General features: G+C 44.8%; 62 protein-coding genes and 1 tRNA gene (2 of these 63 running past the window's edge). 51 read left to right on the forward strand and 12 right to left on the reverse strand.

Going from position 1 to position 56625, the window contains the following annotated elements; all coding sequences use genetic code 11:
• The 21 genes from rpoN to LEP1GSC047_RS05705 form a co-directional block, all read left to right on the forward strand.
• Nucleotides 1-975, forward strand: the 3' portion of a protein-coding gene (gene rpoN / locus LEP1GSC047_RS05605; RefSeq protein ID WP_010419411.1) for an RNA polymerase factor sigma-54. 456 nt of this gene lie to the left of the window's left edge; 975 of the gene's 1431 nt are visible here — the last part of the coding sequence; its start codon lies off the left edge, out of view; its stop codon occupies nt 973-975.
• Nucleotides 976-979: 4 nt separating this feature from the next.
• On the forward strand, nt 980-1942 hold the full coding sequence (gene hprK, locus LEP1GSC047_RS05610; RefSeq protein WP_010419409.1) for an HPr(Ser) kinase/phosphatase: 963 nt from the start codon (nt 980-982) through the stop codon (nt 1940-1942).
• Nucleotides 1917-2183: an HPr family phosphocarrier protein gene (locus tag LEP1GSC047_RS05615; protein WP_010419406.1), complete on the forward strand. Its 267-nt coding sequence runs from the start codon at nt 1917-1919 to the stop codon at nt 2181-2183. Before hprK ends, LEP1GSC047_RS05615 begins: the two co-directional genes overlap by 26 nt.
• On the forward strand, nt 2180-3973 hold the full coding sequence (locus LEP1GSC047_RS05620) for an LIC_11548 family sensor histidine kinase (protein WP_010419404.1): 1794 nt from the start codon (nt 2180-2182) through the stop codon (nt 3971-3973). The genes LEP1GSC047_RS05615 and LEP1GSC047_RS05620 overlap by 4 nt, the downstream gene beginning before the upstream one ends.
• Nucleotides 3974-3979: 6 nt before the next feature.
• Nucleotides 3980-5323 carry a sigma-54-dependent transcriptional regulator gene (locus LEP1GSC047_RS05625; protein ID WP_010419402.1) on the forward strand — a complete coding sequence of 448 codons (1344 nt, stop codon included), beginning with the start codon at nt 3980-3982 and terminating at the stop codon, nt 5321-5323.
• Entirely contained in the window at nt 5316-6164 is an 849-nt protein-coding gene (locus LEP1GSC047_RS05630) for a hypothetical protein (protein WP_010419401.1), read from the forward strand. Before LEP1GSC047_RS05625 ends, LEP1GSC047_RS05630 begins: the two co-directional genes overlap by 8 nt.
• Complete coding sequence (gene priA, locus LEP1GSC047_RS05635; protein WP_010419399.1) at nt 6161-8104, forward strand: replication restart helicase PriA; 1944 nt, start codon at nt 6161-6163, stop codon at nt 8102-8104. The genes LEP1GSC047_RS05630 and priA overlap by 4 nt, the downstream gene beginning before the upstream one ends.
• Entirely contained in the window at nt 8104-9048 is a 945-nt protein-coding gene (gene fmt / locus LEP1GSC047_RS05640) for a methionyl-tRNA formyltransferase (RefSeq protein ID WP_010419397.1), read from the forward strand. The genes priA and fmt overlap by 1 nt, the downstream gene beginning before the upstream one ends.
• On the forward strand, nt 9045-10046 hold the full coding sequence (locus LEP1GSC047_RS05645) for a PASTA domain-containing protein (RefSeq protein ID WP_010419395.1): 1002 nt from the start codon (nt 9045-9047) through the stop codon (nt 10044-10046). Before fmt ends, LEP1GSC047_RS05645 begins: the two co-directional genes overlap by 4 nt.
• Nucleotides 10043-10693: a ribulose-phosphate 3-epimerase gene (gene rpe / locus LEP1GSC047_RS05650; protein ID WP_010419394.1), complete on the forward strand. Its 651-nt coding sequence runs from the start codon at nt 10043-10045 to the stop codon at nt 10691-10693. The genes LEP1GSC047_RS05645 and rpe overlap by 4 nt, the downstream gene beginning before the upstream one ends.
• Before the next feature lie 162 nt (nt 10694-10855).
• Entirely contained in the window at nt 10856-11122 is a 267-nt protein-coding gene (gene rpsP, locus LEP1GSC047_RS05655) for a 30S ribosomal protein S16 (RefSeq protein WP_010569700.1), read from the forward strand.
• The gene (locus tag LEP1GSC047_RS05660; protein WP_010419390.1) at nt 11122-11352 is read left to right on the forward strand and encodes a KH domain-containing protein; all 231 of its coding nucleotides are present in this window, start codon (nt 11122-11124) and stop codon (nt 11350-11352) included. The genes rpsP and LEP1GSC047_RS05660 overlap by 1 nt, the downstream gene beginning before the upstream one ends.
• Complete coding sequence (rimM, locus tag LEP1GSC047_RS05665; RefSeq protein WP_010419388.1) at nt 11345-11863, forward strand: ribosome maturation factor RimM; 519 nt, start codon at nt 11345-11347, stop codon at nt 11861-11863. Before LEP1GSC047_RS05660 ends, rimM begins: the two co-directional genes overlap by 8 nt.
• Nucleotides 11853-12521 (forward strand): tRNA (guanosine(37)-N1)-methyltransferase TrmD, encoded by a 669-nt coding sequence (gene trmD / locus LEP1GSC047_RS05670; RefSeq protein WP_010419386.1) that lies wholly within the window; start codon nt 11853-11855, stop codon nt 12519-12521. The genes rimM and trmD overlap by 11 nt, the downstream gene beginning before the upstream one ends.
• Nucleotides 12518-12946 (forward strand): 50S ribosomal protein L19, encoded by a 429-nt coding sequence (gene rplS, locus LEP1GSC047_RS05675; RefSeq protein ID WP_010419383.1) that lies wholly within the window; start codon nt 12518-12520, stop codon nt 12944-12946. Before trmD ends, rplS begins: the two co-directional genes overlap by 4 nt.
• A 6-nt stretch (nt 12947-12952) precedes the next feature.
• The gene (locus tag LEP1GSC047_RS05680) at nt 12953-13618 is read left to right on the forward strand and encodes a ribonuclease HII (protein WP_010419381.1); all 666 of its coding nucleotides are present in this window, start codon (nt 12953-12955) and stop codon (nt 13616-13618) included.
• Nucleotides 13615-14427 carry a hypothetical protein gene (locus tag LEP1GSC047_RS05685; protein ID WP_010419379.1) on the forward strand — a complete coding sequence of 271 codons (813 nt, stop codon included), beginning with the start codon at nt 13615-13617 and terminating at the stop codon, nt 14425-14427. Before LEP1GSC047_RS05680 ends, LEP1GSC047_RS05685 begins: the two co-directional genes overlap by 4 nt.
• Complete coding sequence (locus LEP1GSC047_RS05690; protein ID WP_010419377.1) at nt 14415-14681, forward strand: EscU/YscU/HrcU family type III secretion system export apparatus switch protein; 267 nt, start codon at nt 14415-14417, stop codon at nt 14679-14681. The genes LEP1GSC047_RS05685 and LEP1GSC047_RS05690 overlap by 13 nt, the downstream gene beginning before the upstream one ends.
• A gap of 15 nt (nt 14682-14696) precedes the next feature.
• Nucleotides 14697-15881: a cyclic di-GMP phosphodiesterase gene (locus tag LEP1GSC047_RS05695; RefSeq protein WP_010419375.1), complete on the forward strand. Its 1185-nt coding sequence runs from the start codon at nt 14697-14699 to the stop codon at nt 15879-15881.
• Between the two features lie 63 nt (nt 15882-15944).
• Nucleotides 15945-16301 carry a YraN family protein gene (locus LEP1GSC047_RS05700; RefSeq protein WP_010419374.1) on the forward strand — a complete coding sequence of 119 codons (357 nt, stop codon included), beginning with the start codon at nt 15945-15947 and terminating at the stop codon, nt 16299-16301.
• A 95-nt stretch (nt 16302-16396) separates the two neighbouring features.
• On the forward strand, nt 16397-16594 hold the full coding sequence (locus LEP1GSC047_RS05705) for a hypothetical protein (protein ID WP_010419372.1): 198 nt from the start codon (nt 16397-16399) through the stop codon (nt 16592-16594).
• Nucleotides 16595-16623: 29 nt separating this feature from the next.
• Here the strand turns inward: LEP1GSC047_RS05705 and LEP1GSC047_RS05710 are convergent, their stop codons facing one another.
• Nucleotides 16624-18159 carry a YifB family Mg chelatase-like AAA ATPase gene (locus LEP1GSC047_RS05710; protein ID WP_039934324.1) on the reverse strand — a complete coding sequence of 512 codons (1536 nt, stop codon included), beginning with the start codon at nt 18157-18159 and terminating at the stop codon, nt 16624-16626.
• A 91-nt stretch (nt 18160-18250) separates the two neighbouring features.
• On the opposite strand from LEP1GSC047_RS05710, the gene LEP1GSC047_RS05715 reads away from it, so the two are divergent.
• From LEP1GSC047_RS05715 to gspN, 14 genes are all read left to right on the forward strand, one after another.
• Nucleotides 18251-18616, forward strand: coding sequence for a type II secretion system-associated lipoprotein (locus tag LEP1GSC047_RS05715; RefSeq protein ID WP_010419369.1), 366 nt, complete (start codon nt 18251-18253; stop codon nt 18614-18616).
• Nucleotides 18585-19598: a M23 family metallopeptidase gene (locus LEP1GSC047_RS05720; RefSeq protein WP_010419367.1), complete on the forward strand. Its 1014-nt coding sequence runs from the start codon at nt 18585-18587 to the stop codon at nt 19596-19598. The genes LEP1GSC047_RS05715 and LEP1GSC047_RS05720 overlap by 32 nt, the downstream gene beginning before the upstream one ends.
• A gap of 99 nt (nt 19599-19697) precedes the next feature.
• Nucleotides 19698-20600, forward strand: a complete 903-nt coding sequence (locus LEP1GSC047_RS05725) for a general secretion pathway protein GspC (protein ID WP_010419366.1) — start codon at nt 19698-19700, stop codon at nt 20598-20600.
• A gap of 7 nt (nt 20601-20607) precedes the next feature.
• Nucleotides 20608-22398, forward strand: coding sequence for a type II secretion system secretin GspD (gspD, locus tag LEP1GSC047_RS05730; protein ID WP_020988490.1), 1791 nt, complete (start codon nt 20608-20610; stop codon nt 22396-22398).
• Nucleotides 22399-22402: 4 nt separating this feature from the next.
• Nucleotides 22403-24076, forward strand: coding sequence for a type II secretion system ATPase GspE (gspE, locus tag LEP1GSC047_RS05735; RefSeq protein WP_010419363.1), 1674 nt, complete (start codon nt 22403-22405; stop codon nt 24074-24076).
• A gap of 10 nt (nt 24077-24086) precedes the next feature.
• Nucleotides 24087-25313, forward strand: coding sequence for a type II secretion system F family protein (locus LEP1GSC047_RS05740; RefSeq protein WP_010419361.1), 1227 nt, complete (start codon nt 24087-24089; stop codon nt 25311-25313).
• 28 nt (nt 25314-25341) lie between these two features.
• Nucleotides 25342-25809: a type II secretion system protein GspG gene (locus LEP1GSC047_RS05745; RefSeq protein WP_010419359.1), complete on the forward strand. Its 468-nt coding sequence runs from the start codon at nt 25342-25344 to the stop codon at nt 25807-25809.
• A 5-nt stretch (nt 25810-25814) separates the two neighbouring features.
• On the forward strand, nt 25815-26381 hold the full coding sequence (locus tag LEP1GSC047_RS05750) for a type II secretion system protein (RefSeq protein WP_010419357.1): 567 nt from the start codon (nt 25815-25817) through the stop codon (nt 26379-26381).
• Nucleotides 26353-26913, forward strand: coding sequence for a type IV pilus modification PilV family protein (locus LEP1GSC047_RS05755; protein ID WP_010419355.1), 561 nt, complete (start codon nt 26353-26355; stop codon nt 26911-26913). Before LEP1GSC047_RS05750 ends, LEP1GSC047_RS05755 begins: the two co-directional genes overlap by 29 nt.
• Complete coding sequence (locus LEP1GSC047_RS05760; RefSeq protein WP_010419353.1) at nt 26913-27614, forward strand: type II secretion system protein GspJ; 702 nt, start codon at nt 26913-26915, stop codon at nt 27612-27614. The genes LEP1GSC047_RS05755 and LEP1GSC047_RS05760 overlap by 1 nt, the downstream gene beginning before the upstream one ends.
• Nucleotides 27611-28747 carry a type II secretion system minor pseudopilin gene (locus LEP1GSC047_RS05765; RefSeq protein ID WP_010419351.1) on the forward strand — a complete coding sequence of 379 codons (1137 nt, stop codon included), beginning with the start codon at nt 27611-27613 and terminating at the stop codon, nt 28745-28747. Before LEP1GSC047_RS05760 ends, LEP1GSC047_RS05765 begins: the two co-directional genes overlap by 4 nt.
• Nucleotides 28747-30366, forward strand: coding sequence for a pilus assembly protein PilM (pilM, locus tag LEP1GSC047_RS05770; protein WP_020988324.1), 1620 nt, complete (start codon nt 28747-28749; stop codon nt 30364-30366). The genes LEP1GSC047_RS05765 and pilM overlap by 1 nt, the downstream gene beginning before the upstream one ends.
• 15 nt (nt 30367-30381) lie before the next feature.
• On the forward strand, nt 30382-30906 hold the full coding sequence (locus LEP1GSC047_RS05775) for a hypothetical protein (protein WP_010419349.1): 525 nt from the start codon (nt 30382-30384) through the stop codon (nt 30904-30906).
• A gap of 6 nt (nt 30907-30912) precedes the next feature.
• A complete protein-coding gene (gspN, locus tag LEP1GSC047_RS05780; protein ID WP_010419347.1) occupies nt 30913-31860 on the forward strand; it encodes a type II secretion system protein GspN in 948 nt (315 codons plus the stop codon).
• 363 nt (nt 31861-32223) lie between these two features.
• Here gspN and LEP1GSC047_RS05785 read toward each other — a convergent pair whose 3' ends face one another.
• Nucleotides 32224-35823 (reverse strand): vitamin B12-dependent ribonucleotide reductase, encoded by a 3600-nt coding sequence (locus tag LEP1GSC047_RS05785; RefSeq protein ID WP_010419345.1) that lies wholly within the window; start codon nt 35821-35823, stop codon nt 32224-32226.
• Between the two features lie 219 nt (nt 35824-36042).
• Here LEP1GSC047_RS05785 and LEP1GSC047_RS05790 point away from each other — a divergent pair.
• Nucleotides 36043-36118 (forward strand) — tRNA-Asn (locus LEP1GSC047_RS05790).
• A 328-nt stretch (nt 36119-36446) separates the two neighbouring features.
• The gene (locus tag LEP1GSC047_RS05800) at nt 36447-36932 is read left to right on the forward strand and encodes a hypothetical protein (protein ID WP_010419341.1); all 486 of its coding nucleotides are present in this window, start codon (nt 36447-36449) and stop codon (nt 36930-36932) included.
• Between the two features lie 9 nt (nt 36933-36941).
• On the opposite strand, the gene LEP1GSC047_RS05805 is transcribed toward LEP1GSC047_RS05800, so the two are convergent.
• The 6 genes from LEP1GSC047_RS05805 to LEP1GSC047_RS22085 all read right to left on the reverse strand — a co-directional run bounded on the left by LEP1GSC047_RS05805 (nt 36942) and on the right by LEP1GSC047_RS22085 (nt 40935).
• Nucleotides 36942-37415, reverse strand: a complete 474-nt coding sequence (locus tag LEP1GSC047_RS05805) for a DUF2752 domain-containing protein (protein ID WP_010419339.1) — start codon at nt 37413-37415, stop codon at nt 36942-36944.
• A complete protein-coding gene (locus tag LEP1GSC047_RS05810) occupies nt 37381-37740 on the reverse strand; it encodes a DUF5684 domain-containing protein (protein ID WP_010419337.1) in 360 nt (119 codons plus the stop codon). Before LEP1GSC047_RS05810 ends, LEP1GSC047_RS05805 begins: the two co-directional genes overlap by 35 nt.
• Before the next feature lie 150 nt (nt 37741-37890).
• Entirely contained in the window at nt 37891-38178 is a 288-nt protein-coding gene (locus LEP1GSC047_RS05815; protein ID WP_010419334.1) for an exodeoxyribonuclease VII small subunit, read from the reverse strand.
• Nucleotides 38156-39451, reverse strand: a complete 1296-nt coding sequence (gene xseA, locus LEP1GSC047_RS05820; RefSeq protein WP_010419331.1) for an exodeoxyribonuclease VII large subunit — start codon at nt 39449-39451, stop codon at nt 38156-38158. Before xseA ends, LEP1GSC047_RS05815 begins: the two co-directional genes overlap by 23 nt.
• A gap of 21 nt (nt 39452-39472) precedes the next feature.
• Nucleotides 39473-40588 (reverse strand): AI-2E family transporter, encoded by a 1116-nt coding sequence (locus LEP1GSC047_RS05825; RefSeq protein WP_010419329.1) that lies wholly within the window; start codon nt 40586-40588, stop codon nt 39473-39475.
• Nucleotides 40588-40935 (reverse strand): hypothetical protein, encoded by a 348-nt coding sequence (locus LEP1GSC047_RS22085; RefSeq protein WP_238325524.1) that lies wholly within the window; start codon nt 40933-40935, stop codon nt 40588-40590. Before LEP1GSC047_RS22085 ends, LEP1GSC047_RS05825 begins: the two co-directional genes overlap by 1 nt.
• A gap of 221 nt (nt 40936-41156) precedes the next feature.
• Here LEP1GSC047_RS22085 and LEP1GSC047_RS05835 point away from each other — a divergent pair, with 221 nt between their 5' ends.
• Nucleotides 41157-41798 carry a DedA family protein gene (locus LEP1GSC047_RS05835; protein WP_010419323.1) on the forward strand — a complete coding sequence of 214 codons (642 nt, stop codon included), beginning with the start codon at nt 41157-41159 and terminating at the stop codon, nt 41796-41798.
• Here LEP1GSC047_RS05835 and LEP1GSC047_RS05840 read toward each other — a convergent pair whose 3' ends face one another.
• Nucleotides 41799-43340, reverse strand: a complete 1542-nt coding sequence (locus LEP1GSC047_RS05840) for a phosphatase domain-containing protein (protein WP_010419320.1) — start codon at nt 43338-43340, stop codon at nt 41799-41801.
• Nucleotides 43341-43463: 123 nt separating this feature from the next.
• Between LEP1GSC047_RS05840 and LEP1GSC047_RS05845 the strand changes: the two genes are divergently transcribed.
• From LEP1GSC047_RS05845 to hslU, 6 genes are all read left to right on the forward strand, one after another.
• The gene (locus LEP1GSC047_RS05845) at nt 43464-43781 is read left to right on the forward strand and encodes a Smr/MutS family protein (protein ID WP_010419318.1); all 318 of its coding nucleotides are present in this window, start codon (nt 43464-43466) and stop codon (nt 43779-43781) included.
• On the forward strand, nt 43778-45328 hold the full coding sequence (gene cimA, locus LEP1GSC047_RS05850; RefSeq protein WP_010419315.1) for a (R)-citramalate synthase CimA: 1551 nt from the start codon (nt 43778-43780) through the stop codon (nt 45326-45328). The genes LEP1GSC047_RS05845 and cimA overlap by 4 nt, the downstream gene beginning before the upstream one ends.
• Nucleotides 45316-45885, forward strand: coding sequence for an aminoacyl-tRNA hydrolase (gene pth / locus LEP1GSC047_RS05855; RefSeq protein WP_010419313.1), 570 nt, complete (start codon nt 45316-45318; stop codon nt 45883-45885). Before cimA ends, pth begins: the two co-directional genes overlap by 13 nt.
• Before the next feature lie 88 nt (nt 45886-45973).
• Complete coding sequence (locus LEP1GSC047_RS05860) at nt 45974-46927, forward strand: tyrosine-type recombinase/integrase (RefSeq protein ID WP_010419311.1); 954 nt, start codon at nt 45974-45976, stop codon at nt 46925-46927.
• Nucleotides 46896-47459: an ATP-dependent protease subunit HslV gene (gene hslV, locus LEP1GSC047_RS05865; RefSeq protein WP_010419309.1), complete on the forward strand. Its 564-nt coding sequence runs from the start codon at nt 46896-46898 to the stop codon at nt 47457-47459. The genes LEP1GSC047_RS05860 and hslV overlap by 32 nt, the downstream gene beginning before the upstream one ends.
• Complete coding sequence (gene hslU, locus LEP1GSC047_RS05870) at nt 47456-48901, forward strand: ATP-dependent protease ATPase subunit HslU (RefSeq protein WP_010419306.1); 1446 nt, start codon at nt 47456-47458, stop codon at nt 48899-48901. The genes hslV and hslU overlap by 4 nt, the downstream gene beginning before the upstream one ends.
• A gap of 94 nt (nt 48902-48995) precedes the next feature.
• On the opposite strand, the gene LEP1GSC047_RS05875 is transcribed toward hslU, so the two are convergent.
• Entirely contained in the window at nt 48996-49829 is an 834-nt protein-coding gene (locus tag LEP1GSC047_RS05875) for a hypothetical protein (protein WP_010419302.1), read from the reverse strand.
• A gap of 69 nt (nt 49830-49898) precedes the next feature.
• On the opposite strand from LEP1GSC047_RS05875, the gene LEP1GSC047_RS05880 reads away from it, so the two are divergent.
• From LEP1GSC047_RS05880 to LEP1GSC047_RS05895, 4 genes are read left to right on the forward strand one after another with little or no spacing between them, the layout of a single operon-like run.
• Nucleotides 49899-50159 carry a lipoyl domain-containing protein gene (locus LEP1GSC047_RS05880; protein WP_010419301.1) on the forward strand — a complete coding sequence of 87 codons (261 nt, stop codon included), beginning with the start codon at nt 49899-49901 and terminating at the stop codon, nt 50157-50159.
• Nucleotides 50156-51037, forward strand: coding sequence for a metallophosphoesterase family protein (locus LEP1GSC047_RS05885; protein ID WP_010419298.1), 882 nt, complete (start codon nt 50156-50158; stop codon nt 51035-51037). The genes LEP1GSC047_RS05880 and LEP1GSC047_RS05885 overlap by 4 nt, the downstream gene beginning before the upstream one ends.
• A 1-nt stretch (nt 51038) precedes the next feature.
• Nucleotides 51039-52085 (forward strand): Mrp/NBP35 family ATP-binding protein, encoded by a 1047-nt coding sequence (locus tag LEP1GSC047_RS05890; RefSeq protein WP_010419295.1) that lies wholly within the window; start codon nt 51039-51041, stop codon nt 52083-52085.
• A gap of 40 nt (nt 52086-52125) precedes the next feature.
• A complete protein-coding gene (locus LEP1GSC047_RS05895; RefSeq protein ID WP_010419292.1) occupies nt 52126-52815 on the forward strand; it encodes a hypothetical protein in 690 nt (229 codons plus the stop codon).
• 202 nt (nt 52816-53017) lie between these two features.
• Here LEP1GSC047_RS05895 and LEP1GSC047_RS05900 read toward each other — a convergent pair whose 3' ends face one another.
• Together LEP1GSC047_RS05900 and LEP1GSC047_RS05905 are read right to left on the reverse strand one after the other, a co-directional pair.
• The gene (locus tag LEP1GSC047_RS05900; RefSeq protein WP_010419288.1) at nt 53018-53650 is read right to left on the reverse strand and encodes a UbiX family flavin prenyltransferase; all 633 of its coding nucleotides are present in this window, start codon (nt 53648-53650) and stop codon (nt 53018-53020) included.
• Between the two features lie 24 nt (nt 53651-53674).
• Nucleotides 53675-54589, reverse strand: coding sequence for a UbiA-like polyprenyltransferase (locus LEP1GSC047_RS05905; RefSeq protein WP_039934160.1), 915 nt, complete (start codon nt 54587-54589; stop codon nt 53675-53677).
• A 100-nt stretch (nt 54590-54689) separates the two neighbouring features.
• Between LEP1GSC047_RS05905 and LEP1GSC047_RS05910 the strand changes: the two genes are divergently transcribed.
• The 3 genes in view from LEP1GSC047_RS05910 to ychF are tightly spaced (at most 56 nt apart) and all read left to right on the forward strand, a layout consistent with a single transcriptional unit that may run on beyond the window.
• The gene (locus tag LEP1GSC047_RS05910; protein WP_039934330.1) at nt 54690-55349 is read left to right on the forward strand and encodes a hypothetical protein; all 660 of its coding nucleotides are present in this window, start codon (nt 54690-54692) and stop codon (nt 55347-55349) included.
• Between the two features lie 45 nt (nt 55350-55394).
• Complete coding sequence (locus LEP1GSC047_RS05915; RefSeq protein ID WP_146036896.1) at nt 55395-56372, forward strand: hypothetical protein; 978 nt, start codon at nt 55395-55397, stop codon at nt 56370-56372.
• A 56-nt stretch (nt 56373-56428) separates the two neighbouring features.
• Nucleotides 56429-56625 carry the 5' portion of a redox-regulated ATPase YchF gene (gene ychF / locus LEP1GSC047_RS05920; RefSeq protein ID WP_010419279.1) on the forward strand. The gene runs 901 nt beyond the window's last position, so only the first 197 of its 1098 coding nucleotides appear in the window; its start codon is at nt 56429-56431; its stop codon lies beyond the right edge, outside the window.

Raw genomic sequence — 56625 nt, forward strand, 5'->3', positions numbered from 1 at the left:
CCTCAAACTCAGGACAAGCTGGCCGCGGAGATCGGAGTAAGCACAAAGACGATTCGAAAGGTACTGGATCAGATTCATCAATTGGATCCGCTTGGAATCGGTGCGAGAGATATCCAGCAGACGTTGCTGGTTCAGGCTAAAATTTTAAAGCCCGAAGACATTCGACTGCACGACTTAATCGAGAAGCATTTGAAAGATCTGGAAAAGCTGGATTATAAAGGAATTTCCAAAAAGATGGGAATTCCCGTGGAAAATGTAGAGGCGATGGCGGCCGAGATTAAGAAACTAGAACCGTTTCCCGCCACTTTATATACTCCTAAAAAACCCGATTATATTCTCCCCGACGTAATCGTGAGGGAGATCGGCGGGGAATTTAATATTCTGCTAAACGACGAATGGCTCCCTAAGCTGAAAATTAATAAGGAATATAAGGGTTTCTTAAAGAAGGGCGCAAAAGATTCGGATCGAGAGTATATTTCCACTAAATTAAGTTCCGCCGAATGGTTGATTCGTTCCGTCAATCAACGTCGACAAACCTTATACAGGGTCGTATCGGCGATTATCGAGCTCCAAACCGAATTCTTTCGTAAAGGAGTTCGCTTTCTCAGGCCGCTTACTCTCAAGGATATCGCCGAACGACTAGAACTGCACGAATCCACCGTATCTAGGATCACTTCGAACAAATACGTCCAAACTTCCTGGGGAATTCTAGAGTTAAAATGGTTTTTTTCTTCCGGGCTTAAATCCAAAAGCTCCGAAGGGGGAATGGAATCGTCCAAAACGATACACGATATGATTCGGAATCTAGTAAAGGAAGAGGATCCTGAAAATCCCTTATCCGATCAGGAAATTGTCGAGCATATCGAAAAGAAAGGCATCGAAATAGCAAGACGAACGGTTGCGAAGTACCGTAAAATTTTAAGAATACTACCATCCAACCAAAGAAAGAAAGTTAAATCTTTGGAGGCAAGATAGGTCGATGTCCGTCCCTGGAATCAACGTCGCTAACATACTAAAAGATCATCCCGAACTGGGGTTAAAATTGATAGCGGGGGAAGCCGGCCTGCAGAACCGAATTCATAGCTCGGAAATAAACCGACCCGGGCTTTCGCTAACCGGATTTTATGAAAGCTTTGCTCATGATCGCATTCAAATTTTCGGGAAGGGGGAATGGGCATATTTAATCTCCCGAGAAGGGGATGGTTTAACCAGGATTGCAACCGAATTCTTTCACTTTCATTTAAATTGCATTATCTTCACGCACGGGAATACGGCCCCGCCGATCTTTATCGAATATTGCAATCGTCTGAATATTCCCCTGCTGATTTCCGATGTCTCCACTCATAAATTTATCACCTTAATTTCGCAAATTCTGGATAGGAGTCTGGCTCCGAGGACGATGAGACACGGAGTCTTAATCGAAGTTTTCGGAATCGGAATCCTTCTCTCCGGTAAAAGTGGAGTCGGGAAGAGTGAAACCGCCTTGGAATTAATCGAACGAGGCCATAGACTCGTCGCGGACGATATGGTTGAAATTCGACGACTATCGGAAAGTTATTTGATCGGTACTTGTTCGGACCTGCTTCGCCATCATATGGAAATCAGAGGGCTCGGAATATTAAATATTAAAGATATATTTGGAATAGGATCCGTACGGGACCATAAATTAATCGAATTAATCATACATCTAGAAGAATGGTCGGACGACAAGGAATTCGATAGGACCGGATTGGAAAATCGCACCGAGGAAGTTTTAGGCGTTTTAATTCCTTTGATCAAACTGCCCGTTCGTCCGGGCCGGAATATTCCGATTATCGTAGAGACCGCCGCAATGAATCAGAGACTAAAAAAATTAGGTAAGAATGCGGCAGCGGAATTCAGTCAAAAATTAAACATCTATTTGCAGCAAGGTAAAGTTGAGAGAAATCCACCTCAAAATTAATGAAAATAGCACGGGAATGCATGCACGCCCCGCCTCCGTCTTTGTAAATTGCGCGTCAAAATTTCCCTGCGAAGTTTTGGTTTCTAAAGAAGGCGTCGAAGTTAATGGAAAAAGTATCATGGGATTGATGATGTTGGCGTTAGCGCCCGGGCAAGAATTTTCCATCAAGGCTACTGGAGAAAAGGAAGGAGAGGCGATCGACGCTTTATCCAAACTTGTGGCCGACGATTTTGCGATATGAACCTTTTTCCTATTAGGAATGAGGAAAATCGCTACTACCTACGCGATCTCGTTATCCTATGCGGCGTTATCGTAGTCGCGATCATCCTAGCCGAGCTGCTTCATTTTCGACGATCCGATGAATCCACGTTTGTGGATCGTGTCTTAGTATATATCTATTATACGATCCCTCTATTCGCTCTCGCCCTCGCGATTTCATATTTATATAGGAATAAAAGAAATCTAGAAACCGGTAGACTGAGAAGTTCGATTCGATATCGACTGTCCTTAGCTTTTTTGTTTGTGGCAATGCTTCCGTCCATTCCGGTATTCTTTCTTTCCTCGAACGTTACGAGTCGTTTATTCGAAGGATTTTACGGGCTCGATATCGCTCAAGCCTTGGATGCGGGGGATTATTTCATTACGAAAGAGTATCAGGACGATCGCAAGGATCTGCTTATCAAGGCTCATTTACTTCAAAATCTAGTAAAAAAAGAAAACACAAACACCAGTCTTCTTACTTTGCGGGCCCATGAATTGAATCTTATTTCAAACCCGGGGTATTATATAGGATGGTATGAGAGCGAAACTCCGATCATCGAAAACCATTCCCTCAGACTACCTCCCAGCCGCTCCGGATTCCTTCCTATCGATGGGGAATCCATTCTGGAAAATCTTTCCGTAAGCCCGACGCATTCGTATTATTTTCTAAAAGTTCCGTCTCCGGATCCTGCGAAATATCTTCTAATCGGAAAAAGAATTTTTGTCGGAGAAGAGGAAAAAGCATATTCGATTTTAAACACTAGGAAGAATTATCATAAGGCCGATCTCGCAAAAGAAAAACTCCCGTACGAACTCAGAATCACAATAAGTCTTATGATTATCGTCGTTTTTCTTCTTTCGATTTTTTTCTCGTTGGTCTTCGCCCGAAAAATTTCCCGTCCCATTATCGATTTAGCGAACGCAACCCAAAAAGTCTCCTTGGGAGATACCGACATTAATCTTCCTTTAACCGAAGGGGGGGAGATAGGGGCATTAGTGGAATCCTTCAATCAGATGGTTAAGGATCTAAAGTCCAAAAATCGAGAATTGATGCATATTCAAAGGGTAGCCGCCTGGAAGGAAGTCGCGCAGAGAATGGCGCACGAAATTAAAAATCCGTTGACTCCCATCCAACTCTCGGCCGAGCGAATCAGGAGAAAATTGGATTCTAGTGTTCCGCTACCGTTTCACGAAATCGTAAACAAAGGAACCGAGACGATCGTCGGCCAAGTGAAGATACTACAACACTTGGTAAACGAATTCTCCGAATTCGCCAGGATGCCCGCACCGAGACTGATCAACCAGAATTTGGAGCCGATCATATTGGAAAGCGAAAAACTATACGAGCATACTCCGGGAATTCAAATCGAATTGAACCTATCCAAGAATTTACCTGAGATATTTTTGGATAAAAAATTATTCCTAGGAGTCATGAATAACCTATTTAAGAATGCCGTAGAGGCGATCGAGAGAAAGAAAGCGAAAGGTGAACTAGGGACGAATGCGGGAAGAATTCGCGTGTCTACCAAACTCGAAAGAAGAATCATGCGAAAGTCCGTCGTATTAACGATAGAGGATAATGGAACAGGAATATCGAGCGAATACCGGGCCAAAGTATTCGAACCGTATTACTCGACAAAAGAAGAGCATACGTCGGGAATAGGACTCGCGATAGTTCAAAAAACAGTGATTGACCATAGCGGTCATATCTCCGTAGATTTATCCGAACTGGGCGGTTGTAAATTCCGAATCGAACTCCCGGTCGCTTGAGTCATAATGAAAATTTTCATCGTAGACGACGAACTCGAAATCCGAAAATCCCTCAAGGATATCTTGGAGGATGAGCATTACGAAGTTGAGCATTTCGCGAACGGCAGATCTTTTTTGAAACAACTTAAATCCGAACGACCTAGTCTCGTACTTTTAGACGTTTGGTTAGGAAAAGAAGACGGGCTTACACTTTTGGACGAATGCAAGAAAATTTATCCTACATTGCCCGTTCTAATGATTTCCGGTCATGGAACGATCGAACTAGCCGTTCAAGCGACAAAGAAAGGGGCTGTCGATTTCCTTGAAAAACCGTTGTCGATAAATAAGGTATTGGAAGCCGTAGAGGGGGCAGTAATCGGCCAAGGAAGAGTTGAAAGTCCGGAAGTAAAACTGGAATACGATGAAATTTTAGGAAGTTCGACAACCATACAAAAGGTTAAATTTGCAATCGCGCAGGCTGCGGCCACGAATGCTCGCGTTTTCATCTACGGAGAAAACGGAACAGGCAAAGAACTGGTGGCGAGAACTATATTCAAAAATTCGAAACGAAGAGACCAGGCATATGTCGAAGTCAACTGCGCGGCGATTCCGGAAGAACTAATCGAATCCGAATTATTCGGGTATGTGAAAGGAGCTTTTACCGGTGCCACCGAATCGAGAATAGGGAAATTCGAAGCCGCAAACGGAGGAACTTTATTCTTAGACGAAATCTGCGATATGTCCTTATCTACCCAGGCAAAAGTGCTCAGAATTCTGCAAGAACAGCGATTCGAAAAACTGGGAAGTACGGAGACGATTTCGGTGGATGTTCGGATTATTGCCGCGACGAATATACCGGTTGAAGAAGCGATCAAGGAAGGCAAATTTCGCGAGGATCTGTACTATCGATTGAACGTAATTCCGATCATGATCCCTCCGTTGCGAGATCGCAAATCCGATATCCCGTTATTAGTCGATCATTACGTCGCACTCATCTTAGCGGAGAATCATTTACCGCCTAAAAAAATCGAGAATGAGGCAATTTCAATTCTTGAGAATCATTTCTGGCCGGGTAACATCAGAGAATTGAAAAACGTCATCGAACGTCTCTGCATTATGACGGTAGGGGATACGATTCGATCCCAAGATGTCAAAGATTCGCTGACCGGTTTTCTCAAGGCGAACGATTTAGTCGAAAAAGGGGATTTTAAGAGGGCTAAGGAGGAATTTGAAAAGCAATATATAATTAAAACTTTGCAAATGAACGAAGGGAATGTCTCGAAAACGTCCAAGGCTCTCGGTATTGAACGGTCGCATCTTTACCGCAAAATGAAATCACTCGGGATCCAAGCGGAGGATATCCATGACTAACACACCGACTCCTCTTCAAGAATTGAAGGGCATCCTACAAGATCTTAGATTTCTAATCAAGAAGGAGGATTTTCCGATTTTTCGAAAGCAGGGAGAACCCGATCCTCAAACAATGGAAATGGTCTGGAAAGAAAATTGGAGTTTTGGGTCCGCATCAGCCCAATCAGGAATCGCAACTGAAACCCGCGGGGTTCAAGTTAGAATACCTCCGAAAGAGCAGGATAGGAATTTTTCCTGCAAACTTTGTCCGGAGCGCTTAAGCGCAGTTCGCCATTTTATCGTTCGAGGAAGAAAGAAAATCTTGGTTCTTCATTACACCGGCGAATTTCAGCCGAATAAACCTTCCTATGCTAAGACTTCACCTCAAAGAATTTTCAGAACGTCTGAAGCCGAAAATTTATTCGATCGGATGATCCAAAAGGAATTCGGATTTTCAATGCGGGAATTTTATTATCAGGAATATCCGGCTTGCCTATTTTCTCAGGATCGGTCGAGCGAACTCGACTGGAAACGAAGAGTCGAAAATTGCCAAGTTCACGTAAAGGAAACTATTCAAAAAGAAGGAATCAAAGGTATTATATTGCTCGGCGCAGCGGCGACGTTGGCATTCGGAAAAGAAGAGGCGGCTAGACTTCTAGGAAAGAGGGTGGAATTCGAACCTGGAGTTCCCATGGTTATATTACGTTCTCCTGAAGCAATTCTCGCCTCGGAACAAAAAAGAAAAGTAGCTTCGTCGGATAGCGCGGAGTTCAGGGAAGCGAAGAAAAAGGAAATCGAAGTGAAGGAAAGCGTTCTTTCCCAATTAAATCTATTTCACCAAGAGGTTAAAGATCGGATTTGATTCGTTACGCCGAAATCGCTTTTGACCTTCCCATTCAAGAAGACACCTTCACTTACGAAGTTCCCCCGGAAACGCCTATCGGAGTGCGAGTAAGAGCGCAATTGAGAGGCCGCAAAGAAGAGGGGATCGTCATATCGGTCCATTCCAACGAGCCTAACTATAAGGTTCTTCGGATTGAAAAAATTATCGATAAGATTCCGGTCATAAACGACGAGCAGATTAAACTCGCCTTCTGGATGAAGGAACAGTATCTTTCCTCTTTGGGCGAATGCATACATAAGATGATTCCCAAGGGAAGGAGGCATTCTAAAGTTACCTTCGATCGGGAAGAAACGGAATCTCTTCCGTTACCGTTAAACGACGAGCAGCAACAGGCATACGAGAATATTAAAAGCGATTTCGGTAAAGATGCGGTTCATCTACTTTTCGGAATTACCGGAAGTGGAAAAACCGAAATCTACTTACATTTAATCGGGGATTTATTAAAGAAAAGCGATAGAGGCGTCTTACTTCTCGTTCCCGAGATCGGATTAACGTATCATATTATCCGAAAACTGGAAGCCGTATTTCCCGGACAAATCGCACTATTGCATTCCGCATTGAAAGTGTCGGAACGCTTTAAGGCGTACACGGATTTATTGCAGGGAAAGAAAAGGATCGCGGTAGGAACTCGATCGGCAGTCTTCGCCCCGGTTCAAAAACTCGGCCTGATCGTTATAGACGAGGAGCACGACGGCTCTTTTAAAGAGCATTCCTCTCCCAGGTATCATGCTCGTCAGGTCGCTCTTCAAAGATGTAGGGAGAACAAGGCGGTTTTAGTTTTGGGCTCTGCAACTCCCGCACTGGAAGTCTACCACTTAGCGATCACCGGTAAAATCGGCTTACAAATTCTTAGTAAACGCCCGGGGAATGCCAAACCGCCTCTCGTGAGGGTCGTGGAAAATCGGAAAGACTCCCGACTCATAACTTCGGAACTCGGCTTTGCGATAAAGCAGCGCTTGGACAAAAAGGAACAAGTAATTCTACTGCTAAACAGAAGAGGCTATAGCCCCTTATTATATTCCGAAAATGAAAAGTCCTACGTTCCTTGCCCCAACTGTACATCGCATCTATGCTTTCATAAAAAAGGATCCGTCATTTGTCATCTTTGCGGATATACGGACTCGTTGACGCACCTGGAAGCGACCAGAGGAGAAAAATTAGTATTACTAGGAACCGGTACCCAAAAATTGGAAGAACATCTTTTGGAAACCTTTCCAGGTTCCAAGATCGAACGCCTGGATCAAGATTCGATCCAGGATCGGTCCCTGCTGACGGAAGTGATAGGCAGACTCGTTCATGGGGAAATCGATATACTAACCGGAACTCAAATGATCTCGAAAGGGTTGGATGCGGGAAGAGTTACTTTGGTAGGAGTTTTAAACGCAGGGATCGGATTAGGTCTGCCCGATTTCAGGGCAGGAGAGCGAGTTTTTTCCCTGTTAACTCAGGTAGCAGGACGAGCGGGAAGAGCCGATTTACTCGGAGAAGTCATTATAGAGACTCTTACACCGGACCATCCGATCATTCGCATGGCCATCGACCAGAACTACGTAAAATTTTACGATTCCGAACTTCCGATTCGAAAAGAACTATTCTATCCTCCGTATTCGAGACTTGTCCGAATCCTCTCCAGATCGCCCGATGAACAAGCATCTCTAAAAGCGATCGAAGCGGCTTCTAGGATTATTAAACGACATCTTCCGGATCCCCAGACGGTCCTCCTCGGCCCTGCACCTTGTCCATTTTATAAGATAGATAAAAACTTTCGGAATCATTTACTCATCAAAACGACCACTCCGAGTAAATGGAGAGACGTCCTGCGAGAGGAGGTAAGAACGATAAAAATTCCTAAAAACGTTTACTTGGAATTGGATTTTGATCCAGTGGACCTCGTCTGATGAAAATCGCTTTTTTCGGCACACCGGAACATTCCGCTAAACTTCTTTCTTCACTCTTGGAAGAGCAGGATATCGAAATTCTGTTTGTCGTAACAAATCCCGATCGTCCCAAAGGTCGGAGTAAAACCCCGAGCCCGAGTCCGGTCAAAGAAGTCGCACAACGTGCAGGATTACCCGTATTTCAATTCGAATCCATTAAAAAGGAAAAGGAGAAGGCTGTCCGAGAATTCTCCCGGTTTCCGGTCGAGTTATACCTAGTCTTCGCGTATGGATCCATCCTACCGAAAGAAGTATTTCAATTTCCCAAATTCGGATCGATTAACTTACACGGATCCCTTCTACCCGAATTGCGTGGCGCGTCGCCTGTGCAAACCGCTCTTTGGAAAGGATACTCGAAGACCGGTATCAGTATTCAATATATAGGCGAGGGAATGGACGAAGGAGATATCATCCAGGCCAAAGAAATTACGATTTCTATGGAAGATGATACGGGAACTCTGATGGACCGGATTACCCAAGCGGGAACCGAATGTATAAAGCCCCTAATCCAGGGAAATAGATCGGAACGCTTTCCGGCGATCGCCCAAGATCATTCCCAAGCGACCTATTGTACGAAACTGAAATCGGAGGATCGAATCCTAGAGTTTACTCTTCCTGCTATCGACGTTCATAATCGGATTCGCGCCCTGGCTCCCGATCCTGGAGCGGTTTGCAATTTTCGAGACAAACGACTCGTTCTGCGAAAAACCGTTTGGACCGATATCGTAGAATCGCCTATTATACCGGGGAGATTGAAACGAATGGACAGAAAAGGCCTTCTTTTTCAGTGTGGAGATGGTCGATTCTTGGAAATCATCTCTCTTCAACCGGAGAATAAGAACCGCATGAGTGCGGCGGATTTCCTGAACGGCTTCCGCATCACAGAAGAGGATCGGTTCCAGTGACTCAGGAAGAACTCCGTTCCAAATACCTCCCGATCGGAGGTTATCTATTTTTTATCGCATTCGGTTTGGTCGTTTTTTTTATCGCGGCTTTTCTCGTCGTTTTTGTTCGAACCAAAAGTTCTACTTTGGTTGTCATGCCCGATGTCGTCGGGAAGTCCTATAATGAAGTGCATAATGAACTGAGTCGCCTTCAGTTGAAGATTCGACTCGAATCCAAACGATATCCGGATAAGACGGATGGAATCATCATTTATCAATCCATCCGTCCGGGGCGAGAAATAGAGGCCGGATCAAAAGTTTCCTTAACGGTGAATATCGGGTTGGATCGACTCATTATGCCCGAATTGAAAGGACAAACATTGGCTTCGGCAAAGAACGCTCTTGAAAAAGTCCTATCGGGAGAAACGTACGTATCCCTTCAACTGGGTGGGGTAACTTATGTGGAGCCCAAGGAAGGTGAACTTCCGGACACGGTCGTAGATCAAATTCCCGAAGCCGGAAAAAATACAACGGCAAGAGAGAAAGTCTTTCTGTTAGTCACGAAAGCTCCTGCGAAAAAGAAAGAGGGCGAGTCCCAGACCCTGGATTTTAAACCCGGCGACTCCTTTGTGTTTGCGCAACGAACATTGGCTCAGGCTGGAATTCCTTCCAAGGCCGATATAGTCGAAACGAAATTTCGCCCTGAAAGCGGAAAAATCGAATCGGCGCAAAAGATCGGTTCCGAATATCGGTTCAAAGTATTTTATTTCGAGCCGGAAGATCGGGTGGAAAGCGGCTATGAAAGTTTCGAGTATAAGATTCGAGATAGCGGAAATTATAAATTAATTCTGAAAGACCAAAAAGACGAATCGAAGCAAGTCGAGTTATCCGCGGCTACCCCGTATCAAGAAGGGGAAAAAATCCAGACAGTATTTTATCGGGCGGGGGATGTCACTCTGGTCTTGTTGGATCAATCCGGCTCGAAAGTAAAATCCAAAGACTACGAGAACGAATTTTGAAAATCTCCGCCTCCATCTTAGCGACACAGCTAACTTCGCTTTCTTCCCAAATCCCTTCTTTCCTGCAAGAAAACATCGATTTGATTCATATGGATGTGATGGATGGAAATTTCGTACCCCAAATCAGCTTTGGAGAAGCGATCACTAAAGAAGTAAAGGATATGACTTCGATCCCCTTAGACGTACATCTAATGGTTGAAAAACCGGAAAATCACGTTCCTAAATATTATGAATTGAATCCTTACTGTATTACATTTCATGCGGAGACCACAAGATTCCCGATTCGCTTGGCCCAAGAAATCAGGAAGAACGGTCCCAAAGTAGGCGTTTCTCTAAATCCGGGCACTCCTGTTTCTGCCTTAGAAACCCTGCTACCTTACATTGATTTAGTGCTGATCATGACGGTCGAACCCGGTTTCTACGGTCAGAAGTTCGTTGAGGGAGGAATCGAGAAGATTCAGAAAGTGAAATCTTTGATTTCTCCATACCGGATTGAATTGGAAGTAGATGGTGGCGTTAACGACTCGAATATTCGAGACCTGGCAAAGGCCGGAGTGGATATTTGCGTAGTAGGAGCCGGATTATTTAAGTCCGGACATCCGAACGATAACGGAAAAAATCTAAAGAAGCTTGCTTCCGGCATTTAAAAGGAAAACGACTTCCATCAGAAATCGACTTTCCGCTAAGTCAAAGCGAAACAAGGTACATAATGCCGTAAAACCTTGACAGTCGGTAACGGTTCTAAAAAATGGCTTATTAAGGCGAACTGTGCTTCAGTTTGCCACCGTATCCAACGAAGGATTTTTATTTTGGTTAAGATCAGATTACAGAGAACTGGAGCCAAAAACAACCCCCATTACCGGGTTGTAGCAGCGGACAGCCGCTCTCCGCGCGACGGAAAATTCATTGATATTCTTGGGCATTATCACCCGGCAGAAATCAAAGGACAAACCGTTTTAGACAAAACGAAAGTTTTGGATTGGCTAAAAAAGGGTGCTCAACCTACGGGAACCGTGCTGAACCTCATTAAGAATGAGGGAATCTGGGCGGAATACAAACAAGCCGCTAAGAAGTAATGGAAGAACTAGTCCGCTACATCGTAACTTCCCTGGTAGATTTTCCGGAGGAGATTTCCGTAACGGAAATAGAAGGCGAGGAGCAAACAGTTTTAGAACTGAGGGTTTCTCCGAAAGACGTGGGGAAAGTGATCGGTAAAAACGGCAGGATTGCAAAATCCCTACGCGCAATTTTGACCGCTGCTTCCATTAAAGCAGGTAAGAATATCTCCCTGGAAATTATTGACTGAGAACCGAATCCTTGTCGGTAAGTTAGGGAAACCCTTTGGGCTAAAGGGTCTCATCCGGCTTGTCGCCCAAGAAAGCTCTCTTCCTACTCTCAAACACCCTCTGTCCGTCATTCTTCGTTTTCCCGGTAAGCCGGATCTTTCTCTAATAGTTCTGGAAACGAAAATTCATTCCGGTAGAATTCATCTTCGTTTCCAGGATTATAATACGCCGGAAGACTCTACAAAATTAACCGGAGCTAGCGTATTCCTGGATCGTTCCGTATTTCCAGCAAGCCGGGGAGATGAATATTATCTGTTCGAACTCCAGGGTCTTCGCGGAATCGCGGAATCCGGTGCGGATTTGAATTGGGTTTTGGAGGATATCATGGAAAATCCCGCGCATCCGATTTTATTGTTCCGAGACGGAGAGAAGGAGATTCTAATCCCCTTTATCGATCAGTTTGTCGGAAAGATACTTCTGAACGAAGGGAAAATCTTTCTTAAGAATCCGGAGATTTGGGATGAAGTTTAACTTTATCACTCTCTTTCCCTCGAAAATCCAATCTTACTTTGCCGAAGGGCTTCAAGAAAAAGCGATTCGAAACGGAGTCTTTTCGATCGAAATCGTACATCTCCGCGACTATTCCAATAATAAACATCTTAAAGTGGACGATACTCCCTACGGCGGAGGACCGGGAATGCTATTAAAAGTCGAGCCGGTGCATCTGGCTCTGGAATCTCTAGGAAAGGAAAAAGGATTGGTGATCATGACGACTCCTTCCGGAATTCCCTTCACCCAGGAAATTGCGGTTCAGCTGGCAAGGAAAGACGGCCCCATCACTTTGATATCCGGTTACTACGAAGGCGTGGATCATCGAGTTACCGAACATCTTGTTGACATAGAACTGTCCCTTGGAAATTATGTAATCTCAGCCGGAGATTTGGCCAGCCTTTGTATAGTAGATGCAGTGTCCAGGCTTTTGCCGGGATTTATGGGCGACCAAGAAAGTCTGGAAGACGAGTCGCATAATGATCGGGACGTACTAGAATATCCCCAATATACGAAGCCTTCCGAATATAACGGGTGGAAAGTTCCCGAGGTTCTACTTAGCGGAAATCACGCTGCAATTGAATCTTGGCGCGAAACTAACAGAAAAAGAATCAACCCCGATAAAACGAGGAATCTATGAAAGAACTTCTTAAGGGCGGATTGCCCACTGACGCTAACCGCACCCTGAATTTCAATGTCGGGGATACTGTTAAAGTACATTATAAAATCCAAGAATCCGGAAAAGAGCGTATTCAGGTGTATGAAGGAGTCGTGATTTCCATCTCGAACGGCGGTAACGGAAAATCTTTCACCGTACGACGTATTTCGTATGACGTCGGTGTCGAACGAGTGTTTCCGCTATATTCACCTCGGATCGCTAAAATCGAGCTGATCCGCAAAGGTCGGGTCCGTCGTTCTAAACTCTTCTTCCTGCGCGAACGTTCCGGTAAATCGGCTCGTATACGCGAATTGAAAGGCGGAAAAACGTTAGTAGCCGAAGATAAAAAACGTCAGGCAGCTGCCGACGCAGCGGCAACTACGTCCGGAGCTCCGGCTTCGGAATAAAAACCTTTGCCCACGGGAAACTTCGAACCGGAAGAATCCCGTTTTTTCCCCCACGGGATTCCCTGCGGGATTGATGAAGCGGGTCGGGGACCTTATGCGGGTCCCTTATCGCTCGCGCTGGTCGCATTTTCTCCTGAAATTCTAGAATCTATCCTGGTCGGTAAGAACTTATCGGGATTGAACGATTCCAAAAAACTTTCCGAATCCAAACGAGAGATACTCTATTCCCAAATACGGGAAATGGCAAGTATATGCTGTCATACTTTCGTATCCCACACCTTCATAGATAATAACGGAATCAATAGAGCCGTCCTTGAAGGGATTCGGAAGTGTTATAGAATGGCACTTCGAACGCCGATAGCGATAGTAGGCGGTTCGTTGACTCTTCTGATCGATGGAAATTACAACTTTTCAAAATATCCCGAATCAAAGTCCATTTCGTCTAAGTCTCATTATTATACGAAGGGGGATTCCCGTATTGTAAGCATCTCGGCCGCTTCCATCATCGCAAAAGTAACTCGGGATCGTTGGATGAAAGGAATCGCCGGTAAATTTCCCGGCTACGGATTCGAATCGCATAAAGGTTACGGTAGTGCGGGACATGAGGAAGCGATCAGAACCCTAGGTCTCTGTCGAATTCACCGGCGCTCCTTTACGAAGAAATTCCAATGAGTCCTATCCCGCCAGTTCCATTCAATCCCAGAGAAGTTCCGAAGGTGCCGCAGGTCAGAAATCCGGACGCGGAACCGGTCCGAAGTGTAGATTCAGTCGGATTTATACATCTTATTTCACCGCCCGAGACGTTTGAAGGCGAATCGAAGGCAGCTCCTTTTTTTAGAGTTTGGGTTAGGGAGGGAAGCAAAGAGGGAAAAGCAAAGCTATTCTGGGAGGGCGAGACTCACGAAGTTCGCACCGAAACTCCCTTACTCGAGGGAGAAGAGTTAAAATTAGAACGCTTCCTGACCGGCCAAGGTTCCAAATGGAGAATCCAAGAAAGACGAATAACGGAGAAGTCGGAATCGAACGAAGTTTTCTCTCCCTCCAAAACCGGGTTACTCGGAACTCTGGAAAAACTTCTGAAACATGAGGATGGCCCGCAGTCCCAGGAAGGAATTCTTGCCTTCCTGAAGACGTATTTTCCGTTTCTAAATTGGAAACCGGATACTCTAGTTTTTTCTTGGGACCTTCCAAAAGACGGGCATGCCGAAGGATATTTAGGGGATGATGATGCTCAGGGCAGAGTTTTTATTTTGCGAATTGAAAACAAAACTGGGGACCCGAGTTTATACCGCCTTCAATGGAAAAAGAAGGACGCATCGGACTTGATTCTAGAAGCCACTTATAGTAGCTTTAAAATGTACTTGCATATGGGAGAAAATCGGAAAAAATTCATGCAATTTCTGGAAGAATACGGTGTACAATTCCAAGAAGTCAGAATTTCGTACAAACCTTCCTATCAGAGGAGGGAATGGAACGCGTGAAATTAGGAATTGCTCTTAAGTTCGTCCCGAATCTAAAATCGGCTCCTAAAGTCATAGCAACCGGAGAAGGTTTTTTAGCGGATCGAATTCGCCAAGTTGCCGAGCATCATAAGATTCCAGTCGTAGCGAACGCTCCATTGGCCGAAGCTTTATCCCCATTACCCGTAGGAGAGGAAATTCCGGAGAATTTATATCGAGCAGTTGCAGCCGTTTTCGCATACTTGTTAGGAGAAAACGCGCCAAGTGAAATGTAATAAGGAATTGAAAAAATGAAAAAAGTAAGTGTTGCGGAACTTAAACCGGGAATGCGGTTTTCTAAACCAGTTTATCTGGACAAAGAAAATCTCTTTATTACTTCCAATACACCCATTACGGACTCGGACTTAGAACGACTAAAGCGCTTTGGAATTACTGAGGTTTTGACTCACGGAGATCCCCTGCAGTTAATTACGGATCCCGATTTTCTAGAAACTCAAATCGAGGATATCATCGTTAGCACGATCGTGGACGAGGACTTACTCCCGTTAAAGGGAATCTACGATAATTTAAATCGAATTAAAATCCAATTTTCCAGTTTGTACAAATCCACGTTTAACGTCGTCCAGGATGTTTATCGAAAGGCGGCAGAAGATAAAAATTTTGAATTCGGCCCGATCCGGGACCAGGCGGAGAGCCTATCGGATTTCGTTCGCCTTCATAGTAATCTTTCGTATCTTATTCTCGGGATGAATAATCCTGGCTATTATCTTTACAACCAAATCACGAATTCCACGTTTTATGCCTTGATCATCGGGAAACTGTTGGATTACTCCCGTCCCAAAATGGTAGATTTGGCAATTTCTTGCTTAGTTGCCGATGTGGGTATGACCAAGGTTCCGGCTACCGTTTCCGAAAAGACGGATCAACTAAACGACGAAGAATATAAATCCATTTTAAAACATACGATCATCGGATACCAAATCCTAACGCAAAGAATAAAAATGAAGAACAACCTCGCAGTCGTCGCTCTACAGCATCATGAGAGATATGACGGCAAAGGATACCCGCAAAAATTGGCGGCGACTGCCATCGAAGAGGCCGCTCGTATCTATGCAATCGCGGACAATTTTTCGGCGTTGATTACGAATCGTCCGCATCGAAAACGAATTTTACCTCACGAAGCGATAAAATCGATGATCAGCATGGATGTCGGTAAGTTCGATCTGAAAATCGTTCGCACGTTCCTAAATCACGTCTCTCTATATCCGGTCGGATCCTGCGTTGAGCTTTCCGATAAGAGAGTCGGACTCGTTTTAAGCTCTAACCCGGATAAGCCGCTTAGGCCGAGTATTCGGATCGTAAAAGACGAATACGGTACGTTCGTGCGAAATTTAATTTTAGTCGATCTAGTAAAAGAAAATCATCTATTCATAGTAAAGGCTTTGGATTTACAGGAAGCGACTAACGCGCATTAACGAAAAATTTTCAGAGCGGAAAACCCTCTCCGATAGCAAGGATTTTGAAACCGATCCTAATGCATGGACGACCTTTACGGAAAGCAGAAAAAAGGGAAACTCGGAGAGGACACCGTCGTAAACTTTCTAATTCTAAGCGGACATACGATTTTAGAAAGGAATTACCGTTTACGATTCGGGGAAATCGACATAATCAGCCTGCGCGAGAACCTGATATTTTTTACGGAAGTCAAGCATTGGAATAGCCGTTTATTCGTACATCCGTTAGAAACCTTCAATAAAACAAAGGAAACGAAGATGAAATTAGCGGCGGAAGTTTATTTATCCACGCACGTTTCCTTAAGACGTTGTTTTGTCTCTTTCTGTTTGGCCTTTTTAAACGAAAAAAGGGAACTGAATTTTTATCGTAACCTATTTTGAAAACCTTCGTTAAGCGATCTTGAATTCGGGTCGATTTTCGAATTGTCTGCGGGTTCTCAAGGATGAGGACCTTAAATCGTTACAAGGAAGTAACTATGAAAAGCATCCAAATTCTCGGCAACCTGGCCGAGACCGAGCAATTCGGTCCCGACCCGGTGATACTGAGAAAACGAGGAATTCCAATCAAGAAGCGGAAATTCGAGGACTACAAGAAGAAGATCGAAGACGAAAGTTACATCGACTTCGCGATCGATAAGATCGCAATGGAGCTCTCGCATTTCCTGTCAAAGTAACCACAAATAAAAACGTCGAAAGGACCTACTTAGGCAGCGGCCCTGTTTTCCGGAAACCATCCGGAATTTAGGAAAACAAGGGCCTCCTCCAAATGTCTCTCTTCCACTTCTCCGCTTTCCTCCAAATCGGCAATTGTCCTTCCTAGCTTTCTCAATTGAAGCGCTTTCCGAATACTAAGTCCTCGCTTTTGAACCGCCCTTGAAACCAGCTCTTTGCATTTTGTCGAAAGGTGGATCGTCTCTAAAATTTCTTCGCCTCTCAGGGCGCCGTTATATAATTTTCCGGTTTTCTGAAATAACCGGACCTCCTGCATTCTTGCCGCTCTTGCGACCGATGCGCGCAGAAGTTCCAGGTCGATCGTTACCCGTTCTCGATTCGGTTTGCTCCCAGTCTTTAAATGTAGAAATATTTCGATACGATCCAGGAACGGTCCCGTCACGGAAGATTGATAGGCCTGCACTTTTTGCGATCTACAAAAACAAGGCCGATCAAAGGCTTGGAAGTAACCGCAGGGACAAGGATTCATCGCACCGATGAGTAGGAAAGGGCAGGGATACGTGATCGAACCGGAAATTCGTGAAACGGTAATAAGACCTTCTTCCATCGGCTCTCGCAATGCTTGCAGAGTTCCCGATCTAAATTCGGCCAATTCGTCTAGGAAAAGAATTCCGTGACTCGCCAAAGTAACCTCTCCCATATTCAAAGTTCGGGAACCTCCAACGAGTGCAATATCCGAGGTAGTATGATGAGGACTCCGAAACGGACGAGCCACCTCCAAATCGAATACCAACTCACGGAGAGAACGAAGAGACAGGAGATCGAGCGCTTCCGATTCCCGAATCGGGGGTAGAAGAGTAAACGCGAGTCTCGCGAGAAGGCTTTTTCCTGCGCCAGGGGGACCCGATAAGAGACAATGGTGCCAACCCGCTACCGCTATTTGAATCGCTCTTAATCCGGGTAGCTGGTCTTGGTATACTTCGATTCTTTCGCGAAAGGATTCCTCCTTAATTTTCAAAGATTCTTTTTTTTCCGGACGTAATTTTCCTGAAAGTAAGGCTTCCAAATCACGCAAATGGCGAATCGAATAAATGGGAAACTTACTTTGTAAGGCGGCTTCCTGGCGATTTTCAAAGGGAACCACGGCTCCCTGACAGCTATCTTTTGCAGTCTGCTGAAGAATCGGTAGGATCCCCTTTACTGGACGAAGGCTTCCGTCTAATCCTAATTCTCCTAAGAGCAGTAGATCTTTCAATAGATCCGTTTGATTGCATTGCCCCGTAAGCGTGAGAAGCCCGGCCGCAATCGGTAGATCGAGATAGGTTCCTTCCTTTTTTTTCCCTGCGGGTCCTAAATGAACTAGAACGTTTAAAAGAGGGTAGTCGAAGCCGCTATTTTCGATCGCAATTCTAATCCGATCGGCGGATTCTTTTATGGCGGTGGCAGCTAATCCTGTAATCGTAAAGCGAGGTATTCCGCGTTTTAAATTGACTTCGACTTGAACAGGAAATGCCTGCAAACCTTCCAGAGAAGCCCCTTTTAATCGGATCAATCGGATATCTTCCATACGGAAAACAGGTGCGAGAAAAGTTCCTCTAAACGCTTTTTTTCGAAAAACTAGTTTATCCCTTCCGGTACCCAAATAACCTTTGCCTGAAATGGTGCGAATACCTGCGTTTCTCCTGGCTCTACTGTTCTTAAACTGTGGTTCCAGGCTGATTAAGCAGGATAAATTATCCGATATCAATGCGTATTACCTGGATAAGGTCTATGCGCTCAAGAAGGATACGAAAGTGTCCCCGACTGAGACCTTTAAGAAAGGAATGCTAGTCCGGATATACATAGAATCGACCCCTTCACTTGTGAAAATCAAATGCTTCCCAGCCGATCAAAAGCGGGAACATGCGATCGGTAGGCTCTTGGCTTACCAGGTGAACGACGATTTCGAGAAAAAATCCATTAAGATTGAAGACTTGGATAAACTGATCGATAATGAGCTCACGGAATATAAAAAGAAAAAATAAGCGTCTCCGACTGACCGGTTCAAGAACCGAAGTACGCCAGACCGATATTAAATACGTGAACCGGACGATTCTTTACCTTCCGATAATTTCGGCGTTAGTCGCGTCGTCGCTATCGGCCGATCCCCTTAAAAATTACGATTCGGCTATTAGCGATTATACCAGCAAGGATTCTTCCTTCTTCACCGATCGCGAAGAGCGAAAGATAAAGCAATTATTCTCACAATCTCCGGATGAATGGGAAGCGGATAAATATTCGGCGGTTAGCTATCATAAGGATAAATCGAATATAGAATTACCGGCATTCATTAATATTAATCCCGTCATTTCCTCTAAGATCGTTCACCAAAGCGGCATAATCATCAAGAATTACATCGTAAAACCGAAGGATACTCTCTTTAGAATCGCCAAGACTCTCAAAACGACGGCTGCGCGCATCACCGAAGCCAATAGTCTTCAGAAAGGCTCCGTCTTAAAAGTTGGCCAAAGCTTAAGCGTACCTATAAAGGTGGCGAACGCAACTCGACAAAAAATCGAACACCGAAGAGTCTTTTTAACACCCGTCGTAAATTCCAGAATTACATCTCGGTACGGTCGCCGAAAAGACCCTTTCCACACCGGCACCGGGGGATATCACACCGGAATCGACTTAGCGGGTCCCCAGGGAGCCCCCATCTTAGCGTCCGCCGAAGGAACCGTTTCCTTTGCCGGAGTAAACGGGGGGTACGGGAATACGGTAATTGTCGATCACGGAAACGGTTACAAAACAATGTATGCACATTGTGCGAAAATAACCGTCGAACAGGGAACCAAAGTTAGAGCCGGAACGGTCATAGGTGGAGTAGGTCGCACCGGTTCTGCCACCGGTTCTCACCTTCATTTTGAAGTGTTTCTAAACGGTACTAGGATCAACCCGGAGATCGCACTTAGGAAAACTTTAAAAATTGTCACTAACCTGGAAACAGGGAAGGTGGCGAGACTCTAACTACCCCATAGAAATCTTTGCCCATCGGACCCCGGTCCCCTTTTAGCAGAAGGAGATTCCTATATCGGGTGCCGGTTCTGAGGAGGGCTAAGGGTGCTGATGAACGCGTTTTTTATCGAATTACGGAAGAATACTTTTTACGCCCTGATTCCGATCGTTATTTTGTTTTCCCTTTCCTTAGCGTATTTATTTAGGGGAGTACTCTTGCTATTTCTAATACCCGATATTCAGACCGGCTCCTCGTCCGCGTCGATCCGCAGATCCCCTCCTCCGATCAATATTGCGATGTCCTCTTACGAAGAAATGGTTACCGGAAATTTATTTCGGGGAAGCCTTGCTCCCTTACCGGGGGAAGCCGGTGCCGGTGCAGAATCGGGACTCCCTCCGGATACGGGAGAGGGCGAAGAAATGAGAGTTACCGGAACTCTGAGCGGTCACTGGAGTTTCGCTCGGGTTACGATCTTGGAGAAGGGGAAACAGGCCGCCGAAGAGTTCGCTACCGGAGAAACGGTAGGCGGCTATAAAATCAAGGCGATCAATTTAAACCATGTAGTACTGGAAAAAGGAAGCGGCTCTCTAAAAGTGGAAATCGGGCAGACTCCCGGAGAAGCCAGAGCCAAATTGGGCGCGGGACTGGCTACGGCTGATGCCGGCTCCAAAAATACTGCGGCTGGAGACTCTATCCGCAAAATTCTATCCAGACAAGACGTTAATAAAAAGTTAAAAGATCCGACCGGCATCTATAAAAACGCCCGATTCGGACCCTATATGGAGAATAATGCGATTACCGGCTACAAGATTTATAGTATCGGCAACGACCATATTTTCTACGCATTGGGTGCGAGAAGCGGAGACGTAATTCGAAGAGTAAATGGTATGCCCTTGAATGAAACCGAAAAGATGCTCGAAATCTGGAACTCCATTAAAACGGCCGAAAAAGTTTCCGTAGATGTGGAACGAGGCGGGAAAGTTCTCTCCTATGAATTTATCATTCGAAATTGAAGGTTGCATGCGAAGTTTAGATCCTAAAATCAGGTACCTTAAAACAGCTACAATTACTCTATTACTGTTTTTAACTTCTACCGAAACGATCCTTTCCCAATCCACCAAGAAAGGAACCAAGCGTTCGACACCGCCGACCGAAGACGCGAGAGAAAGGACCTTCTTTGCGAACTGGCGAGATACCGAATTAAACGATTTCCTAAAAGGTATGAGCGCGATCCTCAAGAAAAACATTCTTTTGGATGAAAGCTTAAAGGGAAAGAAAATCACCATTATTTCCCAAAAGGAAATTCCGGTCAAAAATGCGTTCGCTTTTATGAAAGCCGTTTTGGAATCGATGGGATTCGCAATCGTCGAAGAGACCGATTTAATAACGATCGTTAAGCTCAAAGACGCGTTGGCAAGATCTTCCTTTATCCGGGTCGGGAAAGAACCGATTAACGAATCCGAAGCAAGCGATAATCGAATTATCACCCAAATTATTCCGATAGAGAACGTAAAGCCTGAAGAGCTGGAGCCTATTTTAAAAAGGTTAACCTCGCCTAATACGGATATCATCGTTTATAGAAATACGAATACGATCGTACTCTCCGGTTCCACCGCGGATATCAACAAGCTAATGGTGCTTATTAGCGAATTGGATGCTAAACCGGGAGAAACCACTCCGGGGTCGGTTTCATCAGCCGGAGACATTCACATCTATACTTTAGAGCATAGCGAGGCGGAGAAAATAGCGGCCACCCTGATTAAGTTGGATAACCCCGTTGTCGGAGATCAACCTTCGCCTGTTCCGGGACAGCCTGGAGCGCCAGCGCCCCCTCCAGCCAAAGTCGAAAAAATCAAAGCGGTTTCTCACAAAGAATCCAACTCCGTAATCGTTACTGCGACCGAAGCGGAGTGGAATGAGATTCGCAAAATTATCCGAATTTTGGATTCTTCCCGAAAACAAGTTCTGTTAGAGGTACTGATCGTCGAACTTTCTTCCACCGACCAAAACGATTTCGGGATCGACTGGAGATATTTGAATCAGGGTCCGTACAGCCAATTTAACTCCGGCCTAGCGAAAGAAGGAAATATCATTAATTCCAGCGGACGGATGAACCCGAACGTAAACACTCTTTCCGGATTTTCTTTAGGATTCGTACAAGCGGGATCCCAGCAAATCTTGGGTATTTTGAGTGCGAACCAAGGTAACGAAAACTTCAACGTACTTTCCGCACCGCAAGTCTTAACTTTGGATAATCAGGAAGCGGAAATTAACGTCGGACAAGACGTCCCTGTTCGTACGCAAAGTCGTAATGCGGGTTTGGGCGGAGCGAATGCGGTGACGGTAGATAACTACGAGTATCGGCCTACCGGAATCAAACTCAAGTTTACTCCCCATGTTAACAAGAATAATAAGATTACTTTGGATTTGCTCCAGGAAATCAAAAATATCGCTTCGATAGCCCTGACCGGCGGAAACCCCACGTTCAATAGGAGAGAAGTAAAAACTACGATTACGTTGGAAAATAAGCAAACAATCGTGATCGGGGGTCTAATTTCTAGCGATAAGGAAAAACGACTCATTAAGATCCCACTTTTGGGCGATATCCCGTATCTTGGTTGGATTTTCCGCAGAACTACCGAATCGAATAAAAAGACGAATCTAATGGTCTTTATTACTCCGCATATTCTGGATAATCGCGAATTGGCTGATAAGATGACGTCCAAGAAAAAACTCCAGCAAGAACGATACGAATTGGAAAGAGAAAGGATCCTAAACAAGGAAACTACGATCAAAGAAAGAGGGGAATAGAAACGTGAAAACTCTAGGCGATATACTCGTCGAAGAGGGAATCATCTCCTCGAAAGACCTGGAGGATTCCCTTAAACTCCAGAAAAAAAACAATCTCCCGTTAGGGCATATCCTTCAAAAGAAAGGGATTGCCGGAGAGGTGGACGTACTACGTGCGATGGCCCGCTTGTACAGAATGGAATTCCAAGAAAAATTGGAATTCAAGGGTATGGAGGAAATCTATCAAAGAATTCCCCTTAAACTAATCCAAAAAAGCCGATTAGTTCCTTTCGAAGTTTCCAAAAAAACCGTGAAAGTGGCGATTTCGGATCCTAGCGACCTACATCCGATGGATGATGTTCGTTTTAGTCTCAGGGACTATAAAGTGGAATTTATTCTCGCCCCCGAGCCGGAAATTATGAGAATCATTCATTCTCAATTCGATACGACTTCGGCGGCGGCAAAAGATCTCCTCAACGAAATGGAGGGAAGCTTTTCCGAACTAGCCGAGGGATTTGATAACGAAACGATCGACTTATCCGATGACGCACCGATCATCAAGATGGTCAACGTAATCCTTTCCCAAGCAGTGAACGAAAGGGCATCGGACATTCACATCGAACCGTATGAAAAAAGCTTAGTAGTGCGATACCGAATCGACGGTATTTTGCATAACGTATTGACTCCTCCGAAGTCCTATCACGCGGGGATAACGTCTCGTATCAAGATCATGTCCAACTTGAACATCGCGGAGAACCGCCTCCCTCAGGACGGAAGGATCAAACTTAGGTTGGCCGGAAAGGACGTGGATATTCGGGTCTCTACAATTCCTTGTCAATTCGGAGAGCGGATCGTAATGCGTCTTTTAAACAAGACGGATCAAAAATATTCGTTGGAAACCATGGGATTTTATCCGGATTTATTAAAGGAACTCCGGAAACTTATATACCAACCCCACGGAATCATCTTAGTCACCGGACCGACCGGATCCGGAAAATCCACGACCCTGTATTCCGCATTAACTGAATTAAATACGGAAGAGAGAAATATTATTACCTGCGAGGACCCCGTCGAATATCAGATCGAAGGAGTTTCTCAAATGCAAATGCAGGAGAAGATCGGACTGACTTTCGCAACGGGTCTGAGAGCAATCCTACGACAAGACCCCGATGTCATCATGGTGGGAGAAATCCGGGATGAGGAAACGGCAAGAATCGCGATCCAAGCATCCTTAACCGGTCACCTAGTGTTCTCAACATTGCACACTAACGACGCCGCATCGGCTGCCACGCGTCTAGTAGATATGGGAATCGAGCCGTATCTAATCACCTCGACGGTGCTTGGATTCCTAGCCCAGCGACTCGTTCGTACGATTTGTCCAAAATGTAAAACGACTTATAAGCCGACGCCGGTGGAACTGGAAGCGCTCGGAATTGCAAGAAAAGCCCTAAAGAACGGACACCTTCATAAAGGAGAAGGTTGCCATAACTGTATGGGAACCGGTTTCAAGGGACGAACCGGCATCTACGAATTTTTAGTGATTAATAATACGATTAAAGACGCCATTTTAGCCGGACTCGATACCACGAAGATAAACGACATAGCGATCCAGAACGGCTTTTTTACGATGCGAGAGTACGGAATTCGTAAGGTTTTGGATGGAGTGACAACTCCGGACGAAGTTCTCCGGGTAACCTGATTTTATTTACATGGCTCTATACACGTACATAGCCTTCAACCGGAAAGGGAAGGAAGAAAAAGGAATTATAGACGCTCCTAATATTCAATCCGCTAGAACCAAATTGAAATCGAAAGGGCTTTATGTTCGACTCATTTCGGAAGATACGGAACGAAAAGATCGGGAACTTTTTCCTTTTTTAGCGAACCTACTATATCGAGTTCCGAGAAAAGTCATCGGAATGTTTTGTCGTCAATTAGGAACCTTAGTCGGTGCCGGAATTCCTTTGGATAAGTCCCTAGCCAATATCGTTGAACAAACGGATCATGAAGTCTTTCGGAAAGTCGTTGTGGCGATGCAAGCGGATATTACCGAAGGAAGCTCGCTTTCCGACGCGATGAAAAAACATCCGCAGATTTTTCCGAACCAATATCCGTCCCTGGTTTCCGTGGGAGAACGCACGGGAGATTACGAAACGGCTCTAATTCGATTGGCGGAAATGGAGGAAAAAAACCAGGAGTTAAAATCAAAAGTTACGACCTCGCTGGTGTATCCGATTATCATTTTCGTTCTGTTATTCGCAGTCGTCATCTTTCTTTTAACAACGGTCGTCCCGCAAATCGAACAACTATTCGTCCAATTCGATGCTCCCTTACCCTTGATCACAAAGATCGTAATCGCGAGCTCCAGGATCGTAACGGATTGGTGGTTTCTACTCTTTCCTTTGCTAATCATAATCATTTCGGGATTTTTATATTATAAGAGTACTCCCGAAGGAAAATTAGCATGGGAAAGGTTTATTCTTAAAATCCCCATCATTAGCGGTCTTTCTAAGAAAGTATTAATTTCCAATTTCGCAAGAAACTTAGGAATCCTTCTGACCAATCGGGTTCCGTTAATAATTTCTCTCCAAATCGTAGAGCAGATCGTAGACCATACTATTTTCGGAGAAGAAATTCGAAATGCGGCCTCCAGAATCCGGGAAGGAGAAAAGCTGTCCTCCTCATTTTTAAGCTCGGAAATTCTTCCTCAGATGGTATTGGGAATGATGTCTGCCGGAGAAGTTTCCGACAGAGTTCCGGAAATGATGAATAAGTTGGCGGAAATATACGATTCGGAAGTCGATAACTCTTTGAAGGCGATGACTCAGGCAATCGAGCCGTTAATGCTCGTATTTATGGGTTTCGCGATCGGTATTATTATGGCTTCGATTATAGTTCCAATGTTCAGCTTGACCCAGAACTTGAAGGGCATATAATAAAATTAAGATAAATAGGAGAACCGACTTGAAAACGGGAAACAAACGCAGAAAGGGATTCACATTGATAGAGTTAGCTATCGTAGTAGCAATCTTGGGCGCGATCATGGCGATTATAATCTCCAGCATTAACGTTGGAGATATTAAGGATGATACGGCCTCGATGGAACTCCGGAAAGAAGGCCGCGAAATTCAAATGCACTTAGAGCGTTATGCTCAAAAATACGGAAATTATCCCAGCGAAGAGCAGGGACTAGAAGCTTTAGTGGAAAAACCTACGACCGGAGACGTTCCTGAAGATTGGCGTCCGATGGCGAGCAATAAGGATATCATTAAAGATCCCTGGGGCGGAATCTATAAACTCAAATTCGACGAGTACGGCGAAATGCAAATCATCACGTTAGGTAAGGATAAACAGGAAGGCGGGGAAGGCGCGAACGCCGATTTCAATATATTGAAAGAGGAAGATTATCCGGCTCAGTTTAAGAAAAAGTAAATTAGATGCGGGGAAGGAGGCGGTCAAGCCGATCGGGTTTTACTCTAATCGAGATTGCGATCGTAGTTTTTATTATCGGCGCAATCATGATGTTAGTTCTTCCTTCCGTTGCGAAAATGTTTACTCCCGGAGCCCAGGAAGAGGCCATACTGTTACACGATGTGGTCACTTTTTGTTATCGTCGAGCGAAGCTGAATCAGAGAACGATTTTCCTAGAGCTGAACATAGACGAAGAGAAATATGTCGTGATCGAAGTTGAAAGAGGAGAAGAAGGGATGAAGGAAAAACCGATCTTTCAGGAAAGGGATCTACCGTCCTCCTCCTCCATAGTGGATATAATGGATGCGCGAGGATATCGTTATGTGAAGGGAAAGGTTCGGATTCCTTTTTCCCCTCTTTCCATAGCCGAAGATTTTTATATACATCTTGGACCCGACCCGGAAATCAAGAGGACATTGATAGTTAGGAGATACGGCGGAAAATCCGAAATCAGAGATGGAGAGGCTTTAATTCCTCAAGACGAACTAGATTGGTATAAACAAAATGAAAATAACGGTACCAGCCAGTTCTAAAAAGCGTAACAAGCGGCGGAAGGGAAAAAGGGCGGGCTTTACCTTAATAGAAATCACGATAGCCCTACTGATCTCGGCAGGTTGGATCGCCTTCGTATTAAGAACGGTCGGCGATGGAATTCGGTTAAGAAGATTAGCGACCCTGCAGACCGAGGCGGTTCATTTGGCCAAGATCAAAATGGCGCAAATAGACTCGGCAAGTATATTACAGAAAGATGTTTCTTCCGGAGACATCCCGGGATACCGAGGTTTCCGTTATAGCACGATAGTAAACGAAGAAGATCTGGATCTGCTGAAGTTGTCCGGGAAGGGCGGAAAAAAACCCGAAGACCTACTCGGCGGCAGTAATTCCGAAATGAACAAACTGATAAGCCAAAGGACCGGAAACAATCAAGGTTCGGCGACCGGAGGTTTAATCAAAGTTTTCCATATCTACGTCACCATCGAATATCCCACTGGAGAAAGAAACAGCCAGGGCGATCTTAAAAAGGAAAAGTATACTGTCGAAACTTTTAAGGCGTCGATGAACTAATGGCTCGGGCAAGGAATTTGAGACTCCCGGGATTTTTCTTCGCGAAGAAGAGGCAATTTCGTCGAGGATTCACGTTATTAGAATTATCGATCGTTGCCATGTTACTCGGCGGTCTTTTGGTAATGATCTTCGGCACTTACACTTCTTTGTTAAGAGTCTCCAGGGATAACTCCAGCGTAGAAGGTGGCGACAAGCAGCAAGCGATGTCGGCTCTAGAAAATATTAGAAGCACGCTCGCTATGACTTTTTTCTTTGCCACTGAAAAGCGACTCGTATTCGTAAGTAGGCGGGGTCGCAAATCGGAGGACGGTAATAAGCATCCTAGAGAAAGCAGTAACGATTATTTTATCGTATTCGCCGCCGCTCATCCCAACTCGGAAGAGACCGGGTTACCCGAAGTAAGAGAAGTGGAGTATTTCCTAAAGAAGGATGAAGATGCGCCTGGATATCTTCTGATCAGACGTGAAGATCAGATCGTGGATAAATTCCCGTTTGCGGGAGGTCAAGAATACACTCTGCTCAACGGCGTTAAAAGTCTTGCATTTAAGTTTTCCCGTACCGGCTCTAAATGGGAAGAAGAATGGGACTCCCGAGAAGCAAAGAATATTCCCAGACTTATTCGCATCGAACTAATCGCAAAAATCGGAACCGAGGAAAGGAGATTCGAGACGCTTGCATTTCCGGGGATTTTATACAAATGAATCTTCGTAGTTGCGGTTTAAGATACAAAGGCCTTCGTTTTTCGAGGAGGAGGGGCGCCATCGTTATTTTGCTTGTTGCCGGAATCGGGATGGCAGCCGTTACGACCACGCTTGATTTTGCGGATCGCAGTCTGAGCGAGTACAAAATATCGAAAGGGGAAATGTCCGGTTTTAGGGCGCTACTCTTGGCCAAGGCGGGTTTCCAAGGCGGACTCGGAGCATTGCGAAAAATTCCGGAAGAGCAGTTATATAAATCCGGAATCGGTCTGAGTCCGCCACCGGTTCCTCTCGGGGGAGGATTCATCTATTATAAAATTCAGGGAGAAGATGGAAAAATAAATCTGAACTCCATTTATAATGCGGATACGAAAGATGTCAACTTACGAAACCAGGAGATGGCACAACGGCTTTTAGAACGCTTGGGTTTGAAAAGGGAGCTATTAACGCCCTTAATCGATTGGATCGACGACGATTCCCAAGGCAGCACGGAAGCTCCCTATTACCAGAAGCTGATCCCTCCGAGGAAAATAAAGAACTCGTATTTATATTCGCTTTCCGAACTCACTTCGGTAAAAGGATTCGATCCTAGAATCGTTTACGGTTCTCAGAAACCCCCCGACTATAACGAAAAGTATTCCAAGGATTTCATGTCGGAAGAGGAAAAAGTCTTAGTAGGAGAAGCGGACTTCGTACTCGCGAATAATATGACCGCGTTCGTGCCTTTCCAGAGGAATTACGATGACAGAATCAACTTGAATGCCGCACCGTACTTCGTTTTAATGTCCCTATCCGATTTTATGACCCGACAGGCCGCCATGAAAATTCTAAAATTGAAGATTCAGAAAGGCGGCTATATCAAGGACACGAAAGACATAGAAAATCTCCCCGAGTTTCAGGTTCCATCCGTAGGAGGAATTACTCTGTATAAAGAATTGGCCGGAGAGGGAACCGATGTGTCCGGTGGAAGGATCAAAACTAAGGGAGAGGTCTTCAAGATCACCGCAGTAGGGGAAGTTCCCTTGGATTCGGGGAAACAATCGGAGGGTGCAACCTCGAGTAAAATCGCTGTTCGCAGAATTTCGGGAATTTTCGATCTAACAAACAATATGATGCTTTATTACAGGGAGGATTGATGTTCCTCTACGAAAAATTCCTTACCGTCGATTATGGTACCCATTCCATTAAAGGAGCACTCTTTCAAAGAGTTATGGGGAACCTAACCCTATTAAAAGCGGAATCGATGCCCCTTTCGCGAATGGAAGAAAAGGAATATGAAACCAATATACAAAGGTTTTTAAATACTTATTTTCCCGGAGAATCTTCCTTAGTCTTAGCATTATCGTTGGATAAGCTTTTTATACGAGAAATTTCGATTCCTCTTACCACCGAAAAAGCCGTTAAGGAAGTGATACCGTATGAGGTTGAAAGCAGGGTGCCGTTTCCGATGGAAACGGTGGAAGTACTAGGTTCGATCTGGCGAATCGATCAGGAAAAATCGGACGTCATTACCTATACTGCTCATCATGCGGAATTCGATACGTTAGCGGATCCGTTTAGAGAAGGCTCGACCGTCTTTCGCGGTATTTTTGTGGATTCCGTCTGCCTTGGCTCTTTGATCGCAAAGCACATCGGTAAAGAAATACCGTTTTCAAATATTGCGCAAATCGATATAGGCGGGCAAACAAGTTTGCTCAATATTACCAAGGATGGGAAAATAGTCCATACGAGATTCCTTTCCCTTGGCGGCGATTCACTTACCGAAGAGATTGCCAAAGCGCTCAAGATCGACTTCGAAAAAGCGGACGCGTTAAAGACCAGTCTGCAATTCGAGCCGTTTCACCCTCCGGAAGACGGATTGAATTTATTTGCGAAAGAATACCGATTGAAGATCGCGGACGTAAAAAAAGCATTTTCAGTGGTCCAGGAATTCTTCGATCGAGTTGCGGAAGAGGCACGAAGAAGCTTTCTGTCTGTCGGGGAAACCGAAAGACCGGAAGCGATCTATATTTCAGGAGAAGGGAGTAAAATCCGAGATTTGGATGCTTTTTTAGGAGAAAGATTATCCCTCCAGACTCGTAGATACGATTTTCTATCGGTTAACCCGGATCTTTATGCGACCTGTTACGGAATGGCATATCAGCTTACCCTTCCGAAAAGATTGAAAGTGGATTTTTTAGAAACGCCTTATGTAAAACGTTTAAACAAAAATCTCTTCGATTTATCCGCATTTTACCCGCATTTAATCTTGGCAGGAGTTTCCGTAGCACTTTTTTTGAGCGTTTTTTTTCTAGGCATAGTCTCCGATAAGCGTAAACTTACCGCCGCCAATAGAATATTATCCGAAAAAATAAAATCCAGCATCGGCACAAGCGTTCCCGCGGACGCCGATCCTCTGGAATATGCAAGAAAGTTAAAAGATGAAGCGAAAGGTCGAACCGAACTCTATCGGAAGTACCTTTCGAAACCAAGCATCTTAGACGTGTTTTACGAGATTTCTACGAAATTTCCCGACCCCGGATTGCAGGCTTTTCAATTTCATAGCCTTACCTACGACAATGGACACGTTTCAATCCAAGGAAGGGTAAATGAATATTCCGAAATTGGAATCATTCAAAGATCCTTGGAAAATTCCCAGATGTTCAAAAAAATCACGATCGAAGACAATAGGATCAATCCCGGACTCAAAACGTATAAAGTCAGTTTCACAATTAAGATGGAGGTGGCTTCCAAGCTCGGCGAGTCCGAACTTTAAGCCTATGCAGGTTTTATGTGGCAGAAATTAGAACCACGGGAACGCCTTCTTCTTTTAATCGCCGGCGGAATGGTGATTATAGCCTTGCTATTCGTCGCAGGCAGGAAAATCTATAGACTTCGAACCGATTTGTCGGAAACCGTTAATGATACCCCCGGCCAACTTGCCAAATTGGACAAAATCATCGGTGAATACCTGTATTTCAGCACGTTAGACACAACAGGCGGAGAGAGAGATCCTAGCGAATTTTCCGGCAAACTCGAAAAAATATTTTTGGATCATGGAGTAAAAGATAGAATTTCAACCATGAAACCCATTCCGGCAAAGGACATCGACAAGGGAAAATACCAAGTTTTAATTTTCGACGTGAATTTTCGAGGTGTTACTTTGGAATCGATGATGAAAGTCGTTTACGATATCGATAAAAACAAACGCGTTAATGCAAAAGTAGAATTCTTTCAAGTCAGTAAACCGTATCAAGACCGTAGCACTTACGACGTTAATATGAAGATCGCCGCATACAGTGGAAAGGCCAGGTAGAACAGTATGCCGCGAGAAAAAATAAGAGAAGAGGAAGCTATTTCCAATGAGGAAGAAGAGTTTCTCACTATGGAATTGGAGGAACTTCCCGAAGAAGTAGAGGAGGAGATCTCTCCGCGTTTCAGCCTAAAACAAAAATTGATCCTAGTCGGATTGGGGGCTTTTTTCTTCCTTTTCTTTTCTTTTTTATTATTTCCCTACGAAAATATAGTTCGTAGCGCAATCAACTCCGGCCCGGGAGGACCTTCCGGCTTATCCTTCAGAGAACTTAAAGTTTCTATTATATTTGGCGAAATTTCCGCTAAATCCCTGGAAATTAGCGGCCCAGGCGTTCGTGCCAAGGCTAATGAAGCAAGCATACAAGCGGGTCTCATCTCTTTACTTCGCAAGAAGATAAACGGAGAATTTCAGATTTCGGGAATCAAGCTTGATTACGACGGAAACCCGCTCGGCACGATCGATTCCTTAAAAGGTTTCTTAAAACTAGATTCTATAATATTGCCCCCGAGTCGACAGAGCGGATCCTTCCAAATTGCTATGCCTTCCGGAAGTAGGGGATTTTTACCGGGCTTACCGGAGCTTCCTGTTCTGGATAAACTTGAGAATTTTAGAATCAATAAATTATCTCTTAAATCTAGGCTCAACCAAGGAAATTTGGATATAGACGAATTTGTCTTGGATACCTCGATTGCTCGTTTCGATGTAACCGGAAATATTCGGCTTTCGGATTCCATCGGTTTTTCCCAATTAAATCTGAAAGTTTGCCTTGAATTAGAACGCAATTTCGCCCTGGAACGGGAAGATATCGTCGGAATGCTTGCACTTTTAGAAAAGAGCGGGGGAGGCAAATGCCTCCCGATCACCGGAATTTTGCAAAAGCCGGAAATCAAAATCCCGGGCTTAAACGGAGGCCCTCCTGCTCCTGGACCGCCGCCAATTGCGCCGCCTCCGTGATCTTCCTAATTAATTTATTAGTACACAAGCGTCCTTCCTGCTCGCGTTTTCATTAAGAGAGATCATATCTCTCCTAAAGGAAAACCTTTCATTCGAATAGTGGCCTCTTTTTTCTCTCTCATTCGAATGTTAAGGCTTTACTAGAGCGATCCTTCGGACGCAAAGATTGAAAAGAGTGCAATCTCTGTCTCTGTACTATGACTTAGAACTGTTCGTTTGTAAATAATCACTGCGATAAATCCTACTTTAGATACCGCAACAAAAAAGCCCCGAGCGACGAATCGCCCGGGGCTTATCGAAATATTCGAATCGCGGATAGCCGTATTCTAAATTCTTAAACTGCGAATAACCTGCGTCTATAAATCAAGAACACCCGGTAGTCGCACCGCAAGACATGCATTTTAAGCAAGATCCGTTACGAACCATTTCGAAAGAACCGCATTCCGTGCAAGAATCGCCGGTGTACCCCTTGATCTTAGCCATCTTAATTTCTTCCATTAAAGCGATTCCCGAAGAAGGTTTTTCCTTAGCGATCATCTGAGAATAAGAAATAGTTTCCGGCTCGGCTCGCGGAACATCCGAAAAAGACGATCCTGTAGAAACCGATTGGGCCGAAGTGTTGGTCTGCCGAATTGATTCGGAAGATTTTCTAGATCCGATTTCGTCACCACGAAGATCTTCCGGTGCAACTTGACCAAGGTCATATCTGCCCAGATAAGTAATCGCAAGTTCTCTGAAGATAAAATCGATTACGGAGGTACTCATTTTAATATGTTTATTTCCGGTAACGATTCCATTCGGTTCGAATTTAAAGAAGGTAAACGCATCCACAAATTCCTCTAAAGGCACTCCATGCTGAAGTCCTAAAGAAACCGAAATTGCAAATGCGTTCATTAAGCTTCTGAACGCCGCGCCTTCCTTGTGCATATCGACAAAGATTTCTCCGATCTGGCCATCCTCATATTCTCCGGTTCGAAGATATACTTTGTGTCCGCCGACAACCGCTTTTTGCGTATAGCCCGCTCTGCGATTCGGTAATTTACGGCGATGAGAGATATATTTATAGACGATCTTCTCCGCAAATTGCAGTGGATCTTTGGACACCGCGGCTTCGGCGATTTCTTCCTGATCCTCCAATTCGATTCCGTTCAAAAGTTCGAGAACCGAATTTAAAGGTTGTGAAAGTTTAGAACCGTCACGATAAAGAGCGTTAGCCTTGATCATCGCTTTCCAAGAAAGATAATATGCGTTTTTAATATCTTCGACCGTCGCATCTTCAGGGAGATTGATCGTTTTTGAAATCGCTCCGCTGATAAACGGCTGAGCCGCCGCCATGATTCGAATATGAGATTCGTAGGATAGGTAACGCTTTCCGTATTTTCCGCATTTATTCGCGCAATCGAACACCGGATAATCTTTCTCCTTCAGATACGGCGCATTCTCGATAGTCATCGTTCCGCAAACGTAGTCGTTGGCCTTGTTAATATCGTCCTTCGAAAAGCCTAGGTATTCCAAAAGATTAAATCCGAAGGAATCGTACGTTTCCTTCGGGATGCCTAGGTTCTTATGCAGGAAGTCCTCTCCCAGATTGAACTTATTGAAAGCGAAATTAATATCGAAGGCCAGAGGAAGAGAGGCTTCCACTTTTTCCAAAATTTCGTTGGTAAAACCTTTTTCCTTTAAGCTTTGCGTATTCACTACCGGGGCTCCGTTTAACGTAGCGTGACCCTTACAGTAGTTGATAATCGATTCGATCTCCGCAGGAGAATAACCTAGCTTTTTAAGGGCGAGGGGAACGGATTGATTGATGATTTTGAAGTAGCCGCCGCCGGCCAATTTTTTGAATTTCACCAATGCAAAATCCGGTTCGATACCAGTAGTATCGCAATCCATAACCAAACCGATCGTTCCGGTGGGCGCAATTACGGTGACCTGCGCGTTGCGGTATCCGTATTTTTCTCCCAACTCCCGAGCCTTGTCGGAATCCTCTTGCGCGGCCTTTAACAAATACGAAGGGCAGAACGCAGGATCAATTCCTACCGGTTTAATCGTGAGTCCTTCGTAATCCTGAGACGGGGCATTATAAGCGGCTCTACGATGATTTCGTATTACGCGAAGCATATGCTTTTTGTTCTTTTCGTACCCTGCAAACGGACCTAATTCCTTAGCCATTTCCGCAGATATAGAGTAGGCGGTCATATGCATAATGCTGGTGATCGCGCCGGTGATCGCCATGGCTTCCTTAGAATCATAGGGAATTCCCATAATCATTAAAGCGGATCCTAGATTTGCATATCCTAAACCGAGAGTTCGGAACTTATAAGAAAGTTCCGCGATCTCCTTCGACGGAAATTGCGCCATAGTAACCGAGATTTCTAAAATAATCGTCCAGAGGCTACAAAGATACCGAAACCCTTCCACATCAAAAATAAGAGTTTCCGGGTTGATAAACTTCTGAAGGTTCGCAGAGGCTAAATTACAAGCGGTATTGTCCAAGAACATATATTCAGAGCATGGATTGGATGCATGAATATCCCCGTCTTCCGGACATGTATGCCATTCGTTGATCGTCGTATGATACTGAGTTCCCGGATCTGCGGAGGACCAGGCCGCATAGGAAATTCGATCCCAAAGTTCCCGGGCACGAATCGTTTTCGAAGGTTTTGGAGATCGTTTTTCCTTCAGTGCCTTTTCTTTTTCCGTTCGATTGTAAAGATGCCAAGCCTGGTCCTGCTCTACGGCAGTCATGAACTCGTTCGGCAAGCGAACGGAGTTATTACTATTCTGGCCTGAAACGGTATTATAGGCTTCCGATTGCCAATCGGTAGTCAATTCTTCAAATAGGATTTCTTTATATCCTTGTTTAGCGAGATCGATCACCCGCTTGATATAATTATCCGGGATTAAGACTTTCTTAGCCTCGACGATAGCCTTTTTTAAAGCCGCATTTTTTTTGGGATCAAAGCGGTCGGAACCTTCAATCTCGTAGCAAGTTTTCATAATCGCATTCAGATGGCGATTATTGAGTATCGAGCCGGTAACGAGAGAAGCGACTTTCTTTTCTTCTTCGACTTTCCAATCTACGAAACGATCGATATCCGGATGATCCACGTCCAAACAAACCATCTTCGCGGCTCGACGAGTGGTACCCCCGGATTTTATCGCTCCTGCGGCTCTATCACCGATTTTTAAGAAGCTCATCAAACCGGAGCTTTTCCCCCCACCGGATAGGGACTCGTTTTCCGCACGTAGATTAGAGAAATTCGTTCCGGTTCCGGAACCGTATTTGAATAGGCGAGCCTCCCGAACCCAGAGATCCATGATCCCGCCTTCGTTGACTAGATCATCATCCACGCTTTGAATAAAGCATGCGTGAGGTTGCGGATGCTCATACGCGGACGCTGATTTAACAAGCTTTCCAGTTTTTGGATCTACGTAAAAATGCCCTTGAGATTTTCCATCGATGCCGTAAGCCCAATGAAGACCAGTATTAAACCATTGAGGGGAATTTGGAGCGGCCATTTGAGAAGCGAGCATGAAAACGACTTCATCAAAAAAGACTTTGGCACTGTCTTCATCCGTAAAGTATCCGTATTTATAACCCCAATAGGTCCAACAGCCTGCCAAGCGCTCAAAAACTTGCAGAGCGGAAGTTTCACCACCGAAGCGATCTTCCTGTTTCAAGGATTCCAATTTCTCCATGTCCGGCTCGGACCGTTGCAGCCAATGCGGGATTCCTTTTTCTTCCACGCGTTTTAAATACTTAGGAATGCCTTTTCGTCGAAAATACTTCTGAGCGAGGATATCCACGGCAACTTGCGACCATTGTTCGGGAACAAGAATGTCTTTGGCTTCAAAAACAACGGAACCATCCGGGTTCGAAATCCTGGAATTTCGTTTAGCCCATTTAAGTTCTGCGGAAAAGCCTTCAGTTGGCTTAGTGAAATGTCTATTTAGCTTCATAGCATGCTCCTCATATGAAACTCCGGTCGGATATATTGCGTTTTTGGATTATGTCACGCTATCTGGACTTTCCAAATCTACCAAAGCTTTTTTTACAAACAGTTCTCGTTTTAGCTGAATTTTCTCATCGAATCCCGGTTGGAAAAATGGCTATGTCTCAAAGAAATTTCATTGCCAACCTACCCCGATTCGAAAAAATAGGCGTCGTACCGAGGAAACTCCCCTTTAGCTCAGTCGGTAGAGCAAATGACTGTTAATCATTGGGTCGCTGGTTCGAGCCCAGCAGGGGGAGCCACTCGGGCAATCCGATCTATCTCTTCTAAAACCCGCCTAATTCCAACACTCCTCCTTGTTCTAATGCTTTTATTTTAGACGGAAAATGCTATCATTTGTTTAGGTAACCTGGGCCGATTTTTTCGTCTTACTTCCGAGTATAAAATGTCATTCTCATTATTTCTAAGCTAGTCGGATGAGAAAATCCGATTCGAAATGAATCGTCACCGAGATTCAAGTCCGGGGGAATTTTCCGACACAATTTCCGAACCATTTCCATTTTTAGGGAGCCGAAAGACTCCGAGCGGGTTCTTAACTTATACAGAGCCATCGATTCGGGAGAGCGAGTAGTGCAAATCGACAAAATCCCTTTTATCCTCTTATATTTATTGCCGGCAGTTTTCTGGACCTGCCATTCCAATAGCAATAGTTCCAGTAGCACGAACGATTCCGCCGCAGCATTATTATATTCCGCATACGGTGCCAGCTTTACTCCTGTTCCGACTCAGGGTTGTGCCGATTCTTCCATCACGACCGTACTGCGGGGAAGTAGTACCCCGGTTACGAGCCAAAACTTTACGTACTATTTTTATAAATTCGTGGGCGATAGTACTTCTACGGAAACGTTTACAGTGTCGGTCAGTTCCGGAGAAGCGGATCTTTGGATCGGCGCGGAAGGATACACGTTAACGCCTTCGGACTTTAGTAAAGTCGAGCTTAGAAGTGAAAATATCGGGAACGATACGATTTCGAACGTATCCACGACAAATCTCGCTATTCGTTGCGTCGTCGTCCCGGTCAGCACGGGCGGCGGCTTTACGTTGAGTATTCAATAAATATGATATTCAAGGTTTTACGAATAAGAACCAAGTAAAAAGGGAAATACCGAAACCGAAGGCATATACGGTGAAAACTTTTCCCGAAAGGAACGAATCCCATTCTTCAGCCGTCATTTTACAAAACATTGCAAAGAGTAGAACAAATGAGCTTCCTAATGGAATTCCGAAAGGATGATATTTCCAGGATGCGGAAACGTCTCCTCTGAAAAAGCAAACCAAAGACCTACCGATTCCACAACCGGGACAATCCGAGCCGGTTAATTGTTTCCACCAGCAAAGCGTAAACCAATGCTTCGATTCCGTGTCTAGGGGAAGATAGAATGAAAACGATAGTACGGCAGCTATGCCGATTAAAAAAGTAAGAGCAGGTCTCGCTCTAGCGAATCTCGAAAAGAAAGAAAAACCGGCTCCAAACTGAAGCCGGTTTTCTATTGAAATCAATCGATTAGGTCGATTTCGCAGGACCTTGGTATTTTGCATCCGAGAATCCGAGGATAAAATAGCCGATTCCAACTACAAAGAATAGTACTGCAAATCCTGCCGATTTACCGAACGCTTTTGCAAGTTCTATCGCCACCAGTATGAACACGACTAAGTTAACGCAAGGTACAAAGAATAGAATTACCCACCAAACCGGCTTACCCACGATTTCCATAAGTACCACAAGGTTGTAAATGGGGATGATCGCCGCCCAACCAGGTTTTCCAGCTTTTTCATATATTTTCCAGTTCGCAGCCAGAAAAGCGATAATTACGACCGCATATAGTAAGATCCCGATGATTCCGACTCCGGAATTCCCTTCCATATATTTATGCTCCCAAAATATTAAAGAATTTCGGAAAAATTACAGTTTTTGAAAATAAATCAAGAAAAAAATGACTAAATTTCAGAGATTCGGTAGAATTGGTAAGTCATTTAATAATGTAAAAATTAGAGATTTATATGATATAAAAACCTAAAATAATTCGTTATCTTCGGCCGGTGGATTTGCCGTCCGAGTAGAGCCGTCGCTTTTGGGCGCAGCCGTTTTCTTTTGGGTTTCTCCGGAAGTCGATTTTGATAAATATTCGATTTTGCCCTCTGCCTCCGCCAAGATTCCCTGGCATAAGCCACGAAGCTCCATTCCGCGTTCGTACGCTTTAATGGATTCTTCCAAGGTTAATTGACCTCTTTCCAATTTCTCCGCAATTTGCTCCAGCTCGGATAGGGCCTGCTCGAAGCTAATATCTGTCTTCTTTGCCATGTAATTCACCTCGATTTATAACACTCAGTCTTCCCTCGGAAAGGATTACCTCGAGCTCTTCCTCAATTTTCACTTGAGCCGGAGAGGTAACGACTTTTTTTCCCTTTGTTCTAACTACGGAATAACCGCGTTTCAATGTCCCGAGGGGGGAAAGTCCCTCTACTTTACCTGCTAAAAGTTGAAATTCTTTCCTTTTTCTCTCCAAAAGAGCCCGGAAGGTCATCGGCAATCCCGTAGAATAGGGGAGTAATCGATTGCCTGCTTGCATTAAAAAATTCTTACTCAAGAGCTGAATTCTGGATGTCGTTTCATCCAAGCGAAGAATTCTCTCGTTCAGCATGGACTTGGGATCGGTAAAGGCCATCTTATTGGTTAAAATTCTTAACCGTTCCGCCAAGTATCTCATCTGGTTTTTTAACGCCGTTTCTAAACGGGCTTCAAATTCCATCAATTCGGATTCTACGACTTCCATTTCCGGAACCACGATCTCGGCCGCAGCCGTAGGTGTCGGTGCGAACGCGTCGGCAGCTAGATCGGAAAGCACCGAATCGATTTGATGGCCCACGGCGGACACGATCGGAACCCTGGATTCTGCAAACGCTAAAACTACTTTTTCATCGTTGAATGCGATCAAATCCTCGAAACTTCCACCGCCTCTCCCCGCAATGATAACATCCACGTTCCAAGCAGGGTCATTCAATTCTCGAATCGCGCTTACTATGGAATCCGGAGCACCGTCTCCTTGTACGAGACAGGGCGAAATCAGGATATTAATCTTAGGAAAGCGCTGCTTAGCGATTCGAATAATATCTTCGATTGCGGCGCCGGTCGGCGAAGTGGCAACACCGATGGTCCAGGGGAATGACGGCAACTCCTTCTTTCGCTCTGGATCGAAAATTCCTTGGGCCGCTAGTTTTCGCTTTAACGCTTCGATTTTAAGGAGAAGATCTCCCTGACCGACTTCCTCGACTTTGGCTACGTTTAAGTTATACTGTCCTTTGGGTTCGTAGACGGAAATACTTCCGTAAGCGCGGACCTCCATTCCGTTTTCCAAGGGTCGTCCCTTATATCTTCCGTTACTGTACGAAAAGAAAGTGCATGCCAATAGGGATTTAGAATCTTTTAAATTAAAATAAATATGACCTTGGTGGGATCTAGAAAGATTGGAGACTTCTCCCTGGACCCAGACGTTTCGGAGCAGGTCGGGCCCGGTTAAAAGTTGTTTGACGATCGAGTTGACTTCCGATACGGAAAGCGGTTTTGATTCTTCCACGATAATTCCGTCAGCCTTTCCTCATCGTACAAAAAAATCCTTTCGATACAACTTCCAAAAATCCCAAAGTATCACAATCAGAGTGACCGCTACCGGCCCCAATACGAGTCCCATGATTCCGAATTGCTGGATCCCTCCGATCAGCGAGAGAAATACTAGTAGGGGATGGATTCTTAGTTTTTTATCCAGCATCTTAGGTTTGACGACGTTTTCCAGCACCAAATAAAAGGTAAGTCCGGCAATCATAAACAAGCTCGCGCCTACGATATTATTTTCGATAAACATAATGTACAAACCGATCGGTAACCAAACTACCGAGGTACCGATGACCGGTATGATCGAAAAGAAGGCGGCCAAACTAGCATATAGAAACGGGTTGGAAATGCGAGCAAATACCAGTAATACGTAAACTGCCGCTCCTTGCATAATGGAAACGATCAGATTTCCTCGAAAGACCGTTTGTACTGCGGAAGCGATTTTTCGACCGACTTGTTCTTCCAATTCGCGCGAAAAGGGAAGATTATCCGAAATAAATCGTTCCACCTTTTTACCGTCTTGGTACAGAAAAAATAGAAGGAGTAGAGAAAAGAATAGATTCATGATAATACCGGCAGGTAAATCGATGGACCCGAGTATCAACGAGGAAGCGTTGCTAAGAACCGCGTATAAGCTATCTAAGTTTAAAATATCGATATAGTTCCGGGCAAAATCTCCGTAAATTTCCGGTAACTTCACCCAAAAAAAAGGATTATCCGTAACCAAATCAGTGAGCATATTCAGGCTCATCAGGGTTTCGATAATCTTGTCTTCCGATAGGGAAATCCGAATCTTAAACAGGATGGATAAAGACTCGTCTATGAGCGTACGTATGACGAAATAGGAAGGCAACAAAACGATCATGCATACGAAACCGATCATAATCCAAGGGGCAAGAAAATCGAGTTTTAGTCCGATCAATTTGCGTAATTGCTTATACTGTTTTCTCGTTGCCAGGTACAAAATTAATGCGACTAGCGAAGAGTAAAAATAAGGACGAAGAACGAAAAATAAAAGCGCTCCGGCTCCTAAGAATAGTATCGCTAGAAGTATATTAAATGCGGTTCTATTCGGATCACCGGTTCCTTCGCGGGCGATCATCAAAATCCTCCCGATTTTCTGTAAAACAATTTCACCAGAGACCCGGTTCCGTCGGGGGAAATCGAAACCGCGACCGTTTTCCGATTCATGCCTTCCACCAAATAAACGCTTTTTTCAGGCGATTTCTGATTTTGTAATACTTTAAAATTCAGGTAGGAAAATACCGTTTCGTAATAAATCTCCAATCGTTCTTTGGACAAGGAATGATTCAGAATTATGGCCGATTCCCTCGTTTCAAAAATTCGCTCTGACTTCAATTCGGTGGAAAATAACAATTTAGATTCTCTCGGTACGAAATCGGACGGAATCGAAGAGGGGGCCTTGTACGGTTTTTCCTGATACGTCAACCGATTGTGTCGAAATATACGAGGTTTTTCCTTTGTCGCTCGTTGGGGAAGAGGGTCCTGCTCGGTAAAATTAGGCAGGGTTTCCTCCTGTGCAGGAGAGGGGAAGGTAAAACAGAATATTAAAAGAAAGAAAACAATTTTCGCGGTTCGGAAACGACTAAGATTCACGAATTTTAGTTGAATCGAACGAGCCGTCCTTGACAATCCTTTTCTTAAGCCCAATGGCCGGATTCGAATCAACCTTAGAATATCTTCTCGATTGGGTAGCCAACCTGCCTCCTAGTTTAGTCTGGCTGTTCTTTACCCTGTCCAATTTGACGGAAAACGTTTTTCCACCTTGGCCGGGAGATACCGTAACGGCCTTCGGAGGATTTTTACTCGCACGAGGAAAGATCGGCTTTTGGTCCTTATTTACGAGCACTTTGGTAGGAAATCTCCTAGGCGCTTGGCTAATGTATTCCTTTGGACATCATCTCCTTGCCTGGTTAAAACATAGAGACTTTCCGTTTAAAACCGAACTTTATGACGAAGAAGCTATTCAAAAGACTCTGAATTGGTTTTCCAGAAACAGCGTGATCGTAGTCATCTTCTCCCGGTTTTCCGCCGGAATTCGATTCTTCGTTTCCATTGTTGCCGGAATGGTGGAGATGAATCCGATCCTATTTTTTTCCTGCTTTTCTCTAGCGGTTTCAATTTGGTGCGGAATTCTTATTTATGCCGGCCATTATCTAGGAAGTCATTGGGAAGTCGTCGTCGAATTTTTGGCGGTATACAACGAGATTATCTCCATAGTACTAGTATCGGCAGGTATAGGATTCCTGATCTATCGGCACAAAAACAAATCCAAAACCAAGGCCCCTTAGTCAGGTTCCTAAGGCTTGTTTTAGAGTTTCCAAGAATCTTCGGTGAAGCTCTTTGACTTCTTCCGGTAATTCGATTTTTTGCGCGAGCTCCAGCAAAGCCTTGGAATCGATTACCTTATCCTCAAACCATTCCCCGGCCATCTCACCGGCGATTTTTATTACGGAAGAAAGGTCAAGAATTCCGTAATAAACTAGAATCAGCGAAAAACCTAACGCGCCGTCGGTGGGGATGTAAGGCTTTATGCCTTTCATTTTCCAGGGATCTATACCGGTCGGCAATGCACTTTGGACATTCCAGCGCATCTCGTCGGATGGAGGACCCAATTCGGTTTTGTTAATTAAGACGAGTTCAACGGGATTTAGATCACCATGGATTCTCCTGTTTTCCTCCGCCAACTCTCGAATCAATTTGGCATTATCTCTTGTGATCGCATCCCGCCCTAGAAAATTCAATCGGTATAAAAAATCTTCCAGGTCCTTACCTTCCAGAACTCCGGAAAGAATCATTTGGTACAGCGTAAAAATCAAATAATCGCTTTCGGTGTTATCTCCTAATAACAGTTCCTTCGCATCCTTTGGCAGATAAATTCTATCTCGAAGTAAAATAGTCAGTTTGTACGCGAGTTGATCGAATAAGCTTTGGAAGGAAGACCCGGCGAATTTACGAACTCGTTCCAAAGCCCCCCAAACACCATCCGTCAAAAACCGAGTCGGATGAGAAAGGGAATCCCAAAATTTATCCACCATTCCCTTGATGGTTCCTTCCAAATATTTTAAATGGAGAGATTCGGTTTTGATTCCTTGAGAGCGAAACGTTTGTAACAGGGTTCGTCTAAAAAAATGAGGACTCGCAGAGATAAAGCAAAGAGGAGTATCGTTCGTGCTTTCCCGCAATTCATTTAGGAAGGTCGGCATACCGGGCAGCGGCAGTTTTTGTTCCGGAGTTTCGAATAACGTGGAAATTTTGCCTTTATTAGAATGGATATCCGTCGCAAGATAGGTTTGATCGATATCCGAAGTCGTTACCAACCCCGAATAATCTTCCGGTAAAATTCTTAGCGCGCCTTTGCCGATCAGGCTTTGCGCCACAATCTCATGCTTTCCGGGGATATTTAGATAAGCCAAATCTTTTCCGAACTGACGGTACGAATCCGGCTTTAAGAAGTGAATGTGAAATACGTAATTTCCGGGCGCTAAAGGAAAAGTGAATTCGTGAAAGAAAAACCCGCTTTCATCACCCCGAATTTCGGGGGACCGATGCACGACGATACCGGATTCGTCCACAATCTCGGCTAACAGAATCGGTTTTCTTACCGACTCTAACCCGTAATCTAAAAACGGGGTAATTTCCTTTTCCTGACCCTCGAATAAGCCTGTTAAAAGATTCCAGCGGGAAGAATCTTTCATTTCTTCCGTAATGCTCAGGTCTAAAACCTGTCCGCGGATATAATAGCGATTCTCTCTTCCAAGAGTTCCGCCGCAGATCGCGGCCCTTCTTTTATCGGTATATCGGGGAAGTTTACGTTCCGGTTCCTCTGTCACGTGTTGCGGATTCCTTAAACAGTTTTAGAGAAAGGAAACTCTATCACGAGGTTCTCAAAGGGAAAGCAGAAAATCCAATTTCTTTGTTTTCGTCCCGAAACAAACTGCTAGTATGGTCCTGAGATGCCCAAGTCTAGACATCCAGGCAACGGTAGAGAAAAAGGACCGAAGGTAATCTATATTCGAAAACTTCGGTTCGAAGAAGCCTATCGACTTTTGGACTCGGGTATTCAAGACGCGTTCTTAAAAGGGGAAACGTTGGTAGAAGTAGTACACGGGATAGGCGAAGGGGTCTTGAAACGAATGACCGAGGATTATATCCAGAACCACGATTTTTTAAAGGTCTTGGAAGACGGGGGACTTTTTATCGGAAATCCCGGTTCCACTTTGATTGAAATTATGGGTCCTTCCGCTCAGGATCTAAAAAAATACGTAAGATGACAGATTCTAAATCGAAAATCCAAATACTCGACGTGACTCTCAGGGACGGGGAGCAAACAAGAGGTGTCAGCTTTTCCGCATCAGAAAAACTGAATATAGCCAAATTTTTGCTCCAAAATCTCAAGGTGGATCGAGTTGAAATCGCATCCGCACGAGTTTCTCAAGGAGAGCTGGAAAGCGTTCGAGGAATTATGCGTTGGGCAAACTCAGAAGGTCTTGAAAACAGAATCGAAATTCTGGGATTCGTGGACTCTCGCCAAAGTGTCGATTGGATTTTAGCCGCCGGGGCAAAAACTCTAAATCTGCTAACGAAAGGTTCGCTAAAGCATCTCGAAGGTCAGTTGAAGAAATCTCCGAAAGAACATTTTTCCGAAGTTTCGGAAACGATACGATATGCGGTAAATAACGGTCTCTCGGTTAACATCTATCTGGAAGATTGGTCGAACGGTTACCTAAATAGCCCTCAATATGTATTGGATTTCGTAAAACATCTATGTCGGGAGACTGTGGGAAAAATCTTTCTTCCGGATACTCTGGGGGTACTTTCCCCCGACGAAACCTTCGAAGGAGTCAATGCACTAGTAAAGTTATATCCGCATCTTCATTTTGAATTCCACGGACACAACGATTACGACTTATCCGTTGCGAATTGTCTCTTTGCGGTTAAAGCCGGAGTGAAGGGAGTTCACGTAAGCGTAAACGGATTAGGAGAGCGAGCCGGGAATTCCCCATTAGAAGCGGTAATCACGGCCCTGCATGACAAAGGAAAAGTGATAACGGGAATCGATGAAAAGTCGATCACCGAGGCAAGCCGTCTTGTAGAAACCTTCAGCGGAAAACGTATTTCCGCTAACCGACCCGTCGTAGGAGAGGATGTGTTTACACAAACCGCCGGAGTTCACGCGGACGGTGATAAAAAAGGAAATCTTTATGCGAATCCGATCCTTCCGGAACGCTTCGGGAGAAAACGTAGTTACGCTCTCGGCAAGTTGGCCGGAAAAGCCAGCATCTCTGAAAATTTAAGACAATTAGGAATGGTACTTTCGCCGGACATCGAACGCAAAGTATTGGAAAAGGTAATCGAATTAGGAGATCAAAATAAAACTGTCACTCCTGAAGATCTACCTTTCCTGATTGCCGACGTATCCGGAGGCACTAGTAACCAAGCTCTGAAGATTACCGGTTGCAAACTCAATTCCGGCTTAGGAACGAGACCGACCGCCCAAGTCGATTTAGAATTAAATGGAAAAAAATTTTCAGGCAAGGGAGAAGGGGACGGAGGTTACGACGCATTTATGACCGCTCTTACCGGAATCCTTAATCAGGCAGGGGTAACGATGCCTAGACTCGTCGACTATGAAGTACGAATTCCCCCCGGGGGAAAAACCGATGCCCTCGTAGAAACGATGATTACCTGGAATCGGGCGCCGGAAAATCATGAGGAAGATAATTTCAAAACTATCGGGGTTCATTGCGATCAAACGATAGCCGCCGTACTCGCTACGGAAAAAATGTTGAACCTAATCCTTCAAGCATGGCACAGCTAAAACTACTAATCGTAGGCCTGGGAAATCCCGGAACTAAATACGAGCGCAACCGTCATAATATAGGATTTTTGCTGATAGACGATCTTGCGGAAGAATGGGGAGCGAGCTTCCAAAAATCCAATAATGAGGAAAAAGCCAGAATCGATCGGAACGGGAGTTCGTTCTTTCTTTTAAAACCCTTGGAGTTTATGAATCTTTCTGGACGAGCTGTTGCGGACTTGGCCAGAAAAAACGGGATTGCTGCCCAGAATATTTTAATCGTCCATGATGAAGTCGATTTTCCGTTTTCAAAAATAAAATTCAAACAAGGTGGGGGGCACGGGGGCCATAACGGTCTTCGCGACATCATCGAGAAATTAGGTTCCTCCGAGTTCTTTCGACTTCGATTCGGGGTCGGCAAGCCGGGGGACAGTTCTTTAACGGCAGACCATGTTCTTTCGAATTTCAACAAGGAAGAGCTAGAGCAACTTCCCAATCTTTTCCAGCAATCCAAACAAAAAATCGCGGACTGGATTCGGGAAAGAGAGACCCTTTTTCGCAAAGTCACCGATAAATAGAGTAACGCTCGCGAAGGAAGTCGCTCCGGACAGGACTAAGATCGGACGGAAGAATTTCAAGAGCGGGAACCACATCACGGAGACCCAAGTGAGCGAATACACTATCAAAGTGCCCGAGTTTTCTTCAGAAATCCTGAACCAAGCCGCTCGACGATTTCACGAGTATCTCCGTGTCGAAAAGAATTATTCCCAAAATACCTTGAATGCCTATCTTCTGGATCTAAAATCATTCTTCGAATTCAGCGAACGCGAGCAACTCGATATCTACCAACTCGAAGCGGTGGATGTTCGATCGTATTTTGCGTATCTCTCCAAAAATCAAGGCTTAGATCGAAAGACACAAAGTAGAAAGCTTTCTAGCCTACGCACATTCTATAAAGTATTACAAAAGGACGACCTGGTTCCCAGCAACCCGATTCTTTCCGTCCATTTTCCAAAGACCCGAAAACAGGTTCCTAAAAATTTTAGAATCGAGGAGACCGAAGAAATCCTGGAATACGAGGACGGAAAAGCTTCCGAGATTTTGAACCTGAGAGATAAGGCCATAATAGAAGTTTTATATTCCACCGGACTTAGGGTTTTCGAGCTTGTCGACGCGTCTTTAACCCAGCTTTCGAGAGACAATACGATCTTAAAAGTGTTGGGAAAGCGTCGCAAGGAAAGATTCGCCTATCTTGGAAAAGAGGCAATCGAAAGTCTCACTGCATACTTGGAAGTCCGACCGAGGTTTCGCCCCCAGTGCGATGAAATTTTTCTGAACCAAAAGGGAAAGAAACTGACGACCAGGGGGGTCCGTTATATTCTGAACGAAAGAAGGAAACGGATGGGATGGGACAAACCCATCACGCCCCACAAATTCCGACACACCTTTGCTACGGACTTGCTTGACGCGGGTGCGGATATCCGTGCAGTCCAGGAGCTTTTGGGCCATTCCTCCCTTTCCACTACTCAGGTCTACCTGAGCGTTAGTAAGGAAAAGATTAAAGAGGTTTACCGAAAGGCTCACCCGCATGCAAAACGAATCGATCCATCATCCCAGTAAAATTTATGCAACTACCATTCTCTGCGTTCGTAGAAACGGAAAAGTAGCCATTGCCGGAGACGGCCAGGTTTCCTTCGGAAACACCGTCATGAAAAATTCCGCCAGAAAAGTCCGAAAATTGTACGGAGATAAAATCGTTTCCGGCTTTGCAGGTTCGGCGGCGGACGCGTTCACCTTATTCGAGTTATTCGAGAAAAAAGTCCATGAATTCGGCGGAAGCCTTTCCAGAAGCGCAGTGGAACTTGCCCGCGAATGGAGAACCGACAGAATGCTTCGTCGTCTGGAAGCTATGCTAATCGTGGCCGATAAAGACGAATCCTTCCTGGTTTCGGGCACGGGGGATGTTATCTCGCCGGACGATGGCATTCTTGCAATCGGTTCAGGCGGTAATTATGCCTTAGCGGCAGCAAGGGCCTTGTATTCCAATACCCAATTGGAGCCGGCGGATATAGCGAAAGAATCGATGCGCATCGCAGCCGATATCTGTATTTACACGAATCATACTATTGTCGTCGAGGAAATCAACCAATGAACGATAGCAATCATTTAACGAATACCGTCCCCGACGAACCGAGGCTTCGCGAAGAGGATCTCACACCGAGAGAAATCGTAGCGAGATTGGACGAGCATATTATCGGACAAAAAAATGCGAAGAAGGCGGTTGCGATCGCTTTACGCAATAGAACTCGCCGCCGTAAATTAGATCCGGAAATCAGAGAAGAGATCTATCCTAAGAACATCATCATGATCGGTCCCACCGGAGTGGGAAAGACCGAAATTGCAAGAAGACTTTCCAAGCTTTGCGGGGCTCCCTTTTTAAAAGTAGAAAGCACAAAGTTTACCGAAGTAGGCTATGTCGGACGGGACGTGGAAAGCATAATTCGCGATCTGGCCATGGTTTCCCTCAATCTAGTAAAGCAGGAATTTCGAAAGGAGGTGGAAACCAAAGCTAAAGAAGGTGCCGAAGAAGCTCTTCTCGATATACTTTTGCCGTTTCCTTCCAAGCCGAGTCCGGATCCTCATTCCCCTTCCATCGGATTTGCGACAACGGTCGACGAGGAAGAGCGTAAACGCCGTTTTTCAGAAACCCGGGAAACGATGCGTAAAAAACTTAGATCGGGAAAGCTAGACGACCAAGAGGTCGAGATAGATTTACCTCAAGCCGGTCCGCAAGGAATTCCGATGCTTCAAGTTTTCGGAGCAGGCAATATGGAAGATTTGGACAATCATATTCAAAACGTTCTGGGCGATTTGATGCCTAAGAAGCAGAAAAAAAGAAAACTCCCGATCCAAGAAGCGCTAAAAATACTAGAAGAAACGGAAGCCGAAAAGTTGTTAGACCCGGAAAAAGTGCAGCGAGAAGCCCAAAAAAGACTGGAAGAAATGGGAATCGTCTTTTTGGACGAGATCGATAAGATTGCGGGACGGGAGGGGAGATCGGGAGCGGACGTCTCTCGAGAAGGAGTGCAAAGAGATCTACTTCCGATTGTGGAAGGAGCGACCGTCAATACCAAGATCGGTCCGATTGCCACCGATCATATACTCTTCATTGCGGCGGGTGCATTTCATATGTCAAAGCCTTCGGATCTAATTCCTGAACTGCAGGGAAGATTTCCGATCCGGGTGGAGCTGGAAAAACTCTCTATGGAAGATTTCCAAAAAATTCTTACTGCACCACGTTCTTCCTTAACACGCCAGTACCAAGCCCTGCTAAGAACCGACGGAATCGAAATCGAGTTTTCCGAGGATGGTATCCGAGAAATCGCACGTATGGCTTACGATATGAATGAGAAGCACGAAAATATCGGCGCCAGGAGATTGAATACGATTATGGAACGACTTTTGGAGGATGTCAGCTTCGAGGGTCCGGATCTCCCTGCCGAAAAAAGAAAAGTGCTCGTCGATAAATCCTACGTGGAATCTAAACTAAAGGGAATCGTCGAAGACAAGGACCTAAGTCGCTACATTCTATAGGACGGATTTTCCGGCTCGTTCGGGAAGGGATAGTATCGATATTCTGATCCCGAACGAATTGTGGAGGAACGAAAAGGAAAAACTAGCCGGTTTTTTAGAAGGTCAGTTCTTTGAGAGCGGAGATAGGATATCTCATATACACTGTGGTAGTTCTACTTCCCGAAGTAATCGTCAGAAGATCCAGTGGATTTAGACCCATGGTATAAAAGCCTTCGTCAATCATTGCGATTCCAAAGCCCGCGCTTTCTTTTTCATCCAAAAATTCCGGACGGAAAAAATCAGCCGAGTTGCCCTGATCGTATAATTCCTTATGCTTCAAGCGAGACTCTTCGATTCTTCCGAAATCCATATTATGAATGGGAGAATCGTTTCGGATTCGCAAATTCAACTCATCATTCGTGATCCGAATCTTAACCGAAATATTCATGCGATTCTTTTCGAGCTTGGATCGAATATCCCTAAGAAATTCCGTTTCTTCCGGAACGAGAGTTTGTTTTTTGGCGCGAATTCGATCTTCCAGCTGCAGCACATTTTGCACCTGCTTCTTGATCTTATCCGGAACAACGTATCGCTGCATCGCATCGCGGAGAGGAGAAGTATCTAGAATCACTTCTAAAAGTTCTTCGGCTTCTTCTTGAGAATCGCCAAGATTGGCTATTTTTTTCAAGAGTTCATCGCGAAAGATAATATGACGAATATTACCTTTAATTGCGTTAAGAAGTGCTTCCATCAACCCGCTGAAAAGGTGGAAAGCCGCTAAGGGGTTCGCCCCGACTTCTTCTAGGATCCCGTTTACCAACTCGGAGAGAATATCTCGCGTCGGTTTCGTCAGCCCTTTCAGTCGTAAATGAAAGAACTTTCTCTTTTTAAGATCAGAGATGTTTCGGAGGATTTCAGCCCCTTTGAGGACAGATTTCTGGTTTGCCATAAGAGGGAACTTGGAAAATTTAGTACACGATGCCGGCTGGACTCTATTCGGCAAGCTGGTTTTACGAATATGACACCAAAAACCGACGATTTCGAACTGATCACTCCCGACTTAGGCGATACGGATAAAATTGAGCTCGTTCGATGGAATGCAAAACAAGGAGAGACGATCGAGATTGGTCAAGAGGTATGCGAATTGGTAACGGATAAGGCTTCTTTCCCGATGGAGTCTCCGATCCATGGCACTCTGACGCAAATTATGAAAGAGAAGGGTTCCATCGTATCAAAAGGAGAAATTTTAGGCGTGATTCGGAGGAAAAAAACCGAGTGAAATTGGTCCATTTATCGGACCTCCACTTTCCAGTACACCTTCCTTTGTCCAGCCTCAAAGGGAAGATGGTACCGGGGTACTTAAATTACACCCTTCGGCGTAAAAGTAAGTATCCGATCTATCTATGGGAATCGCTCGTCGAGAAAGTACTATCCTTGAATCCGGATGGCATCGTCATCTCCGGCGATATTACAAACGTAGCACATATCACCGAATATTTCGGTTCTCTAGAATACTTAAGACCTATATTAAGCGACAAGACTTTCATGATCCCCGGAAATCATGATCGATATACACGCGCCGCGGTGAGGGGATCGGAACCGTACTATGAAAGGTTTTTTTCCAGATGGATGGGAGATCCGGTGGAAGGATCGAAAGGTTATCTTCGCTGGAAAAAAGTGGGGTCTCTCTATCTGATCGGATTAGATTCGAATAAGCCTCTCTCCGTCTTAAACGCATACGGATATGTAGACCCGAATGTCGTGCGAGACGCGTTAGCTTTCTTACGGGATAAACAGGCCAGCAGATACGTCCTAGTTTGCCATCACCCGATTTGGAATCCTCCCGAAAGGCAGGAATCAGGCGGTCATAAGATGCGCAATCGGGAAGAAATAGCGGAATTATTAAAAGGGAACCCTCCCGTAGCCTACTTACATGGGCATGTTCATACGAACTGGGTAAAATCCCCGGGTAAGGAAAAACCGTACTACGTGGTAAATTCCGCGTCCAGCACCCGGATTTCCGACGCAAGGCATGATTGCGGATTTCACTTTTTAGAAATTAATAATGAAAGCACCCAAATCACCCGCTTTACTTTCTCGGAAGGCATGTCCAAGTTTATGGAAACGCAAACGATCTCGTACGAAGAAAAGGAATAAAATGGCCGGAAAAATCGAACCAATCGAAATCCAACGTGAACTAACCAAGATCAAGCATCCCGAGTTAAAGAAGGACATAGTTTCCTTGGGAATGATCGCTTCTTTAGAAATCGGTGAGGACGAAACGAATATCCTCGTAAAAACTCCGAGCCAGGATAGGCGCATTCAAATCGGATTGGAAGCGCAGATCCGCCAAACCCTCTCAAAGAAAGAAGGAATCGGAAAAATAAAGATAAAGTTCGAAGTCGATCCTAAGTTCCAGCTCGACGATTCGAATAAGATCGTCGGAGTAAAAAAAGTGATCGCGATCGGCTCCGGAAAAGGAGGCGTCGGAAAATCCACGGTCACAGTTAATCTGGCGGCTGCTGCGAGCGCCTTGGGATATAAGGTCGGCGTTATGGACGCCGATATCTACGGACCATCCGTCGGAAAAATGTTCGGAATTAACGGAAGAGTCGCCTTAAAAGCCGAAGAAGATAAAATCTATCCGCTAGAAAAAGACGGTCTAAAGATTATATCGTTCTCCTTTTTGATCGATGAAAAACAGCCGGTCGTCTGGAGAGGACCGATGCTCGGCAAGGCAGTCGAGCAATTTCTTTACGATATTGTTTGGGGTGAGTTGGATTTTCTTTTCATCGATCTTCCTCCCGGTACTGGGGACGTTCAATTGTCGCTGGCCCAGCTGATCGATCTGGATGGAGCGGTTCTGGTTACTACTCCTCAGTCCGTCGCATTGCTAGATGCAAGTCGTGCAGCGGCAATGTTTGAGCAAGTGAAAGTACCCATTTTGGGCGTAGTAGAGAATATGAGTGAATTTGTGTGTCCGAATTGTGGCCATTCTTCGCCTATCTTCTCGAAAGGTGGCGGTCAAAAATTGGCGGATGCTTTCGATTCAAAATTCTTAGGCGGAATCCCACTTACGATGGATCTAATGAATGCAAGTGAATCCGGAAAGCCGCTTGTCTTCCAAGAGCCTAACGGTCAAGTTGCCCAAGCGTACAAAAACATTCTAGAAAATCTTAATGAAGAGATAAAAAAGTGGGAATGAGCGTCAATCGTCAGTCAGTTATTACAGGAGAAAGGAAACCGTGAAGTTTGAGAAAGGCTCCGAAAAGAACCCATCTGGAAACCTCATCGTCTACTGTAATGTAGTAGGGGAGAACCCTCTATATCCGGGTGGTAAGATCATCGCGTCCAATGTCGTAGTTAGTTTTCTGCGAATTGGAGAGAATTTTCCCGTAGTCACCTTCCCACCCGTTTCGCTAGACAGCTATGACGATTTAAAGCGTATCATCTCGGATAATTACGACAAGTATGACGTCGTTAAAATCAAAGACTTTGAAATGCCTACCGAGCAGGAAGATTCGAATTCTTATATCAAAGAAAGGATGGATCATTTCGAAAACGTGGTCATTCGCTACGTTGAACTCTGCAAGAATCGCGAAGGGAATTCCTTTCCTGCCAACGATAAGGAACCCGAGGGAGTACGCGATTACCTGGATTCGTTAGCGAATCTTTCTCTGAAAGTGCGTAGATCCAGCGGAATTGCCCGCGAGGCTTCTCTCTTGCATATGGAGAAGTTGGTGGAGAATTTCGCGGGAAAGCATCCTGAATTCGACCTGCATAATTTTAGAAAAGCGCTTGAAATGCCCGGCCAGACGGGTGAAGAGCTGATAGGTTTATATCTGCAGAAGTTTAACGCCATTTCGTACGAGAGATACGAAGACGCTTCTTCCTTGAATAAACGGATTCAACAGATTGAATCCGTCAATTCCTGAGTCTGAATCCTACGACTTAGTGTATCGGTCTCTATTTTCCCGAAAGCGTTCCTCGAAGATTACCTCGATTCTTTCGAATGTCGGCGATTCATCGCTTATAGAAGCGGGATGAGGGATGGAACGATTTTGTGTCCATTTTCGAATATGAATCGCTCCTTCCCGAAAAACGAAAAGAATAATATTATAAAATTCGATTGCATTTTTAGGACTCGGCCTCTAAATCCGGATTCCATCTAGGATATAAATCCACATCGACTCCTAACAGACGGAAAATCCGAGTCGCCATAAAATCGCCCAGGTCATCCAAGGTTTTAGGAATTTGATAGAATCCCGGGGAAGCAGGCAGCAAGATTGCACCTGCATCATGAAGGTCGATCATATTCTGCAAATGGATTCTATTATAAGGCGTCTCGCGAGGGACTAAAATTAATTTTCTTCTCTCTTTAAGACTGACATCCGCCGCCCGTTCGATTAAATTATCGGTAATTCCGGATCGAATCGAGGCTACGGTTTTCATCGAACACGGTACTATAACCATTCCGTCCCAGGTATTCGAGCCGGATGCGATATCCGCACCGACGTCTTTGTGATCTCGAATTTTGAAGTTATGTTTAACGGTCGGTCTCCAGAGTTCTTCTATATAATCTAAGACTTCTTTCGGAGAGGAGACTTTCGTCCCGTATTCCTCCCGAAAAACTCGAATCGCGGCGGGACTCGCCACAAACCAACTTTCGCCTTCCAACTCCATCAGAGCGCGTATAAATCGCGTCGCGTAGATGGACCCGCTTGCGCCGGCTATTGCGACGATTAACTTCGTATTCTTCTGAGAGTTCAATTCCTTATTCCGATTATGAAATTCTTATAAAGGAACATTACGAATCGCTGTTAGAATTTCCGGAATTTTTTCCGCCAAAATCCCCAAGAATGAAACCAAGGAGATCCAGGAATGAATTCCGTAAAATGCGGGAGGGAAAATACCGTCCTTGTGTTTCATTGCAATCCATTGCTCGCATATCAGCAGCAGTCCTGTCCCGACCCAAAAAAGCCAAAAAATACCGGAAAGCCCCGAGGCAATTCCCGCCCATGCCAAAAAAAGGAGGGAAAGAAGATGAGAAATCCTGGAAATCCATAGCGACGCATTTCGTCCAAAGCGGGCAGGTATCGATTGCAAGCCTTCCTTCCTATCAAAAGATTCGTCTTGCAAAGCGTATAAAATATCGAAACCGGAAAGATTGAAGGCTAAGCCGATTGTCCAAAAGACCGGCTCCCAAGCAAACTCCTGGCGCAAAGCGACCCAGGCTCCGAGAGGAGCTAACCCTATCGAAACCCCCAAATAGAAATGGCAAAGAAACGTGAATCTCTTCGTATAAGAATAAGTCAAAAGCAAAAACAATGTCGGAAAAGCAAGGGCAAAAGCTAAGGGATTTAAAAACCAACTCCCGAGAAAAAAAACGAAGGAAGAAACGATGATAAACAAGATTGCAGCAACTTCCGAAATTTGACCGGCCGGAATTTCCCGATTAGCCGTCCTTGGATTTTTGACGTCAAATCCGCTGTCTACCCAGCGATTGAAACCCATCGCCGCGCTTCTCGCTCCTATCATACAAATCAGCACCCAAAAGAATCTGATTCCCCATTCGCCAAGCATGACGTCAGGCGTTTTTAAAAAAGCGAGAATGCAAGAAATGCCTGCAAAGGGCAGCGCAAATAATGTATGGGAAAATTTTACAAATCTTCCGTACTTACCGAACGTCTCTAATGCTGAAGAAACCATCCCATTCAAAATGATAAAACCTATCGTTCCAGGAAGCAGATTTTTATTTTTCTATTCGAAAATAGGTGATTTTTTCACGGAAGCGGAAATGCTCGGAGATATGACTTCAGCGCAAAGTGTAAAAGTAAGAACTCGGGTCGGCCGAAACGAAATTCGATCCGTTTTGGAGGACATTCAAAGAATTCCTTCCATCCATGCAAAATGGCTGAACACACTTTCACTTCTCGAGCATATCGGAGCTAGAAAAATTCATGCCTCGCAAACGGGGATTTCCATTTCGGAAATGGTTCTACGACATGCGTCGGAAGAAGCTAGGCACGCGGCCTTTTTTAAAAAACTTGCTCTTAAGGTCGGATCCGAAGAATTTTCAAGCTACGAAGAGGCATCTTTACTGGCGGGAAATTCAGCGGTGATGTATTTCCAGAGATTGGATTCGCTAGTGAATCGTTCCTTATCCTCCGAAACGTTCGCCCTTGGAAAACGGAAACTTCTTTGTTATCTCTATGTTACAAAGTTAATTGAAGAGAGGGCCGGACTCGTGTACGAAGAATATGAGCAGGCATTGAGTTCAAGCGAAAGCGGAATTTCCCTGAAAAGCATCATCAAAGAAGAAGAGGCTCATTTGCAAGAAATGAATTTTCATCTACAGGATAGCGATCCGAAATTTAGCGAACGAACGGATTACTTTCGCGAAAAGGAATCGATGTTTTTTTCAAAATTCTTCGGAACGCTTAGAAATTTGGTTCCTAAAAATTCCTAAAGAGTGAACGGAAACCTGTTTTAGACTTCTATGAATTTACGAGGATTGTCGAAGTTATCATTTGTAATCGTTCTTTCATTCATATCGAGTATCGGAACGGACTCTCTTCGTTCACAAGAAGACTCCTCTGCCAGAAAGGATTCTCCGATAGGAATCGTCGTCTATTGTTCCCTTCCGGAAAAAGAAGGTCCATATTCGAAAGTATGGGAACGAAATCTTTCACTCTGGTATAAATCTTATAAGAAAAGAAAGCAGGAGGAAGGCGGGGATTCATTTTTAATCGCATCCGTTCCAAATCTTCCGAAGAATTCTCCCGAATTGGAAAGACTTCGCCGAGAGATCGGATTTGAAATACTGTTCCCCGGCGATCAAACCATTTCAAATAATGATAAACCGGCATCCGACAAAGTAAAAACGCCCGAAGCGATAGAAAAAGAACCTACCGGAAAGATTCGGAAAAGCAGGAAGGCAAAAAAAGAAGTAAAACGAAAAAAGAATCCATCCGATCAAACGAACGGAAAAAGGGAAAAAAAAACGAATTCGGTTAAATCACCGATCATCTTGCCGGTAACTGCGGTTCGTAAATCCATCGTCGACTTGACGTTCTTATTCTACTCTCCGACGGTAACTTCTTTAAAGTCCGCCGGAACTTCATCTTGGAAAGAAGAATTTCAATCCCAAATTTCCCTTGCGAAGCGGGAAGTCGATATTCATTTTTTATTAGTGCAGGATCCGACTCAATATTCGGCGGAAACTCCGAATGGAGTCGTCGCCGGAGAAATTCATTCGTTACGCCCAGTTCTTTTGGGGGACCTACCCGCAATTACTTTACTACCTTATTCACGCCCGCTTCGATTCTTTGAGGGGGAATATAGTTACGGTTGCGGAGCGAATCCGAATTCATTGGGAATAACCGTGCTGGAAGTGTTTTTCAGAAATGGGAAAATGATTCGAATTTCCGAGGAATCGTACACGTTGAATTCATCCGATTCGAATAAATCGTGGATTCTAGAATCAAACTAGGCTGCCTCCTGGTACAAACGAATTTACAGATTTCATGCCCTGACTAGATTGACTCCATGAGTCTCAATTGCGGCATCGTAGGACTTCCCAACGTAGGAAAATCCACGATCTTTAACGCCCTTACGAAAGCCGGGGCAGAAATGCAAAATTATCCCTTCTGTACCATCGAACCGAACAAAGGCATCGTAGAAGTTCCGGATCCGCGTCTGAATAGACTCGCCGAATTATACCTTCCTCAAAAAACCGTTCCCGC

This window comes from Leptospira inadai serovar Lyme str. 10, assembly GCF_000243675.2.
Lineage (GTDB): Bacteria > Spirochaetota > Leptospiria > Leptospirales > Leptospiraceae > Leptospira_B > Leptospira_B inadai.

What these genes read in the sequence shown, in the direction of transcription:
- gspD (WP_020988490.1), top strand. Translation starts at nt 20,608, where the DNA reads ATGCGAAGTTTAGATCCTAAAATCAGGTACCTTAAAACAGCTACAATT.
- LEP1GSC047_RS05775 (WP_010419349.1), top strand. Translation starts at nt 30,382, where the DNA reads ATGTGGCAGAAATTAGAACCACGGGAACGCCTTCTTCTTTTAATCGCC.
- LEP1GSC047_RS05660 (WP_010419390.1), top strand. Translation starts at nt 11,122, where the DNA reads ATGGAAGAACTAGTCCGCTACATCGTAACTTCCCTGGTAGATTTTCCG.
- trmD (WP_010419386.1), top strand. Translation starts at nt 11,853, where the DNA reads ATGAAGTTTAACTTTATCACTCTCTTTCCCTCGAAAATCCAATCTTAC.
- LEP1GSC047_RS05695 (WP_010419375.1), top strand. Translation starts at nt 14,697, where the DNA reads ATGAAAAAAGTAAGTGTTGCGGAACTTAAACCGGGAATGCGGTTTTCT.
- LEP1GSC047_RS05700 (WP_010419374.1), top strand. Translation starts at nt 15,945, where the DNA reads ATGGACGACCTTTACGGAAAGCAGAAAAAAGGGAAACTCGGAGAGGAC.
- LEP1GSC047_RS05750 (WP_010419357.1), top strand. Translation starts at nt 25,815, where the DNA reads ATGCGGGGAAGGAGGCGGTCAAGCCGATCGGGTTTTACTCTAATCGAG.
- pilM (WP_020988324.1), top strand. Translation starts at nt 28,747, where the DNA reads ATGTTCCTCTACGAAAAATTCCTTACCGTCGATTATGGTACCCATTCC.
- LEP1GSC047_RS05810 (WP_010419337.1), bottom strand. Translation starts at nt 37,740, where the DNA reads ATGGAAGGGAATTCCGGAGTCGGAATCATCGGGATCTTACTATATGCG.
- cimA (WP_010419315.1), top strand. Translation starts at nt 43,778, where the DNA reads ATGACAGATTCTAAATCGAAAATCCAAATACTCGACGTGACTCTCAGG.
- hslU (WP_010419306.1), top strand. Translation starts at nt 47,456, where the DNA reads ATGAACGATAGCAATCATTTAACGAATACCGTCCCCGACGAACCGAGG.
- LEP1GSC047_RS05755 (WP_010419355.1), top strand. Translation starts at nt 26,353, where the DNA reads ATGAAAATAACGGTACCAGCCAGTTCTAAAAAGCGTAACAAGCGGCGG.
- LEP1GSC047_RS05845 (WP_010419318.1), top strand. Translation starts at nt 43,464, where the DNA reads ATGCCCAAGTCTAGACATCCAGGCAACGGTAGAGAAAAAGGACCGAAG.
- LEP1GSC047_RS05725 (WP_010419366.1), top strand. Translation starts at nt 19,698, where the DNA reads ATGAACGCGTTTTTTATCGAATTACGGAAGAATACTTTTTACGCCCTG.
- LEP1GSC047_RS05905 (WP_039934160.1), bottom strand. Translation starts at nt 54,589, where the DNA reads ATGGTTTCTTCAGCATTAGAGACGTTCGGTAAGTACGGAAGATTTGTA.
- LEP1GSC047_RS05880 (WP_010419301.1), top strand. Translation starts at nt 49,899, where the DNA reads ATGACACCAAAAACCGACGATTTCGAACTGATCACTCCCGACTTAGGC.
- fmt (WP_010419397.1), top strand. Translation starts at nt 8,104, where the DNA reads ATGAAAATCGCTTTTTTCGGCACACCGGAACATTCCGCTAAACTTCTT.
- hslV (WP_010419309.1), top strand. Translation starts at nt 46,896, where the DNA reads ATGCAAAACGAATCGATCCATCATCCCAGTAAAATTTATGCAACTACC.
- LEP1GSC047_RS05620 (WP_010419404.1), top strand. Translation starts at nt 2,180, where the DNA reads ATGAACCTTTTTCCTATTAGGAATGAGGAAAATCGCTACTACCTACGC.
- pth (WP_010419313.1), top strand. Translation starts at nt 45,316, where the DNA reads ATGGCACAGCTAAAACTACTAATCGTAGGCCTGGGAAATCCCGGAACT.
- LEP1GSC047_RS05910 (WP_039934330.1), top strand. Translation starts at nt 54,690, where the DNA reads ATGACTTCAGCGCAAAGTGTAAAAGTAAGAACTCGGGTCGGCCGAAAC.
- LEP1GSC047_RS05720 (WP_010419367.1), top strand. Translation starts at nt 18,585, where the DNA reads ATGAGCTCACGGAATATAAAAAGAAAAAATAAGCGTCTCCGACTGACC.
- LEP1GSC047_RS05785 (WP_010419345.1), bottom strand. Translation starts at nt 35,823, where the DNA reads ATGAAGCTAAATAGACATTTCACTAAGCCAACTGAAGGCTTTTCCGCA.
- LEP1GSC047_RS05630 (WP_010419401.1), top strand. Translation starts at nt 5,316, where the DNA reads ATGACTAACACACCGACTCCTCTTCAAGAATTGAAGGGCATCCTACAA.
- gspN (WP_010419347.1), top strand. Translation starts at nt 30,913, where the DNA reads ATGCCGCGAGAAAAAATAAGAGAAGAGGAAGCTATTTCCAATGAGGAA.
- hprK (WP_010419409.1), top strand. Translation starts at nt 980, where the DNA reads ATGTCCGTCCCTGGAATCAACGTCGCTAACATACTAAAAGATCATCCC.
- LEP1GSC047_RS05690 (WP_010419377.1), top strand. Translation starts at nt 14,415, where the DNA reads ATGGAACGCGTGAAATTAGGAATTGCTCTTAAGTTCGTCCCGAATCTA.
- LEP1GSC047_RS05710 (WP_039934324.1), bottom strand. Translation starts at nt 18,159, where the DNA reads ATGGAAGATATCCGATTGATCCGATTAAAAGGGGCTTCTCTGGAAGGT.
- LEP1GSC047_RS05685 (WP_010419379.1), top strand. Translation starts at nt 13,615, where the DNA reads ATGAGTCCTATCCCGCCAGTTCCATTCAATCCCAGAGAAGTTCCGAAG.
- LEP1GSC047_RS05740 (WP_010419361.1), top strand. Translation starts at nt 24,087, where the DNA reads ATGGCTCTATACACGTACATAGCCTTCAACCGGAAAGGGAAGGAAGAA.
- LEP1GSC047_RS05875 (WP_010419302.1), bottom strand. Translation starts at nt 49,829, where the DNA reads ATGGCAAACCAGAAATCTGTCCTCAAAGGGGCTGAAATCCTCCGAAAC.
- LEP1GSC047_RS05715 (WP_010419369.1), top strand. Translation starts at nt 18,251, where the DNA reads ATGGTGCGAATACCTGCGTTTCTCCTGGCTCTACTGTTCTTAAACTGT.
- LEP1GSC047_RS05760 (WP_010419353.1), top strand. Translation starts at nt 26,913, where the DNA reads ATGGCTCGGGCAAGGAATTTGAGACTCCCGGGATTTTTCTTCGCGAAG.
- LEP1GSC047_RS05835 (WP_010419323.1), top strand. Translation starts at nt 41,157, where the DNA reads ATGGCCGGATTCGAATCAACCTTAGAATATCTTCTCGATTGGGTAGCC.
- LEP1GSC047_RS05705 (WP_010419372.1), top strand. Translation starts at nt 16,397, where the DNA reads ATGAAAAGCATCCAAATTCTCGGCAACCTGGCCGAGACCGAGCAATTC.
- LEP1GSC047_RS05765 (WP_010419351.1), top strand. Translation starts at nt 27,611, where the DNA reads ATGAATCTTCGTAGTTGCGGTTTAAGATACAAAGGCCTTCGTTTTTCG.
- LEP1GSC047_RS05805 (WP_010419339.1), bottom strand. Translation starts at nt 37,415, where the DNA reads ATGCAAAATACCAAGGTCCTGCGAAATCGACCTAATCGATTGATTTCA.
- LEP1GSC047_RS05625 (WP_010419402.1), top strand. Translation starts at nt 3,980, where the DNA reads ATGAAAATTTTCATCGTAGACGACGAACTCGAAATCCGAAAATCCCTC.
- rplS (WP_010419383.1), top strand. Translation starts at nt 12,518, where the DNA reads ATGAAAGAACTTCTTAAGGGCGGATTGCCCACTGACGCTAACCGCACC.
- LEP1GSC047_RS05825 (WP_010419329.1), bottom strand. Translation starts at nt 40,588, where the DNA reads ATGATCGCCCGCGAAGGAACCGGTGATCCGAATAGAACCGCATTTAAT.
- LEP1GSC047_RS05815 (WP_010419334.1), bottom strand. Translation starts at nt 38,178, where the DNA reads ATGGCAAAGAAGACAGATATTAGCTTCGAGCAGGCCCTATCCGAGCTG.
- LEP1GSC047_RS05890 (WP_010419295.1), top strand. Translation starts at nt 51,039, where the DNA reads ATGGCCGGAAAAATCGAACCAATCGAAATCCAACGTGAACTAACCAAG.